Source organism: Caballeronia udeis (assembly GCF_001544555.2).
GTDB lineage: Bacteria > Pseudomonadota > Gammaproteobacteria > Burkholderiales > Burkholderiaceae > Caballeronia > Caballeronia udeis.
The window spans coordinates 1-56,720 of sequence record NZ_FCOK02000056.1; the positions used below are offsets into that span (position 1 = coordinate 1).

Annotated in this window: 54 protein-coding genes and 3 pseudogenes (1 of these 57 running past the window's edge); 33 read left to right on the forward strand and 24 right to left on the reverse strand. The window is 60.5% G+C overall.

Translation table 11 applies throughout. The features are described 5' to 3' along the window. Nucleotides 1–640: 640 nt before the first annotated feature. The 8 genes from AWB69_RS30710 to AWB69_RS30745 form a co-directional block, all read right to left on the reverse strand. Nucleotides 641–1,984 carry an ABC transporter ATP-binding protein gene (locus AWB69_RS30710; RefSeq protein WP_062090589.1) on the reverse strand — a complete coding sequence of 448 codons (1,344 nt, stop codon included), beginning with the start codon at nt 1,982–1,984 and terminating at the stop codon, nt 641–643. A 12-nt stretch (nt 1,985–1,996) separates the two neighbouring features. Continuing rightward, on the reverse strand, nt 1,997–3,748 hold the full coding sequence (locus tag AWB69_RS30715) for an ABC transporter permease (RefSeq protein WP_062090590.1): 1,752 nt from the start codon (nt 3,746–3,748) through the stop codon (nt 1,997–1,999). Between the two features lie 728 nt (nt 3,749–4,476). Continuing rightward, nucleotides 4,477–5,448: a ferritin-like domain-containing protein gene (locus tag AWB69_RS30720; RefSeq protein WP_062090591.1), complete on the reverse strand. Its 972-nt coding sequence runs from the start codon at nt 5,446–5,448 to the stop codon at nt 4,477–4,479. 374 nt (nt 5,449–5,822) lie between these two features. After that, nucleotides 5,823–7,073 (reverse strand): NRAMP family divalent metal transporter, encoded by a 1,251-nt coding sequence (locus AWB69_RS30725; RefSeq protein WP_062090592.1) that lies wholly within the window; start codon nt 7,071–7,073, stop codon nt 5,823–5,825. A gap of 119 nt (nt 7,074–7,192) precedes the next feature. Continuing rightward, nucleotides 7,193–8,020: an alpha/beta fold hydrolase gene (locus AWB69_RS30730; RefSeq protein ID WP_062090593.1), complete on the reverse strand. Its 828-nt coding sequence runs from the start codon at nt 8,018–8,020 to the stop codon at nt 7,193–7,195. Between the two features lie 30 nt (nt 8,021–8,050). Next, nucleotides 8,051–9,652, reverse strand: coding sequence for a benzoate-CoA ligase family protein (locus tag AWB69_RS30735; protein WP_062090594.1), 1,602 nt, complete (start codon nt 9,650–9,652; stop codon nt 8,051–8,053). Nucleotides 9,653–9,792: 140 nt separating this feature from the next. Further along, on the reverse strand, nt 9,793–11,388 hold the full coding sequence (locus tag AWB69_RS30740) for a 3,4-dehydroadipyl-CoA semialdehyde dehydrogenase (protein WP_062090595.1): 1,596 nt from the start codon (nt 11,386–11,388) through the stop codon (nt 9,793–9,795). Continuing rightward, nucleotides 11,389–11,904, reverse strand: a complete 516-nt coding sequence (locus tag AWB69_RS30745) for a DUF4863 family protein (protein ID WP_062090596.1) — start codon at nt 11,902–11,904, stop codon at nt 11,389–11,391. 153 nt (nt 11,905–12,057) lie between these two features. Between AWB69_RS30745 and AWB69_RS30750 the strand changes: the two genes are divergently transcribed. The 5 genes from AWB69_RS30750 (at nt 12,058) to AWB69_RS30770 (ending at nt 19,235) form a co-directional block, all read left to right on the forward strand. Next, a complete protein-coding gene (locus AWB69_RS30750) occupies nt 12,058–12,993 on the forward strand; it encodes a helix-turn-helix transcriptional regulator (RefSeq protein WP_062090597.1) in 936 nt (311 codons plus the stop codon). A gap of 109 nt (nt 12,994–13,102) precedes the next feature. Beyond that, the gene (boxC, locus tag AWB69_RS30755; RefSeq protein ID WP_082913654.1) at nt 13,103–14,851 is read left to right on the forward strand and encodes a 2,3-epoxybenzoyl-CoA dihydrolase; all 1,749 of its coding nucleotides are present in this window, start codon (nt 13,103–13,105) and stop codon (nt 14,849–14,851) included. A 65-nt stretch (nt 14,852–14,916) separates the two neighbouring features. Next, a complete protein-coding gene (gene boxB / locus AWB69_RS30760) occupies nt 14,917–16,344 on the forward strand; it encodes a benzoyl-CoA 2,3-epoxidase subunit BoxB (RefSeq protein WP_062090598.1) in 1,428 nt (475 codons plus the stop codon). A 68-nt stretch (nt 16,345–16,412) separates the two neighbouring features. Then, nucleotides 16,413–17,669 (forward strand): benzoyl-CoA 2,3-epoxidase subunit BoxA, encoded by a 1,257-nt coding sequence (boxA, locus tag AWB69_RS30765; RefSeq protein ID WP_062090599.1) that lies wholly within the window; start codon nt 16,413–16,415, stop codon nt 17,667–17,669. A gap of 453 nt (nt 17,670–18,122) precedes the next feature. Further along, the gene (locus tag AWB69_RS30770; RefSeq protein WP_062090600.1) at nt 18,123–19,235 is read left to right on the forward strand and encodes a porin; all 1,113 of its coding nucleotides are present in this window, start codon (nt 18,123–18,125) and stop codon (nt 19,233–19,235) included. Between the two features lie 114 nt (nt 19,236–19,349). Here AWB69_RS30770 and AWB69_RS30775 read toward each other — a convergent pair whose 3' ends face one another. After that, nucleotides 19,350–19,715 (reverse strand): hypothetical protein, encoded by a 366-nt coding sequence (locus tag AWB69_RS30775; protein ID WP_062090640.1) that lies wholly within the window; start codon nt 19,713–19,715, stop codon nt 19,350–19,352. A gap of 261 nt (nt 19,716–19,976) precedes the next feature. Continuing rightward, on the reverse strand, nt 19,977–20,522 hold the full coding sequence (locus AWB69_RS30780; RefSeq protein WP_062090601.1) for a hypothetical protein: 546 nt from the start codon (nt 20,520–20,522) through the stop codon (nt 19,977–19,979). A gap of 522 nt (nt 20,523–21,044) precedes the next feature. On the opposite strand from AWB69_RS30780, the gene AWB69_RS48085 reads away from it, so the two are divergent. Continuing rightward, nucleotides 21,045–21,590 (forward strand): hypothetical protein, encoded by a 546-nt coding sequence (locus AWB69_RS48085; RefSeq protein WP_156529016.1) that lies wholly within the window; start codon nt 21,045–21,047, stop codon nt 21,588–21,590. A 43-nt stretch (nt 21,591–21,633) separates the two neighbouring features. Further along, nucleotides 21,634–23,133, forward strand: coding sequence for an AarF/UbiB family protein (locus AWB69_RS30785; RefSeq protein WP_062090641.1), 1,500 nt, complete (start codon nt 21,634–21,636; stop codon nt 23,131–23,133). Nucleotides 23,134–23,240: 107 nt separating this feature from the next. On the opposite strand, the gene AWB69_RS30790 is transcribed toward AWB69_RS30785, so the two are convergent. From AWB69_RS30790 to ltrA, 4 genes are all read right to left on the reverse strand, one after another. Then, the gene (locus AWB69_RS30790; protein WP_062090602.1) at nt 23,241–23,495 is read right to left on the reverse strand and encodes a CsbD family protein; all 255 of its coding nucleotides are present in this window, start codon (nt 23,493–23,495) and stop codon (nt 23,241–23,243) included. Nucleotides 23,496–23,592: 97 nt separating this feature from the next. Continuing rightward, nucleotides 23,593–23,949 carry a response regulator gene (locus tag AWB69_RS30795; protein WP_062090603.1) on the reverse strand — a complete coding sequence of 119 codons (357 nt, stop codon included), beginning with the start codon at nt 23,947–23,949 and terminating at the stop codon, nt 23,593–23,595. Continuing rightward, nucleotides 23,946–25,445 carry an ATPase domain-containing protein gene (locus tag AWB69_RS30800; RefSeq protein ID WP_062090642.1) on the reverse strand — a complete coding sequence of 500 codons (1,500 nt, stop codon included), beginning with the start codon at nt 25,443–25,445 and terminating at the stop codon, nt 23,946–23,948. The genes AWB69_RS30795 and AWB69_RS30800 overlap by 4 nt, the downstream gene beginning before the upstream one ends. Nucleotides 25,446–26,074: 629 nt before the next feature. Continuing rightward, nucleotides 26,075–27,778, reverse strand: coding sequence for a group II intron reverse transcriptase/maturase (gene ltrA / locus AWB69_RS30805; RefSeq protein ID WP_062090604.1), 1,704 nt, complete (start codon nt 27,776–27,778; stop codon nt 26,075–26,077). Between the two features lie 687 nt (nt 27,779–28,465). Here ltrA and AWB69_RS30810 point away from each other — a divergent pair. The 3 genes from AWB69_RS30810 to AWB69_RS30820 all read left to right on the forward strand — a co-directional run bounded on the left by AWB69_RS30810 (nt 28,466) and on the right by AWB69_RS30820 (nt 30,744). Continuing rightward, nucleotides 28,466–28,744, forward strand: a complete 279-nt coding sequence (locus AWB69_RS30810) for a hypothetical protein (RefSeq protein WP_062090605.1) — start codon at nt 28,466–28,468, stop codon at nt 28,742–28,744. 206 nt (nt 28,745–28,950) lie between these two features. After that, the gene (locus tag AWB69_RS30815) at nt 28,951–29,652 is read left to right on the forward strand and encodes a DUF2968 domain-containing protein (RefSeq protein WP_062090606.1); all 702 of its coding nucleotides are present in this window, start codon (nt 28,951–28,953) and stop codon (nt 29,650–29,652) included. Between the two features lie 390 nt (nt 29,653–30,042). Beyond that, nucleotides 30,043–30,744 (forward strand): OmpA family protein, encoded by a 702-nt coding sequence (locus tag AWB69_RS30820; protein ID WP_062090607.1) that lies wholly within the window; start codon nt 30,043–30,045, stop codon nt 30,742–30,744. A gap of 136 nt (nt 30,745–30,880) precedes the next feature. Here AWB69_RS30820 and AWB69_RS30825 read toward each other — a convergent pair whose 3' ends face one another. Genes AWB69_RS30825 through AWB69_RS30835 form a run of 3 tightly spaced genes read right to left on the reverse strand, consistent with a single transcriptional unit; the run spans nt 30,881 to nt 32,422 of the window. After that, nucleotides 30,881–31,384, reverse strand: a complete 504-nt coding sequence (locus AWB69_RS30825; RefSeq protein WP_062090608.1) for a methylated-DNA--[protein]-cysteine S-methyltransferase — start codon at nt 31,382–31,384, stop codon at nt 30,881–30,883. A 32-nt stretch (nt 31,385–31,416) separates the two neighbouring features. Continuing rightward, nucleotides 31,417–31,677, reverse strand: a complete 261-nt coding sequence (locus tag AWB69_RS30830) for a hypothetical protein (protein WP_062090609.1) — start codon at nt 31,675–31,677, stop codon at nt 31,417–31,419. Then, nucleotides 31,670–32,422 carry a DNA/RNA non-specific endonuclease gene (locus tag AWB69_RS30835; RefSeq protein WP_407923065.1) on the reverse strand — a complete coding sequence of 251 codons (753 nt, stop codon included), beginning with the start codon at nt 32,420–32,422 and terminating at the stop codon, nt 31,670–31,672. Before AWB69_RS30835 ends, AWB69_RS30830 begins: the two co-directional genes overlap by 8 nt. 298 nt (nt 32,423–32,720) lie before the next feature. Here AWB69_RS30835 and AWB69_RS30840 point away from each other — a divergent pair, with 298 nt between their 5' ends. Then, nucleotides 32,721–33,794, forward strand: a complete 1,074-nt coding sequence (locus tag AWB69_RS30840) for an alpha/beta fold hydrolase (protein WP_062090610.1) — start codon at nt 32,721–32,723, stop codon at nt 33,792–33,794. A 67-nt stretch (nt 33,795–33,861) separates the two neighbouring features. After that, a complete protein-coding gene (locus AWB69_RS30845) occupies nt 33,862–34,182 on the forward strand; it encodes a YnfA family protein (RefSeq protein ID WP_062090611.1) in 321 nt (106 codons plus the stop codon). Between the two features lie 43 nt (nt 34,183–34,225). Here AWB69_RS30845 and AWB69_RS30850 read toward each other — a convergent pair whose 3' ends face one another. Both AWB69_RS30850 and AWB69_RS48090 read right to left on the reverse strand, forming a co-directional pair. After that, on the reverse strand, nt 34,226–35,260 hold the full coding sequence (locus tag AWB69_RS30850) for a DUF2891 domain-containing protein (protein WP_062090612.1): 1,035 nt from the start codon (nt 35,258–35,260) through the stop codon (nt 34,226–34,228). Nucleotides 35,261–35,472: 212 nt separating this feature from the next. Continuing rightward, nucleotides 35,473–35,700, reverse strand: a complete 228-nt coding sequence (locus AWB69_RS48090) for a hypothetical protein (RefSeq protein ID WP_156529017.1) — start codon at nt 35,698–35,700, stop codon at nt 35,473–35,475. Between the two features lie 5 nt (nt 35,701–35,705). Between AWB69_RS48090 and AWB69_RS30855 the strand changes: the two genes are divergently transcribed. Then, nucleotides 35,706–37,001 carry an MFS family transporter gene (locus AWB69_RS30855; protein WP_062090613.1) on the forward strand — a complete coding sequence of 432 codons (1,296 nt, stop codon included), beginning with the start codon at nt 35,706–35,708 and terminating at the stop codon, nt 36,999–37,001. A gap of 70 nt (nt 37,002–37,071) precedes the next feature. Here AWB69_RS30855 and AWB69_RS30860 read toward each other — a convergent pair whose 3' ends face one another. Beyond that, complete coding sequence (locus tag AWB69_RS30860) at nt 37,072–38,424, reverse strand: type II toxin-antitoxin system HipA family toxin (RefSeq protein ID WP_062090614.1); 1,353 nt, start codon at nt 38,422–38,424, stop codon at nt 37,072–37,074. Further along, nucleotides 38,424–38,681: a helix-turn-helix domain-containing protein gene (locus AWB69_RS30865; protein WP_062090615.1), complete on the reverse strand. Its 258-nt coding sequence runs from the start codon at nt 38,679–38,681 to the stop codon at nt 38,424–38,426. Before AWB69_RS30865 ends, AWB69_RS30860 begins: the two co-directional genes overlap by 1 nt. Nucleotides 38,682–39,146: 465 nt before the next feature. On the opposite strand from AWB69_RS30865, the gene AWB69_RS30870 reads away from it, so the two are divergent. Beyond that, entirely contained in the window at nt 39,147–39,803 is a 657-nt protein-coding gene (locus AWB69_RS30870; protein WP_062090616.1) for a hypothetical protein, read from the forward strand. 18 nt (nt 39,804–39,821) lie between these two features. Here the strand turns inward: AWB69_RS30870 and AWB69_RS30875 are convergent, their stop codons facing one another. Together AWB69_RS30875 and AWB69_RS30880 are read right to left on the reverse strand one after the other, a co-directional pair. Next, on the reverse strand, nt 39,822–40,010 hold the full coding sequence (locus AWB69_RS30875) for a hypothetical protein (protein ID WP_062090617.1): 189 nt from the start codon (nt 40,008–40,010) through the stop codon (nt 39,822–39,824). 62 nt (nt 40,011–40,072) lie between these two features. Further along, nucleotides 40,073–41,146 (reverse strand): AraC family transcriptional regulator, encoded by a 1,074-nt coding sequence (locus tag AWB69_RS30880; RefSeq protein WP_062090618.1) that lies wholly within the window; start codon nt 41,144–41,146, stop codon nt 40,073–40,075. 229 nt (nt 41,147–41,375) lie between these two features. Here AWB69_RS30880 and AWB69_RS30885 point away from each other — a divergent pair, with 229 nt between their 5' ends. The 13 genes from AWB69_RS30885 (at nt 41,376) to hfq (ending at nt 52,971) form a co-directional block, all read left to right on the forward strand. Beyond that, nucleotides 41,376–42,509, forward strand: a complete 1,134-nt coding sequence (locus AWB69_RS30885) for an acyl-CoA dehydrogenase family protein (protein WP_062090644.1) — start codon at nt 41,376–41,378, stop codon at nt 42,507–42,509. 463 nt (nt 42,510–42,972) lie between these two features. Then, on the forward strand, nt 42,973–43,716 hold the full coding sequence (locus AWB69_RS30890; protein WP_062090619.1) for an IclR family transcriptional regulator: 744 nt from the start codon (nt 42,973–42,975) through the stop codon (nt 43,714–43,716). Nucleotides 43,717–43,751: 35 nt separating this feature from the next. Beyond that, nucleotides 43,752–44,810 (forward strand): cyclase family protein, encoded by a 1,059-nt coding sequence (locus AWB69_RS30895; RefSeq protein WP_062090620.1) that lies wholly within the window; start codon nt 43,752–43,754, stop codon nt 44,808–44,810. 18 nt (nt 44,811–44,828) lie between these two features. Beyond that, entirely contained in the window at nt 44,829–45,530 is a 702-nt protein-coding gene (locus tag AWB69_RS30900; RefSeq protein ID WP_062090621.1) for an SDR family oxidoreductase, read from the forward strand. A gap of 1 nt (nt 45,531) precedes the next feature. Continuing rightward, nucleotides 45,532–46,491, forward strand: coding sequence for a 3-hydroxyacyl-CoA dehydrogenase (locus tag AWB69_RS30905; protein ID WP_062090622.1), 960 nt, complete (start codon nt 45,532–45,534; stop codon nt 46,489–46,491). 76 nt (nt 46,492–46,567) lie between these two features. Further along, the gene (locus AWB69_RS30910; protein ID WP_062090623.1) at nt 46,568–47,902 is read left to right on the forward strand and encodes a short-chain fatty acid transporter; all 1,335 of its coding nucleotides are present in this window, start codon (nt 46,568–46,570) and stop codon (nt 47,900–47,902) included. A gap of 30 nt (nt 47,903–47,932) precedes the next feature. Beyond that, on the forward strand, nt 47,933–48,217 hold the full coding sequence (catC, locus tag AWB69_RS30915; RefSeq protein ID WP_062090624.1) for a muconolactone Delta-isomerase: 285 nt from the start codon (nt 47,933–47,935) through the stop codon (nt 48,215–48,217). A 20-nt stretch (nt 48,218–48,237) separates the two neighbouring features. After that, nucleotides 48,238–48,534 (forward strand): YciI family protein, encoded by a 297-nt coding sequence (locus AWB69_RS30920; RefSeq protein WP_062090625.1) that lies wholly within the window; start codon nt 48,238–48,240, stop codon nt 48,532–48,534. 313 nt (nt 48,535–48,847) lie between these two features. Further along, nucleotides 48,848–49,231 carry a DUF427 domain-containing protein gene (locus AWB69_RS30925; RefSeq protein ID WP_062090626.1) on the forward strand — a complete coding sequence of 128 codons (384 nt, stop codon included), beginning with the start codon at nt 48,848–48,850 and terminating at the stop codon, nt 49,229–49,231. Nucleotides 49,232–49,440: 209 nt separating this feature from the next. Further along, nucleotides 49,441–50,769 carry an LLM class flavin-dependent oxidoreductase gene (locus AWB69_RS30930; RefSeq protein ID WP_062090627.1) on the forward strand — a complete coding sequence of 443 codons (1,329 nt, stop codon included), beginning with the start codon at nt 49,441–49,443 and terminating at the stop codon, nt 50,767–50,769. A gap of 232 nt (nt 50,770–51,001) precedes the next feature. Beyond that, nucleotides 51,002–51,571, forward strand: a complete 570-nt coding sequence (locus AWB69_RS30935) for a TetR/AcrR family transcriptional regulator (protein ID WP_062090628.1) — start codon at nt 51,002–51,004, stop codon at nt 51,569–51,571. 161 nt (nt 51,572–51,732) lie between these two features. Continuing rightward, nucleotides 51,733–51,957, forward strand: coding sequence for a hypothetical protein (locus AWB69_RS30940; protein ID WP_062090629.1), 225 nt, complete (start codon nt 51,733–51,735; stop codon nt 51,955–51,957). 684 nt (nt 51,958–52,641) lie between these two features. Beyond that, nucleotides 52,642–52,971 (forward strand): RNA chaperone Hfq, encoded by a 330-nt coding sequence (gene hfq, locus AWB69_RS50895; RefSeq protein ID WP_062090630.1) that lies wholly within the window; start codon nt 52,642–52,644, stop codon nt 52,969–52,971. A 278-nt stretch (nt 52,972–53,249) separates the two neighbouring features. Here the strand turns inward: hfq and AWB69_RS30950 are convergent, their stop codons facing one another. Further along, nucleotides 53,250–53,780 carry a DUF6572 domain-containing protein gene (locus AWB69_RS30950; protein WP_062090631.1) on the reverse strand — a complete coding sequence of 177 codons (531 nt, stop codon included), beginning with the start codon at nt 53,778–53,780 and terminating at the stop codon, nt 53,250–53,252. 322 nt (nt 53,781–54,102) lie between these two features. On the opposite strand from AWB69_RS30950, the gene AWB69_RS30955 reads away from it, so the two are divergent. The 6 genes and pseudogenes from AWB69_RS30955 to AWB69_RS30970 form a co-directional block, all read left to right on the forward strand. After that, a complete protein-coding gene (locus AWB69_RS30955; protein WP_156529018.1) occupies nt 54,103–54,636 on the forward strand; it encodes a hypothetical protein in 534 nt (177 codons plus the stop codon). Between the two features lie 422 nt (nt 54,637–55,058). Further along, nucleotides 55,059–55,322: pseudogene (locus tag AWB69_RS30960) on the forward strand (MaoC family dehydratase); the annotation flags it as partial. A 3-nt stretch (nt 55,323–55,325) separates the two neighbouring features. Further along, nucleotides 55,326–55,519: pseudogene (locus AWB69_RS49705) on the forward strand (acetyl-CoA hydrolase/transferase C-terminal domain-containing protein); the annotation flags it as partial. 9 nt (nt 55,520–55,528) lie between these two features. Beyond that, nucleotides 55,529–55,672, forward strand: a pseudogene (locus tag AWB69_RS50585) (hypothetical protein); the annotation flags it as partial. Between the two features lie 156 nt (nt 55,673–55,828). Continuing rightward, nucleotides 55,829–56,521 (forward strand): nitroreductase, encoded by a 693-nt coding sequence (locus tag AWB69_RS30965; protein ID WP_062090633.1) that lies wholly within the window; start codon nt 55,829–55,831, stop codon nt 56,519–56,521. Nucleotides 56,522–56,708: 187 nt separating this feature from the next. Continuing rightward, a protein-coding gene (locus tag AWB69_RS30970; protein ID WP_231937289.1) for a DUF4148 domain-containing protein crosses the window boundary here: on the forward strand, nt 56,709–56,720 show its 5' end (the start). The gene runs 336 nt beyond the window's last position; the window shows 12 of its 348 coding nt (coding positions 1–12); the start codon lies at nt 56,709–56,711; the stop codon falls past the right edge of the window.

Genomic DNA, 56,720 nt, shown 5'->3' on the forward strand with positions numbered 1-56,720 from the left:
CGGTGCTCGCCAGAGCCACCGATGTGTGAAACCCTCCTTCTCCGAACACGGATACCCACACGCTTCGCCACCAGTGATTGAACCTGCCCAAGGAACATCCCGCGCTATCCGCGTAAACCCCTCCATCAAATTTATATGGACCACGAACCACGTCGCCAACCCACCAGGAAATGAGGCAGCAAAAATGCGTAAGGCCGAGCAGATTCCTCAGCATTAGTGCTTGCCCGAGAGCACTGGTGGCGAAGCGTGTTCATGTCAGGATTCGCGAGAAGGAGGGGTTCACACATCCGTCGCTCTGGCGAGCACCGTGCTTTTGGGGCACCTATGAATAGAAACTGCACGCTGTGGACACTTAGGGTAGTGCGGTTAAAAGCGTTTTCTTTGCTTCGTTTCTTTGTCGCTAAGGACCAAGAAATGACGTGCCGCCACGCACAGTGGCTAATAGTGATAAAGAGAATATCCGACTCTCGCAGACCACTAACGCTGAAAGCAGCAACCCGGCATTGACCCCGACCGCTAACCCCAGAACCTAGCAACCGGCACTGACCCCAACCGCTAACCCCAGAACCTAGCAACCGGCACTGACCCCAACCGCTACCCCCAGAACCACCAAAACGTCCACCGGCGCGAGCGAAAACCTTCAGGACTCTACGTCTTCCAGGCTGAACAGTTCGGTCTGGTCGTTGTAGGAGAACACTTCACCGTAGCGCCCCCAGTTGATCACCGAATCCAGCGTGTCTTCCGCGGCGCCATCGGTCAGGAAATCTTCCAGCTCCTGCTCGAAGCGCACCCGCGGAGCCCGGTGTCCCGGGCGCTCGTTCAGCACCTTCTTGATCCGCGCGGCCAGCGGCACGTGCTTCAACAGATGATCGGCAAACATCATCTTGCGTTCGTGGGTACCCAGTTCGGCGAACACATGGGCCGCGGGCGTCAGGTAGATATCCCCTTCGCGCAGTTCTGCGAAACCCAGGTGCTGCAGCATTTCCGCGATCGGGAACAGGTCGTCCACTTCCAGATGCAGCGACCGCGCAATCACCGGCATGTCCGCACGCCCGTTGTAGGGCGCCACCGCGAGCGTTTCAATCAGGCCGGCCAGCAAGTTGGTCGACACATGCGGCAAGCGGCTGCCAAACTCGAGCGTCTGCTTTGTCGCTCCTTCGGCTTGCCGTGCCGTCATCTTGGCGTAGATTTCATCAACGAGCGACCTGAACGCCGTATCGAGACGATTGCGAGGATGCGGGAACGGCACCTTGATCTCGGCGATCACCCGCCCCGGATTCGACGACAACACCATGATCCGGTCACACATGAACACCGCTTCCTCAATGTTGTGCGTCACGATCAGCACCGACTTGATCGGCATCTTGCCCTGCGTCCAGAGGTCGAGCAGGTCAGTACGCAAGTTCTCGGCTGTCAGCACGTCGAGCGCGGAGAACGGCTCGTCCATCAGCAAGAGCGTAGGGTCGACGACGAGCGCGCGCGCAAACCCCACGCGCTGGCGCATGCCGCCCGACAGCTCGCGCGGGTAGGCGTTCTCGAAGCCGTCGAGACCGATCAGGTCGATTGCTGCAAGCGCCCGCGCCCGTCGAGGCGCAGCACCCACTCCCTGCGCCTCAAGCCCTGCTTCCACGTTCTGAAGCACGGTCAGCCAGGGGAACAGCGCGAAGGTCTGGAACACCATGGCGACGCCGTCGGCGGGGCCTTCCAGCGGTTTGCCTTTATAGGTGACATTGCCGGTGGTCGGCTCGATCAGGCCCGCGATGATCCGCAGCAACGTCGACTTGCCCGAGCCAGAGCGTCCGAGCAACCCGACGATCTCACCCTCGCGCAACGAGAGGTTCACGCCGTCGAGCACGAGCAGGTCGCCCTGGCTTTTCTTGAAGCCCCGGGACACATCCTTGACGTTCAGTATCTCTTCAGTAGCGCGGGAAGCGGGGCTCGCCGGCGTCACGGGGGAAGCCACGTTGAAGTCTGAATTTGGCATGGAGATAGGTCCTCAATCGGCTCGAAGCTTGGCTTCAGCAAAGGTGTACATGGGGCGCCACAGTAGGCGGTTGAAAAGCGTGACGAACAACGACATGACGGCGATGCCCAGGATGATCTTCGGATAGTCGCCCGCAGCGGTGGTCTGCGCGATGTAAGCGCCCAGGCCATGCGCGGCCAACTTGGTGTCGCCCCACTGGACGAACTCGGCCACGATACTGGCGTTCCACGCGCCGCCCGAGGCGGTAATCGCACCCGTCACGTAATACGGAAAAATGCCCGGCAGCATGGCCTGACGCCACCATTGCCAGCCGCGAATCCGGAAGTTGGTGGCCACCTCGCGGTAGTCATTCGGGTACGACGTCGCGCCCGCAATCACGTTGAACAGGATGTACCACTGCGTGCCAAGCACGATAAGCGGCGACAACCAGATATCCGGGTTCAGGTGAAAGCGGACAATCACGATCACGAAGATGGGAAACAAAAGGTTTGCCGGAAAGGCCGCCAGAAATTGCGCGACCGGCTGCACTTTCTCGGCGAGCGCGGGACGCAATCCGATCATCACGCCGAGCGGAACCCAGATCATCGATGAGATCGCGATCAGGATCACCACGCGCAGCAACGTGATCAGTCCGAGGACAAACACGTGGCCGACTTCATCCAGGCCGACACCGGTGCGCACATAGCTGACCACGCGCCAGACCACATAAAGCGTGAGCGCGATGACCAGGATGCTCCAGACGATGTCGCCGAAGCGCGAGGGCGTCTTGCGCTTCGTCATCCGCAAGCTCGCGCCACTGAACGAAGGCAGGCGCATCGGGATGCGTGCCGCGGTGGCGAAGACCCAGCCGGCCGGCACGAGCAAGCGGTGGATCAGGCGCGTGCGTCGAACCAGACCGAGCACCCACGACTCCGGCGCGACTCCGGAACTGCTCGTTTCCATGCGGAACTTGTCGGCCCAGGCGACCAGCGGGCGAAACAACAACTGGTCGTAGCCGAGGATCACGACGGTCATCGCGAGGATGACCCAGCCTATCGCGCCCATGTTCCTTTCGGTGATCGCCTGCGCGAGATACGCGCCTATGCCCGGCAGCGTGATCGTGTTGTTGCCGACCGTGATCGCCTCGGAGGCCACCACGAAGAACCAGCCGCCGGACATCGACATCATCATGTTCCAGATGAGGCCCGGCATCGAGAAGGGGACTTCCAGTTTCCAGAATCGCTGCCATCCCGTCAGGTGGAAGCTGCGGGCGACTTCCTGCAGATCTCGCGGCGTCGTGCGCAATGACTGATAGAAGCTGAACGTCATGTTCCACGCCTGGCTCGTGAAGATCGCGAAGATCGCCGCGCATTCAGCGCCCGCCACGCGCGTTGGAAACAACGCGATAAAGAACGTGACGGTGAACGAGATATAGCCAAGGACCGGAACCGACTGCAGGATGTCCAGGATCGGCACCAGCACCTTTTCTGCGCGACGGCTCTTGGCCGCGAGGGTGCCGTAGATGAGCGTGAACAACAGCGAAGCGATCATGGCGGCGAGCATCCGCAAGGTCGTACGCAGTGCGTATTCAGGCAGGTTCGCCGGGTCGAGCGAGATGACCTGCGTCTTGAGCGTGGCGATCGGCGCCATGGTCTGATGGAAGCCGATGGCCGTCATTGCAATAACGCAGATGATCAGCGGGAACGCGACGAAGTCCCATCGGTTAGGCAGCAGGCGCCAGGCGGACGCGTTAGCCGTGCGGTTCAGGTTGAATCCGAAGTCCATATATTCTCCGAACAGCTATGCATGAAAACATGACGGCGGCCCTTCTGGGTCCGGGCCTTGAGTTGCCGCCATGCGTTGATTCACCGATGCAGACAGATGAACGCATCGGCATGCGACTGAGCCGCGATAAAAACGTGAACTGTAAGGTTTGATTGTTAAGGAATGCGGCCAGGCAATAGCATGCACGCGACTAGCCCGGAACCGATTTGCCCGGGTAATTTCGACCGTTCTTTCTGGACGGCCCGACACTACTACAAACCGTGTTTCAGGCACAACCTCGGAGGCGTAACTTGTCCATATTTTCCGGGCGTTGCCGGGCTATTAAGGCGGTTTTTTGAAGATCGCATACCTGCGAGGGTTCTAACGGCGCGCCGACGTCAGGTCAGCATCCGCTTAACGTATAAGCAAGCTGCGGGGTTTATCGGATTTTTTGAAGGCTGGAGAGACTCGACGACATTTCGATTGCCTTGCGGCCGCTTGGCGAATGTGCTTGATAGAGGCCCGGACTCAACTCGGGTCAGCCGGGCCCGCCGTGGTGGCAGCGCGCCTGTATGCGTCGCGCCGGGATGATGGTCGCCCGGGCTCTGGACAGGACAAATCGAAAGAAGTTAGTTGTACCTTCTTTTACGGAACTTCCAATCCGGTTGTCGAGGATGTCAAAGTTACGCTGGTTTTCATCTTGAATGCTGAAAACCAGCGCGGTGCAGCTGGAATGTTCCTGCGGTCTGTCAGGCGCTCATGTGCAGCGTACCGTTGACGCCTACCGGGAAGAAACCGCCTTGCGTGACCGCCGCACTCGTCAGGTAGACAATGTTCAGGACATTCCCGTAGTTGCGGCTGAACGCGAGGCCGTTGGAATCGAGCGGGACAATGTTCGAGCTGCCGGGTGTTGCTCCGGAAATGCCCCGGTCATCGTTGCCGACGTTGTCGAGCGAGTCGCGTGCAGCGGAGATTGCGTTAGCCGACGCGATGAGTCCGAGCGACGGGTTCGCAATGCCTTTTGCGTACAGCACCGTGCGCACAAGACCAGCGTGATAAGCCTCGGCGGCGAGAATGCCCGCGGCAGCTGACAAATAGGTCGGGTTCGAGATCAGCGGCGCCGCGCCCTTGTAAGCCGTCACGCCGACATCCTCGAAAATGAAGGCGGCGAGCAGGAAGGTTTCGTCGTTCAGGTAAGGGTCGAAGGCCGTGCCCGCGGGAACCAGTCCGGCTGCTTGCGCTGCCTTGGAGAAGGCCCCGTTCGGATTCTGGTAGCCGACGTCGAGAGCGGGCATGGCTACCGCCGATGCACCCAGCGCCGTGCGCAGGAACGCGACATGTTCGAGTTCGTCTTTGGCGATCTCGTTTGCATACGCCTGGACTACCGGATCGGAGAAGGTCACGGCATGCCCCGAAATGACTGTCCCCGCCGTACCCGCACCGCTCATCAGGCTGGCCGCAAGGCCCGCGCCGGTAGTTGCATACGCATAGAACGTTGCTTCGAGGTACTCGAGGTTGAGTGCAAAGTTGAGTATTTCCGGATCTGTCGGGCCACTGCTTTGCGCAGATGCACCCGAGGAGCCGCCACCGCACGCGCCAAGGATCGTACCGCCAATGAGTCCAAGACCGACACCTCCTGCACTCCTGAAGAACTGCCTGCGTTTTGCGAGCTTGTCCGCCCGCTGCACGAGCACATCCATGACCTTTGAGTCTTCTGACATGACATCTCCTTGAACCGTTCCGTGAACTAGCCGATACGGCGACTGCGCCCAATGAAAGCCAGAGACGAAAAAAGCAGAGGGCAGCAGACGACGGGCCGCCAGGCGGGCTGCCTGTGTCAAACGCGATACGACCACGTGACGAAGCACGACGCGGAGCAGCAGGGCTGATCCGGCGCCTCTCATGTCACGTACGGGTAGATACGCATGTCGACCGCGAGACGGATGCGCAAGCGGTCAAAAATATTTCGAGTGATTACCCGGGGAAGAGGGCGAAACTTTTCGGATGATCGCTTTGAAGGACTCCAAAGACATGATCCGGCATGCGATACCGGCGTTGCACCAGACGCTGGACTGACGCGGGGCGGCGCAGGAGCCTACGACGAGAAAAAGCTCAGGCCCGCACCCAGGACGCCGGCCACGGACACTGCCGCGGCGATACCGCACACAAGCCATAGGTAGATGCCGCGAGGCCGATGCTGAGGTGGCAGCGCAGTCACGCTGAGAGCAATCAGCAAGCCCACTACCAGCGGCAGCATCAGCGCGTTAACGACCTGCGCGGCAACATTCAGCGAAATGAGGTTGGGCGCCAGCCAGACGAGAGTCGCGCTGCCAACGACCGATGCTGCATACACCCCGTAGAACCATGGCGCACTCGCGGGCCGGTCTTCAAGGGAGCGTTTGTATCCCGCGACCTCACCCAGCCCCCAGGCCAGCGACAGCGAGCAGACAATGGCGGCCACCATCGATGCTCCGAGGACCCCCGCGCCAAACAGAAAACGTCCGACGTGTGGACCCACTGCAGCGGCAAGGACGTCGCCGATCTCACCCACGCTTTCAAAGACGTGTTGCTGACCGTTCCTCGACAAGGTTGCCGCCACTGCGACCAGCACCGCTGCGGTGAGCAACTGCGTGAGAACTGCACCGGCGGCAGTTTCGATTCGCGCCGCGCAATAGTCCTGGGCGCCCAGTTTTTTATCGGCGATCGCGGCCTGCTGATAGAAGATCATCCAGGGATTGAACGTCGCGCCAATCAACGCAGCGGCGAGATAACCGTAATGATGATCGGATAGCGGAAGCTGGGTCATCTGCCGGAACATGCCGGGGAGATCCGGGTGGGCATGCCAGGCGACGGCGAAGAAAGACAGTTCGAAAGCGCCAATGACGATGGCGAACTTGTCCACGCGCTTGTGCGAGCCGGTGAACACAATCCCTACGAGGAACGCCGCGGCGAGCGGCAGCGTGATCGACCGAGAGACGCCGAACATCTCTCCTATGCCGGCGACCCCTGTGAACTCGGTCACCAGCGAGCCGAGTACTGCCACGCATAATCCGGCTGCGGAGACCCATGCCCAGGCAGGACCGAAGTGTGTGCGAATCAGCTCGCCGTGACCCTGCCCGGTAAAGATACCCAGCCGGACGGTGAGTTCCTGGACCATGTAAAGCAAGGGGATGAGCGCCAGCAGGACCAGCAGGAGCTGAGAGCCCCATTGCGCGCCGCTTTGTGCCGCTGTCACCACGTTACCGGCGTCGCAGTCGGCGAGCATGACGAGCAGGCCCGGTCCCCATAGGGTGAGCCAACGCAGGCTGGGCGAGACCTTCGGTTTGAACAGCGAGGAACCAGCCATGCGGTTTGAAAGGAAGCGACGGGTGTAAGGGGTGACCGATTGTATCGAGATTTCGGTTCACCAGCCCGCGCGGCGAGCCCCTCAGCGCTGCGTGGTCAGTGGCGGCCTTTAACTACGCGTTAGCTACGCGTGACGAAAGCCAGGATCGCGGCATCGAGCATGGCGGGACACTGGCGATGGGGCGAATGTCCGCACCCCGGCAACTTTGCGAGTCTGGCGTGGGGCACATGTGTTGCTATAGCGTCGATCTGCGCCATTGTCCCGTACTCGTCGTCATAGCCTTGCACGGCGAGCAGCGGGCGCCGGATGGAAGACAGGCGGTCCGTGATGTCCCAGTGCCTGAACGCCGGGTTCAGCCAGATATCGTTCCATCCGTAGAAGGCTGAATCGACATCGGCGTGGTATCGCGACAACCTGGTTCGCAGGTCGCCCTGCGTGTAGAGAGCGGTTGCCTCCGCGATTGCCTTGACGGACACATCTTCAACGAACACATGCGGCGCAATGGCAATCGCGCCATCCAGCGCGTCAGGAAAAGCCGCCGCGTAAAGCAACGCGATAGAACCACCGTCGCTATGACCGATGACCCACATCCGGGCACGTTCGGTGCTGTCTATGGCAAGGCCGTCGAGCAACGCCGGGAGAACCTCATGAGCCTGCCGGTGCATGAAATCGACCGGCCATTTCACTTGCGCTGCGCGCGGTGTGGAACCGCCATAACCCGGTCGCGAATAGACGAGTCCACGGAACCCCAGTTGTTCGCATAGCTTCTGCGGCCAGTCCTTCCACATGGCAATGGAGCCCAGCCCTTCATGCAAAAAGATGGCTATGGGGGCGCCGGTCATGTCGGCATTCAACCATTGATACTCGAGACGAAGCGCTTCGCGGCCGTCAGTTGCGGGCAGATCGGCCATGCAGATGGCGGGTGGGTGTTGTATCAAGCGGTCCATGATTTGCAGCCAGGCAATGAAGAGGAACGTTCAGGCATCGAAGGCCGGTTCGCGCAATTTAAACCTCTGGATCTTACCAGTCGCGGTCTTTGGAAGATCTCCAACAAACAGGATCTCGCGCGGGTATTTATGAGGCGCCATCCTGGCCTTGACGAACTCCTTGAGTTCCAACGCGAGTTCGTCCGTGGCCGGCACACCGGGTTTGACCACCACGAACGCACGCGTCTTGACGAGCCCGTCGCGCGTAATGCCGACAACCGCCGCTTCGAGAACGTCATGATGCTGCATCAGGACCATCTCGACTTCTACAGGTGACACGAACTGGCCGCTTACCTTCAGCATGTCATCGCCACGGCCTTCGTAGACGTAGTTCCCATCGGGCAATCGACGATATTTGTCGCCGCTCCTGAGCCAGTCGCCAAGAAACGTGGCGCGGGACTTTTCGCGGTTGCACCAGTACATGAGCGCGGCGCTTGGGCCCCTGATGTAAAGGTCACCAATCTCCCCGTCCGGCACCGGATGGCCGTTTTCATCGCGGAGTTCGACTTCATAACCGGGCACGGCCTTGCCGGTCGTTCCGTATGCGACGTGGCCTGCGCGATTCGACAGGAAGATGTGCAGCATCTCCGTCGAGCCGATACCGTCGAGAATCTCGCAGCCCGCATGGGCTGCAAAATGCTCGCCGATCTCGCGCGGCAACGCTTCTCCCGCCGACGTGCACATCCGCAAGCGAAGATTGGCGCGCGCCGGCATGTCGGGCGAAGCGAGCATGTTGGCGTAGAGCGTGGGCACACCGCAGAAAATGGTGGGCTGGTATTGCGTCAGGCGTGTGAAGACAGCAGCCGGCGTGGGGCGCTCGGCCATGAGCACCGCGGTCGCACCCACTGAAAGAGGGAAGGTCAGCGCGTTGCCCAACCCATAGGCGAAGAACAGCTTGGCCGCGGAAAACACGGTATCGTCTTCACGGATCCCCAGCACTTGCTTCGCATAGAGTTCCGCGGTCCAGTACAGGTTCGCATGGGTATGGACGGCGCCTTTGGGCTTTCCGGTTGAACCCGATGAATACAACCAGAACGCGATTCCATCAGCATGACTGACGAATGGAGTGCGCCGCGGTTCTGCATCGGCCAACAGATGCCTGAATACGCGCTCGCCCGCAAGCATGTCGTCTTGCGCGTGAGAAACGATCAGCGTGCAGCCTTCGCTGGAGGTATCGGCCAGTGCTTGCGCGATGGCCGGCACTAGCGGACCCGACGCAATGACCGCGCGCGCCCTGCTGTGATCGAGCATGTACGCGTAGTCCGCCGGCGTCAGCAAGGTGTTCGCGACAACGGGCACGACACCCGCGTATAACGCGCCGAGGAACGCGACAGGCAGGTCCACGCTGTCAAGCATGACCAGCAGGACGCGCTCCTCGGGATGAATGCCCAGCGCATTCAGCACCGAGGCAAACCGGCGTGCCTGCTCTGCCAGTTCGCCATATGTCGTGGTTCCGTCATCGTCTATGTATGCAATTTTTTGCGCCCGCGCTTCATTCAGCGCGAACAGATGCGTCGCGAAGTTGAACTCGACTGGCGGTGCAGCGGCAGCCGGTTGGCCGGCAGTAGTGGGTGGCGCAATAATGGCGTCCATGCTGTCTCCTTCCTGATAGTGGGGCGACGCCTATGCGCTACGAAAGGTGCCGTGCGCCGTGCGTTCGGTTTTGTGTGACGCGCGGATCGCTCGCGGCCGGTGAGCGTTGAACCTCGGCCGCTAACGGTCAGCGTATTGCTTCAGATTTCTACCTTGCCTGTTGATTCCGTGAGTGCATCGATAGAAGCGGCGGGTCCCTGGATTGCCGCTCGGCGATGGTAAAAATTCAGGGCACGGAGTCCGCCGAGTTCTTCACCGCCTCCGGCGCGTCCGGGTCCTCCATGCAGCGACATCGGCATGACGTTGCCGTGGCCTGTCTGACTCTGCGCGACCGAGGGCGAGATGGCATGGACACGGCCGTGCGTGTCGGCGAGTTCCAGCGCGATGCGCGCAAGGCGTGTGTCGTCGTTCGAATACACCGAAGCGACCAGCGAGCCCTGGCCGCGCCGCGCAAGTTCAACGGCTTGAGCTTCTTCGAGCAGCGAAGTACCCGTCGTGACTTCGTAACCGCATAGTGTCGCCACGGGACCGAACACTTCAACATCGTGAACGCTTACCGCGCGGCTTGCGTCGTCGATCACGAACAGATGCGGCGCGATGCACGCGGCGACGGCCGGATCGGCATCAACGAGCCGGACCTGCGAACCGTCGAACGCCAGGCGCGCTTCTTCGCGCAAAGACGCAATGCCGTCACGAACCGCGTCATATTGTTCGCGGCTGACAAGCGAGCCCATGCGCACGGACTCGTTGCGCGGGTTGCCCACGCTCACGGCTGAGAGCCTGGCGACCAGCGCGTCCGTCGCGGCATCCAGATGATCCTTAGGCACGAACGCGCGGCGGATCGCCGTGCATTTCTGGCCCGACTTGACCGTCATCTCGCGCACGACCTCCTTGATGAACAAGTCGAACGCGGCGGTGCCGGGCGCGGCATCGGCTGCGAGGATGGCGCTGTTGAGGCTGTCGGCTTCCACGTTGAGGCGGGCGCCCCGTGCGACGAATGCGGGATGAGCACGCAGCTTCGCGGCTGTCTCCGCGGAGCCGGTGAACGACACGACATCGAACGTTTCGATCTGGTCGAGCAGACCCGCTGAACTGCCGCAGATCACCGACAACGCGCCGGCCGGCAAAATTCCCGCATTGACGACATCGGCCACCATGCGTTGCGTCAGCCACGCCGTCGCGGTCGCGGGCTTGACGATGACCGGCACGCCCGAGAGTAGTGCGGGTGCCGCTTTTTCCCACAGGCCCCAGGACGGAAAGTTGAATGCGTTGATGAAGAGCGCTAAGCCACGCGTTGGCGTGAGCACATGTTGCGAGGTGAAACTCTGGTCGCGGCTCAGGCTCGCGGGCGTTCCGTCGCGCAACGCGTGCACATCGCCCAGCGTGGCGCCCAGTTTCGCGTAATAAGAAAGCGTGAAAATCCCGCCGTCGATATCGACCGCCGAATCGTTCTTCGTCGTTCCGGAGTTCGCGAGCGAAATGGCGTAGTAGTCGTCGCGTTGCGCTTGCAGCAGCTTCGCGACATCCGAAAGTTGCGCGGCGCGAGCGGCGTAGGTCAAACCGCGCAATGTCGCGCCGCCAGACGTGCGCGCGTAGTCAAAGGCGGCGTGCAGATCGAGGCCGTCGCTCGACACGCGGGCCAGGGCTTCGCCCGTGACGGGATCGGTGAGCAGCGTGCCGTCGCCGTTGCCCGCCACCCATTTACCCGCGACGTAATTTCGTAATAGTTCGGCCATTCAAAAGCCCTTGGTGGTCATTGATTGAGTCGACGCCTGTGCTCGGGCCGCATGCTCCGTGAATTCGATGGCGCCTTCGGGCAACAGATAAAGCACGATTGCGCTGCCTCCCGCCACGGTCGGCCGATGGGCGCTGCCGGGTCCATACACGCACCAGCCGGCGGCATGACCGTCGAACGTGGCGCCGCCGTCAAGCGGCACGATCAGATCGATCTCGCCGTTCGGATGCACATGATGGGGACCGGCGATATCGTTCATATGCACGACATCGACGGAAAAGCCGTGGGTATCGGGCAGGGCCTTGAAGATGCGCCCGTAGCGAATGCCGCCCGCCTCGCGATCGGCAAGCCAGCCTTCTTCCACGCCGGCGCGGCACGCGTTCGCGAGCTCGGTATATCGCTCACTGCCAGTCGCATACTCGGTGTTCAACCACGCTTGAAGGTCTGCATCGAGTGGCCGGGACGCGATTGCTCCGGTCACGCGCGCAACAAGGCCCTGGAACTCGTTGGGGGACATGCGTATCTCCGTCGCGCTAAAGCGCTGTTCGACGCTGAACCTGTTGTCGCGACAGATCAGCTTCCTTAGTAGTGGGTGCATTAAACTTAGCGTGCGACACTCTACATGTCAAGCACTATAGTACATTAACAGACCCTACCGAGACCTATCGATATGAAGCAAACCGCCGTTTTACAGCCAATTGAGGGCGGAGATCCGAGCGTGGACGTCGAAAAAGAGCGCGAGAGCCGCGATCCGTTCCTGGTCGGGATGGGCGAGCGCGTTCGGCTGATGCGTGCGCGCCGTGGTTTGACGAGAAAAGCGCTGGCAAAAGAGGCCGACGTGTCCGAGCGATATCTGGCGAACCTGGAATCGGGCGTTGGCAATGCCTCGGTGCTGTTTCTGCGGCAGTTAATGAAGGCATTAAACTGCACCCTGGCGGAAATCGTGGGGGACGAAACCACGTTGACGCCCGACTGGCTGCGCATCCGGGAGCTGCTGAGCGGTCGCGATCACGACACGCTCAAGCGCGCACGGATCGCGCTGGAGGAGATGCTTGCCACGGCGCCGCAGGACCCGCATCGGCTGGAAAGGATTGCGTTGATCGGGTTGCGCGGTGCGGGTAAATCGACGCTCGGCCGCATGCTTGCCGACGAGCTGAAAGTACCGTTCGTCGAGATCAACCGCGTGATTGCGCAACTGGCCGGCTGCCCGCCGTCGGAAATCCACGCTCTGTATGGCGCAACCGCTTACCGTCGATATGAGCATCGCGCGCTGGAGGCGGTGATCCAGGAGCATCCGCGCGCGGTGATTGCGTCGCCGGGCGGCCTGGTGTCCGAGCCGGCTACCTTGAACGCGCTGCTGACGCACTGCTTTACCGTATGGCTCCAGGCTACACCCGAGGACCACATGCGTCGTGTGGTGGCGCAGGGGGATTTACGCCCTATGCTAGGTAACAAGGAGTCCATGGATGACCTGAAGCGGATCCTGGCCGGGCGCAGCGAGCTGTATGGCCGCGCGGACATGACCTTCGACACCAGCGGAAAGTCGCTGGCGGAATGCTATTTATCGTTGCGAGACCGGCTGGCGGCGCGACTTGCGTCCGAATAGCGGGCGGCCGGACTCAGCATTAACCCGGTAAAAGCATTAAAATGCTTGATTAGAATCATGAGATGCACTATTGTACATATAACCTATCCAATGTACGAAGGAGACATCCATGGCAGTCGCGCAATCAGCGGAGCAGGCAGGCGTCAACGGCACGGCCCCTGCGGGCCAGGCAGTGCCAAGCGCAGTACAGGCAGGGGCAGGGCCGGCTGGTCAGTGGGTCGATTACCGCACCGAGCCCGCCCGCTATAAACACTGGTCGCTCAAGTTCGACGGCGCGGTCGCGACGCTCGGCATCAACATTGCCGAAGACGGCGGTATTCGCGACGGCTACAAGCTGAAACTCAATTCGTATGATCTGGGTGTCGACATCGAATTGCACGACGCTTTGCAGCGTGTGCGTTTCGAGCACCCGGAAGTGCGTACGGTGGTGGTGACGAGCCTCAAGGACCGCGTGTTCTGCTCGGGCGCCAACATTTTCATGCTCGGCCTTTCATCGCATGCGTGGAAGGTCAACTTCTGCAAGTTCACCAACGAGACGCGCAACGGCATAGAAGATACGTCGCGCCACTCCGGTATCAAGTTCCTCGCGGCCGTCAACGGCGCGTGCGCCGGCGGCGGATATGAAATGGCGCTCGCCTGCGACGAAATCTATCTGGTCGACGACCGCTCTTCGTCCGTCGCGTTGCCCGAAGTGCCGCTGCTCGGCGTGCTGCCCGGCACCGGCGGCCTCACCCGCGTGACTGACAAACGCAAGGTCCGCCACGACCGTGCCGATATCTTCTGCACCATTGTTGAAGGGGTGCGCGGCGAGCGCGCGAAGCAATGGCGTCTGGTTGATGAGGTCGTGAAGCCAAACGTATTCAAGGAAACAGTGCAGGCTCGTGCGCTGGAACTGGCCGCGCAAAGCGACCGGCCGGCCGGAGCGTCAGGCATTGTCCTGACGCGTATCGAGCGCACGGACTGCGACGACGGCCTGAGCTATGCGACCGTCGACGTCAGCATCGATCGCGCTCGCCGTACCGCAACCTTTACCGCGAAAGCGCCGTCGGCGAATCCGCAAGCGGATATAGACGCAATCGTCGCGGCCGGCGCGCGGTGGTGGCCGCTGCAGTTCGCTCGCGAACTCGACGACGCCATCCTGTGCATGCGCACGAATGAACTCGATATCGGGACCTGGATCTTCAAGACCGAAGGCGACGCACGCAAGCTGCTCGCCGCCGACGCTGCGCTCCTCGAGCATCGTGACCACTGGTTCGTGCGCGAAACCATCGGCATGCTGCGCCGCACGCTGGCGCGTATTGACGTCTCGTCGCGCACGCTGTTCGCGCTGATCGAGCCGGGTTCGTGTTTCGCCGGTACCTTCGCTGAGCTCGCCTTTGCTTGCGACCGCAGCTACATGGCGGCGTTGCCGAGCAACGAGGAAGAAGAGCCGGCGCTGACGCTTTCGGAAGCGAACTTCGGCCTCTACCCGATGATTACGGGCCAGTCACGTCTCGGTCGCCGTTTCTACGACGAAACCGAGCCGATGAACGCCGCGCGCGCGCAGATCGGACAGCGAGTCTTGCCGGTCGAGGCGGAGCGTTTGGGACTGGTCACCGCGTCGCCGGATGACATCGACTGGGGCGACGAGATCCGTATTGCCATTGAAGAACGCGCGGCCATGTCGCCGGATGCGCTCACCGGGCTTGAAGCCAACCTGCGCTTCAACGGCGTCGAGACGATGGAGACGCGCATCTTCGGGCGCTTGTCCGCCTGGCAGAACTGGATCTTCAACCGGCCAAACGCAGTGGGCGAGAAGGGCGCCCTCAAGGTGTACGGCAAGGGCAGCAAGGCGCAGTTCGACCTCAACCGGGTCTGACGCGTCTTGCTGTCCGGTCCTGCTCATTCAACGCTCGTAACCGCCACGGTTTCAAGGAAATAACCATGTCCACAATCAATTACAGCGAAAAGATCCCGAACAACGTCAATCTCGCCGACGACCGCACGCTGCAGCGCGCGCTCGAACAATGGCAGCCGAACTTCCTGTCCTGGTGGGGCGACATGGGGCCGGAAGGCTCGCCGAACTACGATGTGTATCTGCGCACGGCGGTGAGCGTGGACGCCGGTGGCTGGGCGCATTTCGATCACGTGAAGATGCCGGACTACCGCTGGGGCATTTTCCTCACGCCTGGCATTGCGGACCGGCAGATCAGTTTTGGAGAGCACAAGGGCGAGGCGGCGTGGCAGGAAGTGCCGGGCGAACATCGCGCGAACCTGCGGCGGATCATTGTCACGCAGGGCGATACCGAGCCGGCGTCGGTCGAGCAACAACGGCATCTGGGGCTCACCGCGCCGTCCATGTACGACTTGCGCAACCTGTTCCAGGTCAACGTGGAGGAAGGGCGTCATTTGTGGGCGATGGTGTACCTGCTGCATCGTTACTTCGGCCGCGACGGTCGTGAGGAAGCCGAAGCATTGCTGGACCGCCGTTCAGGAGACGACAACAATCCGCGCATACTCGGTGCGTTCAACGAGCGCACGCCGGACTGGCTGGCGTTTTTCATGTTCACCTACTTCACGGATCGCGACGGCAAGTTCCAGTTGTCCGCACTCGCCGAGTCCGGCTTCGACCCGCTCGCACGCACGACCAAGTTCATGCTGACGGAAGAAGCGCATCATATGTTCGTGGGCGAATCGGGCGTTTCGCGGGTGGTCCAGCGCACCGCGCAGGTCATGAACGAACTGAAGACGGACGACGTCAACAAGATCCGCGCGGCCGGCGTGATCGACCTTGAAACCATCCAGCGTTATCTGAATTTCCACTACTCGGTGACCATCGATCTGTTCGGCGCGGATCATTCGTCGAATGCGGCGACTTTCTATAGCTCGGGACTCAAGGGCCGTTACGAAGAAACCAAACGCGACGACGATCATCAGTTGAACGGCCAGAGCTACAAGTTGCTGGACGTGCAGGACGGCAAGCTGGTCGAGCGCGAAGTGCCCATGCTCAACGCCATGAACGAAGTGCTGCGCGACGACTACATCAGGGATTCGGTGGCAGGGGTCGGACGCTGGAACAAGGTGCTGGAGAAGGCGGGTATCGACGTTCGGCTGACTGTGCCGCACAAGGCCTTCAACCGCCAGATCGGCACCTTTGCCGGCGTGCGCGTGGCGCCGGACGGCCGCGTGGTCAATGAGAACGAGTGGAAAGCGAACGAGGCGAAATGGCTGCCGACACCGGAGGATCGCGCCTACGTTGCTTCACTGATGGGGCGCGTGGTCGAGCCGGGCAAGTTCGCCAACTGGATCGCACCGCCGGCGATGGGCATCAATCGCCAGCCAATTGATTTCGATTACGTGCGCTTCAACTAAGCTATTCAGCAAGTGTGTCCGGACCGCTACGCAACGTCGTTGCGGTCCCGGCGCAGCAGGAGACAACAATGAACGGTCCAGCCCCCATGGAAGTCCTCAGGCAGCATCTGATCGACCCGGAGATCTGCATTCGCTGCAACACATGCGAAGAGACCTGCCCGGTCGACGCCATTACGCACGACTCCAACAACTATGTCGTCAAGGCGGAGGTCTGCAATGGTTGCATGGCGTGTATCTCGCCGTGCCCGACCGGCTCTATCGATAACTGGCGCACGGTGCTGAAGTCGCAGGCGTATAGCATTGAAGAGCAGTTCACGTGGGACGAACTGCCCGCGCAGAACACCACGGCAAGTACAGCGCTGGATACCGACGCTGCGCTCGAGCCAGGTGCCAGCCTGGCGGACAACACCGGTGAAAGCTCGGATGGCATCGACGTGGATACGGTTCGCGGCTCGACGCTGCCGCCCTGGTCGGCCGCCAAGCCGTACGTGAACCTGTACACGCACAAGCTGCCGCTGGCGGCGACGGTGGTCGGCAACTACCGCCTGACCGCTGAGTCCGCCGAAAGCGATATTCATCATATCGTGCTGGATTTCGGCACGACGCCGTTTCCGGTTGTCGAAGGCCAGTCGATCGGCATCCTGCCCCCGGGCACGACGAAAGACGGCAAGGCGCATCACGCGCGCCAGTACTCCATCGCGAGCCCGCGCGACGGCGAACGCGAGGGTTATAACAACCTGTCGCTGACGGTCAAGCGCGTCACGCAGGATCATCGCGGTAATGAGGCAGACGGCGTCTGCTCGAACTATCTGTGCGACGTGAAGAAGGGCGACAAGGTCAATGTGATCGGTCCGTTCGGCAGTACCTTCCTGATGCCGAATCATCCCAACTCGCATCTGCTCATGATCTGCACGGGCACCGGGTCGGCGCCGATGCGCGCGATGACGGAGTACCGGCGGCGCAGGAGGTTGAAGGGCGCGACCGGCAAGCTGATGCTGTTTTTTGGCGCGCGGACCAAAGAGGAGTTGCCTTACTTCGGACCGCTTGTGAATCTGCCGAAGGATTTCATCGATACAAACCTGGCGTTCTCGCGCACCGCCGGTCAGCCGAAGCGTTACGTGCAGGACGCGATGCGCGAACGCGCGGCGGACGTGGGGCAGATGCTGCGCGACGACAATACGTTTATCTACGTGTGCGGGCTGAAGGGGATGGAGGATGGCGTGCTCCAGGCGCTGCGGGATATTGCCGAGAAGCACGGCATTGAATGGGAGCCGTTATGGCGAGCGCTCAAGCGGGAGGGACGATTGCATCTCGAGACCTATTGATCGCCTGCCAGGATGCAGTGACATGCAGTGATTTGCCGAACACTCGACGCCCGCTTATGCGGGCGTTTTGCGTTGACCTTCCTCGTCATTCGCCAAGGTCGTCAAGACCACTGATTGATTCGGTTTAAAAATCAATAACGTTAATTGAAAGAATAAATCAAAACTGTTTGCCGGGCGATACTGTCTCAACCCAAAAACAAAAGACGGAGACAAGATGAACGGACTCCCCTCAGCCGGCTGTCTTGACGCAAGGAAGCTGGCGCTCGGCACCTGAACAGCCTGGTATTCGCAGCCACGCGCGTACCCGCCCCTTGCCCGGTCGACACCCCCGGCTGAGTCATCCAGCTTGAGTCATACCGAGATCCTTTAGCAGTCGTCATTCGACGCCCGACATCCCCTCGACGAAGGGGCGGGGAATCGCTTTGCATAAAAAAACCCAATGGAGACAACGCGATGAAGAAGAGATGGATCTGCAGTGCCGCAGCATTGGCAATATCCGCGATGGCCGCCCCGTGCGCCTACGCGCAGAGCAGCGTCACGCTATACGGCATTATCGACGCCGGTATCACGTACTTCAGCAACCTGAACGGGCATGGGACCTTCGTGGCGAATGACGGTTCGATCCAGTCGAATCGGTGGGGGCTGCTGGGCAGCGAAGATCTTGGCGGCGGCGCCAAAGCTATTTTCCAGTTGGAGAATGGCTTTAATCTCTACAACGGCACCATGGTTCAATCCGGTGTGCTCTTCAGCCGCCAGGCATGGGTCGGCCTGACGGATACGAGCCACGGCACGCTCACGCTTGGCAAGCAATACGACTTCTTCTGGGACAACCTCACGCAGTTCGCGATGGGCCAGTTCGCGGGGCAGTACTCCTGGCATCCCGGCGATTTCGATCATCTCGCCGGCACCTTGCACATCAACAACGCGGTCAAGTACAAGTCGCCGACCTATTATGGCTTCTCTTTCGGCGCCCTCTATGCGTTCCCTTCGCAATCCGTCTCGGCCGGCACCGGCCGCGTGATCGCGTTCGGCGCGCGATACGACGGTGGTCCCTTCCAGGCAGGCGTTGCCTATACCGACACCCACGACCTCGGTCTGAACGGTCCGAGCCAGGCGGGTACCACGCTGTTTCCGAACTTGTCGGGCGCACCGGTGGTGGCCACGAGCGTCAGCACGATCGGCGCGGGTGCGAGCTACCGGTATGGACGCAGCCTCACACGGCTGCTTTTTACCGATACCCACTTTCGCATTGCCAACGACAACGGTTCAATGCCGACCTACGAGCTCAACGAGGTGTTCCAGCTGACGCCGGCGACAACCTTGATGGGCGGCTACTGGTACAGCAAGCTTGGCGAGCAGAAGTTCCAGAATGGGACGTTGCTGCTTGACTACGCGCTGTCCAAGCGCACCGATGTCTATACCAGCGCCACCTACTTGCGGGTATCGGGGGGCGCCGCGCCGGTGTTTCTCGGCGGCGGGTCGGCACCGGTGTTTTCAAACGGGGTATATGTGGGCTCGGGAGATTTTTCGACGGCAATCCGGATCGGCATGCGCACGAAGTTCTGAAGCTGATGCACTGAAAGCCTCCCGACGTACGGACCGTGCCGCCCGCGAAAATCAGTGCTGGCCTTTCGTCGAATCGATGATGCCCAATCGACGAAAGCCCCTGGTTTTGCCGGATCAGTCGGCCGGCCGTTTGTCGGCCAGCGCGCGCTTGCATTCATCGAGCACGCGCAACACCAGCTCGGATTGATAGTTGAGGTCGTCGCTGTCGAGAATCTCTTCCACGGCATCGCGGGCCCAGTCGGCATCCACGAGTTCCGAGTGCCGCTGGGCGAGGTCGGCTGCAATGGCCGAGAGTTTCGCGATGGCGAGCCATTCAGCCTGGCGCTTGTGCCTGTCCAGCCACTTGTGAGCTGCTTGCACGTGAAAAGCGGCCGTAGGCCAGGAGCCGTTCAGATAATAAGCGCCCAGGCACCCGCAGGTGAGCCAGCAGAGCAGTTCCACGCGGTCGGTCGGGCTGAGATTGTGGCGTACATCGTTCATGGCGGAGCTCACGAAGATGATTGACGTGTGCCGGACGTTTTGATCCCGGCATGAAAACGATAGCACGCCACGGTGCAATGCGGAATCCTCCATTTCCACGGTGCTGCCGTGTGTTCAGGGGCGCACCGACTTGGCGACGGGTTGGTGCCTGCGAGCCAAGCGGCATTGAGCAGGGCGCCTCCCCAGGCTTTTACGCTGCGGTGATGGAAAGCCTGCCCGAGGGACGACATTCGCCCGCCGCGGCGACCGCGGCTTGACGCGTCAGGATGCCATCGCCGCGGTGATTTCTCCAAACGACGATTGCAGCCGGTCGATCTTTTCCCGCAGGTCGTCGAGCCGGTACGCGGCTTTGTTGGCCAGTTCCCGCACGCTTTCGAGCAACTGCTCGCACAAGGCGGAATGCTGGGCCGCCATTGAATCGAACATCCTGGGTTCAGGTCTTCCTGATTGATCGGCTGCCGGTCCGAGGTGATCCGGATGCGTTCCCCGTTGGGCTATCCTCATGCGTTCCGTCGCTGCAGCGAACTTCTCGACAGGACCGATGGCCGTCCGGATGGACGCGTCGACTTCATCGAGCGCAGCTTTCAGATCGAGCGCGTTTTCCTCCATTGATACGGTGAGGCCTTCCACCTTTTGCGGCGAGATGTAACCGCGCTTCGCGAGGGTTTCACTCGCGTGAACGATCGCCGCTGTAATCGCCGAGACCGCTTCCCGCTCGGTTTCAACCCGGCTCTTGAGGTCGGTGCATTCTGCAAGCACCTCATGGAAGGCGCTCAGATGTGTTTCGATCACCGGGGTAGTTAGCATAGTGGTATAGCAATAGTTGGACAAAAATCCGACAAAATGACTAACTTGGTGTGATCATGAAAGCATGAGCTGTGCCAATCAAGGCAGACGACCTGTTCGCGAAGTCGCTGCATGCTTCGACGTTATCTCGCAAAGGCAGACAGAAGAGGGAACAATGGTGTTTGAATAGACGGCGTTTCGGACACTAGAGCGTTTTCAGTAAATTGTTCTTATTGAAATGTGCGATGCAAAATGAAACAAGAAAAAAATTCCGATTCAATGGGTCGTAACGTTTTTTGAGCTGAAATAGATCTTTGATCTGTTGCAGCTTGGGTTTCAAATCTGCGTATCGATAAAACGTGCATTAGGAAGGTTTATTTCGAGTTGAGAAAAACAATCCGTATCTGCCATATCGCAATACGCACTTCATCTTCATTCACCGTGAAAATTATTCAAAACGGGAAAATCCAACCACTCACGTATCGCCCTGAATGCCTAATTGAGCGTTGAACTGAGGATTAGGGAAATCCAGGCGAAGCATCGTTGCAGATTCTGACGCATTGGGAAGAATGGTGCCGAAATCACCACTGCTGGCGCTCGAGTACCGGTGCCACGCGAGAAGGCCGTCAGGGAGTTAAAGCATGCTATATGCAGTGTGATTTCAAAACGGAAACGCATGTCGGTAAAGCCCGGCTTGATCCGCCGTATAGACCTTCCTTTACCGGGACGAACCCTGTGAACGAGTTCGTTGTTGAAAATCGAAATTCGAAACGAATCCGTGAATTAATAATAAACCAAGAAAAAGCATTTAAATGTATGTTTATTAATCAGCTTCGTTCTCAATTCCGCAATGTCGCTCCTCAACGTGTCCCGTCATGGTTCGACGCACTCGGGATCGTCCTGCGTTATCGTGTCCAGACCGGTGTTGCCGCCAGCGGCCCGGGCGTTGTCCATGAGAACTCCCCAAACGCTTGCGCGATCAACGTGAAATGCGCAACGATCGCTCTCTTGGGGGTTCAACCGTCGCGTGCTACACCTGAGTTCCATCCGACCCACCATCGCCCAAGGAGTGGAAAATCAGCTATTTGAGCATTTGCCGGGTGAACCGCGGGGTGAACCGCGGGGTGAACCGATGACGCAGCGTGTACGCGCAATCTGGCGGCTCGCGGTGCTGTTCGCGCGGGAAAGCCGTGTTAAGTCCGCCGCTGACGCCCCAATCCATAGCGTCCTGCGCTCTTTCGCTGCGGGCGTGCGTTCCCGTGGCGCAACCCGCCTGACCCAGCGAGTGCCGGTATTGCAGAATCTGTCCGGCGTGCTGGGCATGGCGTCGGGCCTGCTGGCGCAACATCCGGGGTTGGCGGAGACAGCGGTGCGCGTCGCCCTTGCCGAGCTGGACGCGCTCAAGACACCGCTGAAAGACGCGCCGCTGCGCCGGGCGCTGGAAATCGCACTGCCGCCGGGACGGGCTGCCGGGTTGATCGACGTGGAGGCCGAGCCCGAGTGCTGCGGCATCGCGCAGCAGACGCATCGCGCGCGGATCGTGCTGGACACGACTCCCCGCAGCGCCGGGAGCGCGGCGCCGGTGGCCGCGCGCATCACGCTGATTCGCGCCGACACGCGTGCCGAGCTTGCACAGGACCTGGACGTGGCGAACTCCGCAGTACGCCTGGCCGGGCGTTTTTCGCGTGAGGTTCGAGAGCAGAACGCCGGTGCACTCATCGCCCGTCTGACCGAGTCGATTACCGGCATGCTCGACTTGCGCCAGCGTGCCGCCGATCAAAGTTTTCTGCGCTACCGGTTGCGCGAGGTGAACAAGGACTCGCGCGTTGTCGTGCCCGAGGTGCTCTGGGATTTTTGCAGCGATACGGTGCTCGTCACGCGCGCGGTGCGCAGCGTGCCGCTCTCGGACGCCGACGGGTTGCGTGCCCACGGCCTGGACCCGGCCCGATTGATCGCCACGTGGATCGAGGTTTTTTTCGAGACCGCGCTGGGCGAGGGCGTATTCCACGCCGGTCTGGAAGCGGCGGGCGCGGCAGTCAGTATCGAACCGGACACCCTCGGGGCGCTCGTGCTCGACGGCGATTCGCCGCTTACGTTTTTCGCTGCCCACGAGCGCAGTTTCCTCGTTGCCGGGTCGCACGCGTTGTTGCACGGCGATCACAAGGCGGCTGCCCGCGAGCACATGCAGCATGGTCGTCCCGGCGAACACGAGCCGCAGCATGCGGTACGGGTGGAAGCGACCTATCGGCGGGAGGCGGAGCGATTTGCCGGCGATGCCCAGCGCCACCGGACTGCCGCCGATCTCTTCACGGCGCTGAGCAAAGGGCCGCTGGAGCATGCGTTCGGCGACGCCCATACGGGCATCGCGTCCCGCGCGGCGTTGCTCGCGCGCTCGGTGCAGAGCATCGAGGAAACGGCGCGGCGGCTCGCACCGGATATCGATGTATGGTCGATCGCGCGCCGGGTGATCCTGCGTCTGGCGCTCGATCAGTTCAGCTCGCACGGCCTCGTCGCGCAACTGGCGAAGGAAGCCGTGCACTGGCCGCATGCGCTGCCGCGCGTGCCGAATCTGCTGCACGATTGGGTGATGCGGCAAAACCGCCGGAATGCGGATTCGCGTTCCGCGAGGTAGGACGGACCGCAACCCCGTCAATGCAAAAAAACTGGCCGCGCCATTCAGTGCGGCCAGCCGCTTCCTATCCATCCCCCCAAACTGCCAGCCAGCCTGCAAAGCGCAACTTATCGCTGCCGTGCCCAGATCGCGCCAAGCACAAACCCGATTGCGCCCGCGACCAGCACGCCATTGATCGGCTTTGCAATCACCGCCTCGCGCACTTGATCAACGGTTTCCCCGTAGTTGAACTGGAGCTTGCCGAGCATCTGGCGCGCCTTGCCTTCAGCCTGCGTCGCCGTGTCGCCGGTCAGACCGCCGACCGCATCCTGCATCTTGCCCACGACGGTTTGCGCCGCGCCTTCTACCTGATCTTGCACCATGGTGCCTCCCGTTCCAGTTGAAGCGGTTTATCGAAGAATCCGGCGTACCGGAGCGTTTGTTTGAGCAGGGTTCGTGCCCAGGCGCGAGAACCGCGGGTCAAGCTGCGCCGATCAGACGCGTGACGATCTCGATGAGCGCATCGATGGAAAGCGGTTTCCGGTGAAATTCGAGGTGCGGATGCGTGACCGTCGGGGTGCGCGCAGCGGCGCTGGAGAGCACGACGGGAATCTGCGCGAGGGTGTCATCGGCGGCTAGCATGTGGCACAGCGCGACGCCGTCCATGGTGGGCATCATCCAGTCCGTGATGATCAGGTCGGGCTGATTTGCGCGCACCGATTCGAGCGCCAACAAGCCGTTTGACGCCGTGCTGACCTCGTATCCTTCCATCTGGAGCACAAGCCGCCAAGTGGTCAGGAGGTCAAATTCATCGTCTACGACGAGGATCTTTTTCATGTCCGCGTGCCGGCGTCCTGGTCGGACAGCGTGAGCGGGATCGTGCCGCGCGCCGATAACAACGTGCTTGTTCCAACGAAACCATCCGCCAGATGCAAGCCCTTTTCATCGATGATGAAGCGGCGGATGGACGGATCGTGGGCGCTTTCGCGCTGCTTGATGACGGAGATGATGCGAAACAACGACGTGGTCGTCTCCACGTATCTCATCAACACAATGTTCTCGGTCATCGCCGACGCGCGGATCGAGCCCCCATGCGCCATGTCGGCATAAAGCGGCAACTCTTCGGTAAGCAGCGTCGTGACGCTTTCCTGGCGTAGCCGGTGCGTCAACGCGTTCAGGAACAACCCGAAACGCTCCATGCGGTTCGCCGAATCGTGGAAACCTTCAATCCCGTCCACTACCAGCCGCGACGCGCCCGCGCGCTTCACCACGGAGATCAGCTCGGCCGCGAGTTCATCGATAGCAAGCTCCACCGCCGGCCGCCACTCGACGATCAGGCGAGCGTCGGCAACCGCATCGGCAAGATGGATCGACACGGACTCCGCCTTGGCGACCAGCCGCTCAGGCGATTCGTAAAAGCCGAAATACACGCAGCGCTCGCCGTTGGCCACGCCGGCGTCGAGGAATTTCAGCGACAGCAGCGTCTTGCCAATCCCCGATGGCCCGATCAGCGTCGTGGTCGACCCCTTCACCAGGCCGCCGCCGAGCATGGCGTCGAAGTCCGGCAGGCCGAACGATAGTTTCGCTTTCAGGTCCGGCGCACCTTCCAGCAGCAGCGACCGCGCTTCCAGGCGCGGGAAGGTGACGAGGCCGTCGGCGGTGATCTTGAAGAAGTGACGTCCCAGCAGATGATCGCGGCCGCGTAGTTTATGCACTTCAATTTCGCGCGCGCGCCGCATGCCGGTCGCGAAGCGGTTGAGCTCGACCAGGCCATCGACGAGCGTGTGTTCCGGATGCGGCTCGTTGCCCGACAGCGGCGCCAGGATCAGCGTGGTGCAGCCCGCGGCAGTCACGAACGCGCTGAGTTCGTGGATGAACTGCGACAACTCCAGTTCGGTGGAGCTGAATTCGCGGGCGCTGCGAAAGCCGTCGATCACCATGAAACGCGGCCGGCATGTCTTGATGGTCGAGGCGATCAAGGCGAGGAAACCGTTCAGGCCGTCGCGCATCAGTTCGTGGTAGCCGGAGACGAACAGCATTTTGTCCGAGATAGCGTCGGCGTTGTAGAACGAGAGCCCTTTCAGGTGCGACAACAGCTTCGAATGCGACTCGGCGATCAGCGTGATGTACAGCACCGTGTCACCCTCGGTCACCCGGTGAAACCCGATCTGCGTTGACAGGATGGTCTTGCCCGCTCCCGCCATGCCTTCGATCAGGTACAACCCGCCCTTGACGAGGCCTCCGCCGAGTATGTCGTCAAGGCCGGGCACGCCGGTCGTCACGGTGGTCTGATCGGAATCGGTCTGGCTGGATGGAATTGCTTGGTCGGTCATGGATATCTCGAGTGCCGTCGCCTGGCCCGTGCGTGCATCGCGTAAAAACGGATTATCGCTGAGATGACGAACGATGCCGGCATGTGTAAATTTTGTGGAGTCGTCGATCAAACCGCTGATTGAATCGAACGGGAACGGCAAGCGCTTGCCTGCCGGCGCCTGATTTGAAGGCTTGATCCAAGCCCCGGCCGCGCAAACCCGGCATCAATCCCGAATCAATTCCGCATCAATCCGATAGCGCCAGCACGTTTCGCACCCGGTCACGCTCCTGCTACCTTGCTGTTGCTCCAATGCTTCGGCGAAGGCCTTTCGATGGGCTTGCACGAGGCTCGCGATTGCCGGCACCGCGTCGGGTGCGTGTGAACACATCGCGCGCCGGTCTGCTTGCCGATTATCTTGTGCTGGATCAACTGACTCGCAGAAGCTTGAAACGATCAAGGCGATGGAGGAGAAATTCAGAACTTGCTCATGGTTCGGACGACACGGAGATGGTCTCATCTTGGTTGGTCGCGAGCGCTTTCATTGGGTGCACGCGAACTCCTCTTTGTCGGGTAAGGACGCGACGTTACCGTCGCATCCTCCCCTAAGAACGAAACGTGCGACTTTCGCCGCATTTCGCTCAAGCCTTTCTAAGCCCATTTGTCATGAGCCGGTTTTTCCACCGAGAGTCCGAGAGCACGCGCAGTCCGATGACATTCCGGATGCAACATGACCAGATTTCGGTTCGTGTCCTTACCGCCATCGATCGTTCGTTCCACGTGGTAGAGCCGCCAACCACTGGTTTTCGTGATCATCTGCCGACAGACCGGACACGACCGTCGCTGATCAAGCCATAACCGAATCAACCGCACCCGACCTTTGAGCGAGTCCAGCATCGCGAATCCCAAACGCTCCTCGAAATAGCTTTCCCACTGCACATCGAACGGGTTTGCGGCCGCCTTGAGTTTCCGGTGTCGCCGGATCGGCGTGCCTGCGATGTCATATAACATCAGGAGTTCCGGCTTTCCTGTGCTGAGCGTATTGCCAGTCTCCGTGCCAAAGGCCCAATGCTGGAATCCTACTATCCGGAAGTACTTCTGCCGGACCCAGCGCGAGCTCTTGTTCGGATGCCGGCGCTTCGCCCAGCGCCACAAACATCGCCAGATTTCGTGACTGACTCTGCCAAAGGTGTGCTTCGCCACGACATGCCGGTAGTAGTTCGCCCATCCGCGAAGCAATGGATTGAGTTCACGTATCAGTTGATCATGTCGTACCGTCGCACTGTTCTTCACGGTTTCCCGCAGCTTGCGCAGGAAGCGCTGAACGCTTGCTCTGGCAGGCTTGATCAGCAGCTTGCCGCCATATTTGCGCACGTTCATGCCGAGGAAATCGAACCCTTCGTCGATATGCGTGATCCGGGTCTTTTCTGAAGAAAGTGATAAACCGCGCTCCGCCAGAAACAGCTCGACCGTCGGACGAACGTCATCAGCCAGCACTTCACGCGTTGCGCCGGTAATGATAAAGTCATCCGCATAACGAACGATGTTGACCTTCGACGGATTGTTACTGCCTTTGCGATACTTTGCACGTAGCATTTTTTCCAGCCCGTCGAGAGTCATGTTCATCAACGTAGGCGAGATTATTCCCCCTTGCGGTGTACCCGCCTGCGTTGAGTGAAAGACACGGTTGTGAAGGTAGCCAGCCTCCAACCACCTTCGCAGAATCGCTTTGTCCGTGGGGATGTGGGCGACCAGCCAGTCATGTGAAATTTCGTCAAAGCAGCTGCGGATATCGGCCTCAAGAATCCACGTTGCAGAGTCGGCTTGTGCCAATGCCCGGAAGCATTGTTCGATTGCGTCGGCCGTGGAACGGGCGGACCGAAACCCATACGAGTTCGGGTCCGCCGTAGTTTCGGCGACCGGCTCCAGAGCGAGCAGGTACAGCGCCTGCTGAGCCCTGTCGACCATACAAGGAATTCCAAGGGGCCGCATTTTTGTCCCGTTGGCCTTCGGGATATATATCCGTCTCAGTGGACGCGGCCGATAGCCGCGCCGTTTGAGTGACGACACTGCGTTGATTTTGGACTTCGGTGTGGACCAGGTGACACCATCCACGCCCGGCGTCCGTCTGCCCTGATTCTCAGTCACCCGTCTGACGGCGAGCGCCTTGCCGCTGAACGAATGGGTCAGCAACCACTGCAGGGCTTTCACCTTGCCGTGTTTGCCATCCTGTATTGCCTTCACTATTCTTGCCTGCAGCCTTCGAACCTCACGATGGCACCCGGCCCAGTTAATGCCGTGCCAGTGTCTCGCGCGATCGGAGGACGCACCCGCGCCCGGTTGCTGCACAGTCATCTGCTTCTCCTCCTTGAAAGGTTGTTCAAGCTATCTAGTGACGAAAGACCATACGGAAGTCTGCCCGCTTTCGCGTGAGATGATGTTGTCTCGCGACGCAATCCCTATCTGCCCGATTACAGGGCAGCGTTCGCTTTCTCCGCTTTCCTCTACCCGCTGCGCCCTCAGCTTCCCTTGCGGGTCGCCTGCCATTCCTGGCGGCACATCGGGCTTACCATGTTCCACGTATGCAACACGAATAGCGTAGGTCCTGCCTATCCACCGGCGGTCTGCATGTCCGTGTGTTTCCTGAACCAGGGGAAACATCCGACCGCGTACCATTTTGGTTCAAGCCACCAGCGTTTTGGGCTTGTTCAGGCTAACGATGTCTGTGGCAGTTCACTTATGTTGACCATACTATCCAGCCTTGCAGCTCACCCGCATCAACGCTCGCAGGCGGTACCTCTCCTCACGGAGACAGCTAGGCCAGAGGCCAGCCACGTTGTCCCGGTGGCTTCACACGTCGTCGTTGCCAACAACGCATGCACCGGTAGGCTACGGTCGACGGAACGACCGGTTTCCTGACCAGCCTTTCGGCTGGTTAAAACAATTGCATACGCGACTTCATGTCGCACTGGTCCACGCCTGTCACGAGTACGCGGTTCAGCGGTTGTTCGCGCGCAGGCCTTTTTTGCGCGAGTCCTTCTCATGTCATTGCATGTCCGTTCATCCCGTTCAGTTTTCGCGACCGTCAGCCTGATTGCATTGGCTGGTTTGTTCCAGATATCGCCGAGCATGGCGGCAACCTCCGTCGACCCGGGCATCTACTCGGGTGCGCCGTTCGTTTTCAAGGCGGATCGCGGAATCTTCTCTGCAGTGCCGACACAACAGATCGACAAGCGTATCTTCTCGCCCACGCGTTCAACCACCGGCACCCACGTTCCCACGTTCGTTCAGGATGACGTGCGCTTGCGTCACGATCTATAAAGCACCGCGTGAATTCTGCAATGAAGTGTGTAACGCGTAGCGATGAGCATTGCATGAATCGCTTCACGAATCGTTTCAAACTGTCGAGTGTTTCAGGCGAACGGGTGACTGTAAAAAGCAGCCCCACGCATTTTCCGCTTTAGCTTTTCTATCTGCCATAATTCCGGTGCTTTCGCATTCTTAATTGCGTTCAACCCGGAAATTCCATGAACTCCAACAATACAACGAGAGGCGGGGCACTGGTCTTGGCATGGTTCGTCCTGTGCGGCGCAGCGTGTGCCGCCGGGCCTACAGCGCCCATGCAAGGCAGTGCGCCGGCAGCCGATGCACTTGGCGATTCAGGTGCACGACGCAGTCTCCTGACCAACGGGGCAGCCGACGAGCCGCAGGCGACGCTGAATGGCAACGTCGCGGAACTGCAGCAAATGATTCGCGACGGAAAGGTAAAGGAATTGCGCACCACGTATAACGGCAGCTATGGCGCGAGCATGCTGTTTTACCCCGATGAAATGACGTTCTATATTGCGTTGTTTCAGCAAAAGAAATTCTGGCGGGTGGTTAAGACTCAAGTGGATTCGCGTGCAGAAACCATCTATGCGGACTTTGCAAAAAACAGCGCGGCGCTCGCCGATACCGAGATTCGCCGGACCAAGCTCGAAGCGGAGAAGAACTTTGCTGACCGGCTGATCGCGGTCCAGCAAGGGCGCGCGAATCGCCTGCAGGCTGACCTGGATGTCGCACGGGCGCAGCAAAGCCAGGTGGCGGACCGGCAGGCGGAGCAGCAGGAAGCTATCCGTTCGCTGCGCGCGGAACAGGATGCCGCGCAGGCCCAACTGCGTGCATTGCAAACCAAGGTGCAGGATCTTCAACGCCAGTCGGATGTCGACTTGATGCCGTTGCCGAAGTAACGCGCATCTGACGGCCCGGACGTCGTCCGGGGTGCGCGCTTCGAACCCCCTCATGGCATTTCAAGCTTTGAAAAAGCGGCCGCATTTGCGGCCGCTTTTCATTTCCCGTGCCGCAATAGCACGCCAAAAGTTTTCCGATTGTTTACGTTTATCCGTTGTTTCGAAAATCGCTCGAAAGTGTTTCATCAATTAGGAATTATCCACTTAGGAATGCTAGTTTTCACGTGCTAACATGCCGCGCGATTTCGGATTCCAGATCATTTTCAAGATCCGGATCGAAGGCTTGAGGCGAATAAGGTGGCTGTGAAAATCGGGTAACTGTCTGATGGCCCATCCAGTACGCATTTGTCTCGATATCTCAGTCACACTCAATTTACGAATGGTAAAAAAATGTCCAAGAAACTAATCGCTGCAGGTCTGTTGTCAATTGGCGCGCTTGCCGGTTGTTCGACCGCGTCCGGCCCGACTTTCAACGCTAACGAGATCCAGACGGCTAATGGCGCGCAGGTTTATCGCGTGGAATGTCATGGTTTGTTTGAAAGCGTGGCGGCATGCGTGAAGCAAGCCCAGAAAATCTGCGGCGACAAGCCCGCGTACAAGCTTGAAACCATGGAACGCCTGCGCGCCACGTCTGAAGAGTCGGGCGACCCGCGTATCCTGACGTTCCAGTGCGGCGCGCCCGCTCAGCCGGAAGCTGCTCCGGCGCCCGCACCGGCTCCCGTGCCGCAAGCCGCGCCGGAAATGCCCCGCCAGATCGACTTGAGCGGTGACGCCAACTTCGCTACCGACAGCGCCGCGCTGACGCCGAAAGCGGCAGACACGCTCGACGAGTTCGTGTCCGCCGCCCAGGGCGTGACGTTGCGGCAGGTCGTCGTTGCGGGCTACACGGATTCAACGGGTTCGGCTTCGCATAATCGCCAGTTGTCGCAACGCCGTGCGGAATCGGTGGCGCAGTATTTGAAGACCCACGGCCTGCGTTCGCAAAGCTACACGGCTCAAGGTTATGGCGCGTCGAACCCGGTCGCGTCGAACTCGACCGTTGCTGGCCGCGCAAAGAATCGTCGCGTCGAAATTCGCGTCAGCACGCAGTAATCCGAGCAGTAACGCATGCTGTGAGTCTTGACGTCGTGGACGTTGTTTCCTTGCGTACAGAAGCGTAAAACCCCCGCAATCGCGTAGCGATTGCGGGGGTTTTTCATGCTCTTCCACACACTACCGGGCTGAGCGTTCAGAACAACGTGAGTTGCGCACGTCCTGGTCCGCCTTCAAGCGTCAGCAGATGTTGCTTGCGCTCCACGCCGCCTGCGTAACCGGTCAGCTCTCCATCGGCGCCTATCACCCGGTGACACGGCACGATGATCCCCACGGGGTTGCGCCCGTTTGCTCCACCCACTGCGCGCGATGCTCCCGCAGCCACGCCCATCCGGCGCGCGAGATCGCCGTAGGTCCAGGAGGCGCCGAACGGGATCTCTTGCAATGCCGCCCACACACGCTGCTGGAACGCGGTGCCATTGAGCCGCAACGGCACGGAAAACACGGTGCGCTCACCGGCGAAGTACTCGGCGATCTGCTCCTTCGCCATCACGATCGCGCGTGAGCTCGGCGGACCTGTTTCGATAAGACCCGCGGGGAAGTGTTTCTGCCCGACAAAAAACAAGCCCGTGAGGCAGTCGTCTTCCGCTCGATACGCGAGGTGACCGAGCGGACTCGGTGCAATGTGGCATTCGATCAAGATATGTCTCCGGCCAATTTTTTTGCTGACGCTCAGATGAACGGATTATCCGTCTTGCCCGTTGGCTTCGGCGGTTCATCGGCGAGTTTCGTGGGTAAGCTTGCGTCGCTCTGCAACGCGTCGACGATGGCGTTCACCGCCTTTTGCAGCACAAGCGCAGTGGCCAGGCCGGTCTTGTCGCGTGCGATTTCCAGATCGCCGGAAATGGAGAGCCGCGCGGTGTCATTGGCGATCACGAGCGCGTCGCCGTTGATGTTGAGTGTGTCGGTATCGTTGGCAAATGGCTTAAACACCTTTCAGTCCTCCAATGCGTTGGTCTTTCAGCGTGTCCGGAATGCCTGGAAATTGCAGCCCGCTCATGGCTTCCAGTTCACGGACCGTCTTGACCTTGTATTCGTTCGTGGGGGTGTTGTCGACCACGACCGCAAACGCCAGGTCGCGTCCGGGCAAATACACCACCTTATACAACTGCGTGGGCACGAGTACGCGCGACTCCCCGATCGTCTGCAACTGCCGCCCGGAAAACAGCGGTCCGGTGACAACGTAGGCGTCGCCGGATTGTTCCACCAGCCGGCGCACAGACTGTTCGATACGTGACCAGATGCGCCGGTTGTTCGACGGATTTTGCGGCACAACGTTCGCGAGCGAAAACGATTCCATCATGCCCTTCTGGTCCCAGCGGTCACCGGCCGGGCTCATATGGCCCCGATCGTAACCGCTCTTCTTGTAGTCCGAGAGCGTGGCGCTGGCGCCGGGCGGCAGTTTTTTATCGACGAAGAAGCGGTTGGTGCGGGTGTTGTCGCGGGCATCGTCCAGGTGTTCTGCGCTCAGGTGTTCCGCCGACCACAACGGCCCGTGCGTCACGCCGGAATGCAGGACGGCGAAGTCGGAATAACAAAGTTGCTGCGTCGAGGCGCGCATCTTCGCATTCGTGACAATGGGCGCGCGACCACCGGGGCTGAACTGCGCACAGTCGCTCGCCGCGAGGACGTTGAGGGACACCGTGGCGCCGAGCGTGGCCAGCAACCCTATGAGCAGCGATGGGAAAAACGAAGCGAAGTGCTGGAAATGCTTGAAGTACTTGAAATGCGTGAGGCGGATTTTCATGCGGCGGGCGAGGTCGGGTTTCGTCGAGGCGCGAGTATAAGGCGCTCGTGTGCATCACGTGGCGATGAGATTGGTGGTATCGACGGTATTCATACTATCGGCGGCGAAAACGCACACGCGATAAAATTCCCCCGCCGTCGCATGGTGCATGCGTGCATCGTGGGGCCGCGACGGTCCTTGTCCGATTTGCCGGTTTGTCCTTTGTTTCCCTTTGCGAGCTTCCGCGCCCATGACTCCGATCAGCCGCATGCTTTGCGCTGTTTTAGCTTTAGCCGTATTGATTGCGTCGCCCGCTTTCGCCGCTTCCACCGATGATGCCGCGGTCGCTTCGTCTTCGGTGCCGTCCGACAACGACGGTCCCGTGTACGGCCCCGAACTCCAGGGCTTCGAGTATCCGTATCCGGTCGGCCGCTTCGCGATTTCATCGCAGCGGCAAATCGTTCGCATGGCCTATATGGACGTTGCGTCCAAGCATCCCAACGGACGCACCGTGGTTCTACTGCATGGCAAGAACTTCTGCGCGGCGACGTGGAAGGAGAGCATCGACGTGCTGACCGACGCGGGGTATCGCGTGATTGCGCCGGACCAGATCGGCTTCTGCAAATCGACCAAGCCGGTGCGGTACCAGTACACGTTCCAGCAACTGGCGCGCAATACGCACGCGTTGCTCGCGGCGCTCGGCGTTAAAAAAGCGACGCTCGTCGCGCATTCCACGGGCGGCATGATTGCCGTGCGGTATGCGCTGATGTATCCGCAGGAGACCGAGCAGCTTGTGCTGGTGAATCCGATCGGACTGGAGGACTGGAAGGCGAAAGGCGTGCCGTCCATCTCTATCGATGACTGGTACGCCCGCGAGTTGAAGACCAGCGCCGACAGCATTCGCAAATACGAGCAAGCCACGTACTACGCGGGTCACTGGGACGCACGTTACGAGCCGTGGGTGCAGATGCTGGCGGGAATGTATCGCGGGGCGGGCAAGGACGTCGTTGCGTGGAATTCAGCGTTGCTCTACGACATGATTTATACGCAGCCGGTCGTGTATGAGTTCGGGCAGATCACGACGCCGACGTTATTGCTGATCGGCGACAAGGATACGACCGCGATCGGCAAGGACCTTGCGCCACCGGACATCAGGCCGACGCTCGGGCGTTATCCGGAGCTGGCCAAACATGCCGCGGAGGCGATCCCGGGTGCGAAGCTGGTCGAGTTCGCGGACTTGGGGCATGCGCCGCAGATGCAGGACCCGCGCGCGTTTCATCAAGCCTTGCTCGCCGGGCTGGCAGCGCTCGGGAAGGGCAATTGAGAGGGGTTCGGCCGCTCGCGAGACCTGCCTGGTCAATGCCTCCTGTGAACGAAACTCCGGCTCCGCAATGAAGACTTTCCTTCTCTATGTTGTTACGGCCATCGCCGAGATCGTGGGCTGCTATTTTCCGTATCGATGGCTGAAGGAGGGTGGCTCGCCCTGGCTCCTCATCCCCGGTGCACTGTCACTCGCACTCTTTGCATGGCTGCTGACGCTGCATGCCACCGCTGCCGGCCGCGTGTATGCCGCGTACGGCGGCGTGTACATCGCGGTGGCAATCATGTGGCTATGGGTGGTCGAACGGATTCGCCCGACCACCTGGGATCTTGCCGGCGTGGCGATCGCGCTGGCCGGCATGAGCGTGATCGCGTTTCAGCCGCGCGGGTGACGCGGGGGAGACAGGGGCCTGTGACGCGCAGGCGTCGAGTTGCTCAGGCCTCCAGCGCCAGCAACGCAAACGTCGCGAGCCAGTGCTCGCCCATGTAGTCACCTGCCACATGCGCGAGGCCCGCCGTCAGGTGAGCGTTCGCCGTGGCGTCGAGCAGGCCGGTACGCACGTCGCCCGCCGGCAGCGCACGCGCGAGCGAACGCTGGCACCACGCGCGACTGAGATTCAGGCCGTCGAGATGGGCCAGCTTGCCGTCGCTGCGATCCGTCACGGTGGCCGGAATGAATAGCGTGGCGGGTTCGCGTGCGCCCAACCGGGGCAGGAAGCTGTCGAACCAGCCCGCGAATTCGGCTGCGGGCAACACTCGCCGCATCAACTCGGCTTCCATCAGCGACGACGACAGGAATTCATCGCCCCCCGGTTCCCACGCCTGGCAACCGGCATCGTCCAGATACCAGCGCCGCGCGGTATTGACGATCAGCGCTTCAAACGCCGTGTCACCCACTTGCCGCGCATAAGCGATAGCCAGCGTCAGCGCGAATGCCGTATTGAAATGCGTGCCCACCCGCAGCGGATACGTCATTTTCGGCAGGTACTCCGTGAAACGCTCGACAAACGCGTGTGCGAGCGGCGCCAGCGCCATGGACCAGCGTTGGCCTTCGCCTGACTGCATCGAATGAAGTTGGCCGGCAAGCGAGAGCAGCCACGCCCAGCCATACGGACGCTCGAAACCACGCGCCTCGGGACGCTGCAAATACGCGACTTCGGCGGTGACGTTGGCATGGGTGAAATGCGAGTCGATCAACGCGTGAATTGCAGGCGCTTCCGGCAAGGCAGGGAAGCGGTCGACAAGCCGTGCGATCAACCAGTAGCCGTGGACGCACGAGTGCCAGTCGAAGCTGCCGTAGAAGATCGGATGGAGGGCGCGCGGGCCTTGGGCATCGGCTGCGCTGCCCATTACGTGGTCAAGCTTGTTGGGGTATTCGCGCGTCAGGTGGCCAAGTGCGAGCCGGGCGAATTTCGACGCCAGCGCGGTATCGAGCGTGTGATGCGTGTGATCAGGCGACTGCGGGTTCATGCGGTTCTCCAGAAAAACCAGGCGTCCGCAATTATGGCAAGACTTCCGCTCACGGAACGCTTGAATAGAGAGCGTTCCATGAGAGTCAAGGCATTCATTTTTCACCTTCTAGGGTAATTACCAAGTGCTTTCAGTTTTTATGATTGTAAGTTTTTTTTGAGTCTCTTCTTGCAATCGTCTGGTCGGCCGCAAACCGTTGATTTACCGGGAGTTCAATGCTGAAAAAAGATTTCACGAGATTCGGCTTGATTTGTTTTTGACAAAAATCTTTCAAGTGAAAATGCTGTGTAAGCTGAATTTTGGTTGAGCGTCATGTTGCAACAACCCGCTTCTCGTCGTATAAACTTGCGCGCCGCCGCCCAGCGCGGACCGTCGCCGGCATCAGACCGGCTCAAGAGCGGCCACAAGCCGCCGTTTTCAACACGCGACAGGAGTTTCACCCAGCATGGCCGACATCGCTCTCTCAACTTCAGCTGACACCCGGCGGCGCGTTCTCGCGATCGTCGGCGCTTCATCGGGGAATCTCGTCGAGTGGTTCGACTTCTATATATATTCGTTTCTCGCGCTGTACTTCGCTCCGGCGTTCTTTCCAAGCGGGAATCCGACCACGCAGCTGCTCAACACCGCCGGCGTGTTTGCCGCGGGTTTCCTGATGCGGCCGATCGGCGGCTGGATGTTTGGCCGTATCGCCGACAAGCACGGCCGCCGCACGTCGATGATGATTTCCGTGCTGATGATGTGCGCCGGTTCGCTCGTGATCTGCTTCCTGCCAACCTACGCGAGCATTGGTGCCTGGGCGCCATTTTTCCTGCTGATCGCGCGGCTGTTCCAGGGCTTGTCGGTGGGCGGTGAATACGGCACGAGCGCGACCTACATGAGTGAAGTCGCGTTGCAGGGGCGGCGTGGTTTCTTCGCGTCATTCCAGTATGTGACGTTGATCGGCGGACAGCTTGCCGCGTTGCTGGTGCTGGTCGTGTTGCAGCAAGTGTTGACCACGGAAGAACTGCGGGCATGGGGCTGGCGCATCCCGTTCGGGATTGGCGCGCTCGCGGCGGTCGTGTCGCTGTATTTGCGCAAATCGCTCGATGAAACCACCACGGCCGAAAGCCGCAAGCTGAAGGAAGCCGGTACGCTGCGCGGTCTCATGCAGCATAAGGGCGCGTTCCTCACCGTGGTCGGTTTCACCGCGGGCGGATCGTTGATCTTCTACACGTTCACCACGTACATGCAGAAGTACCTGGTGAACACTGCCGGCATGCATGCGAAGACGGCTAGCAACGTGATGACCGCGGCGCTCTTCATCTACATGATCATGCAGCCCGCGTTCGGCGCATTGTCTGACCGGATCGGCCGGCGCAAGTCGATGATCTGGTTCGGCGGCCTCTCAACCCTCTGCACGGTGCCGATCCTGCATGCGTTGAAGGACGTCACCAGCCCGATCGTGGCGTTCGTGCTGGTGGTGATCGCGTTGGCTATCGTGAGTCTCTACACGTCAATCAGCGGGCTGATCAAGGCCGAGATGTTCCCTGCGGAAGTGCGCGCGCTGGGCGTGGGTTTGTCGTATGCGGTGGCAAACGCGGTGTTCGGCGGTTCGGCCGAATATGTGGCGCTGTTCCTGAAGTCAGTCGGCAGCGAGTCGACCTTCTACTGGTACGTGACGGCGTTGTGCGCGATTTCGGGAATAGTCTCGTTGCGGATGCGCGATTCGTCGAAGGAGGGGTATTTGCGCGACGTGCCTTGACGATGTGACGCAGACCCGGCGCACGTTGGATTGCATCGCAACCGGCGTGCCGCGCAATTGATTGAAGCGCTCAGGCAATCGCCCTCGCTGGCATTGCCTCGAGCGCGGCCACGGTCCGGTGTAGTCCCTCGAAGATACGATCAGCGACCCTGGCCGGAAACCCCTCCGGCAACTCGCCCGACACGCGCTCGATAACACCGGGCGTCCGTGCAATCAGCCGCTGGATGATCGGCTCCGCATCCTGCCCATATGAGCATCGCGGCGCCATTGCGTTGAAGTGGCGGCGCTGGATATCGCGAAAAGCGTAGTGACGGTTCTTACCCGACACAGCCATGGCAAGCCTGGCCCTGAACCACGACCACTGGTTCGCTCCCTTGCCCTCGACCGGCCAGATGGACATGACGTCATAAAGCGGGGTCAGCCGATACTGTCCGCCCGCCAGCAGCCGGATGCTGAAGTTCTTCGCGTGCCCGTCCGGGGCGGCCAGCAGCCAGAAGAGTATCTGCGTGGTCAGCAGCGTTTCTATGTCTTCCCTGGCCGTCTCGGACTGCTGGAGCACTTGCGCCAGATCGATCACCCCCGGACCCCCTTCGTTCTCATACTTCTTGTGCGAGGGCAGCCCCATCACCTGGCAAAAGTCCTCTTGCGGCAGCCTCAGGATCCACTTGCCGCTTGAGTGCATCTGGCGGTCGAAGCGTTTCACGCTCAGCGCGCGTTGCTTGCCGAAGGTCTTGATCTCCGTTTCGGCGACCGGTACGCCGTAGGCCTGCAGGAGATGCATGCACAGCCATTCGTTTTCGACCGACGTGGTGAGGTCGGCGCGCCGGTTACCCACCAGGCCGAGCGGAAGCTTCAGGATATGCGTTGTGGGAGTGGCGCCGTGCGGTTTCATCCACTGGCCTTCGTGCCAGAGGAGTGCAGTCTTTTCCTGTGCGCCGGCCAGGGAAATCCGGAAGTCGTCTTCGTCGTCCTGGGGGCCAAAAGTGCCGCTGCCCGCAGTCTGGTTCAGGAGGGTCTCGATATCTGCGTCACTGAGCGGCGTGCCGTCGATCTGTTCGACACCGGCAGGCTCTTCGTCGGCACCCAGCAGTTGAACCGCGCCCACACAGTCCCGGCCAATGGCCTCCAAAAGATCAAACGCATCCAGCGTGTCCGTCCGGAATCGCCGGCCGATTCGTTTTCGAATGGCCTCGCTGTCCGGCAGCAGGTTGTCGAAGTAGTTGAGTACCCGGTCGCCTTTGAGCGGGGCATTATCAAGCGGGATGGGCAACGACAGCGAAAGCGGCCGGCTGAGCTCGGAGGCGGCCCACTCGGGGTCATAGGCGAGTTCCATCGGACCGCGAGTGGGAATGCGCCAGATGCCCATCCGTACGCCGTTGACCCATACCGACAGCGCCCGGGAATGTGGCTTGCGTCCCGCCATTACCACTCCGGCGCAGGCGCGGGGGGTGTTGGTGCAGACGAACCCTTGTCCAGGACCTGGAGTTGCAGTTCGTACGCGCCAAAAAGCGTCAGCAGCTGATTGAGTGTCAGCGTGCTGGAGTCCGCCTCGAGCGTTGATATGCGACTTTGGCTGATACCCAGCCGCGAGGCCGCTTCAGCTTGGGTGAGGCCCGCGCGCCGGCGGCCGGCGGCAAGGATCTGACCCATTTGGTAGGGCGTTGCAATGGCCTGCTGCATGATAATTATCTCTCACACGAATAAACGCAGTTTATGTCTGTAACAGATATTTGTCAATTATTCGTGTGAGAGATATTTGGAAATTATCTGCCACACGAATAATCGCCATTTATTCGTGTGGCAGATTTTCTTGAGCGAGACACTACGGTTACAAACGACGCTGGGAGGTCGAGAATCGAGCGGGTCAACCCTCCCGCGGCGTGTCCTCATCCCCACGCCCTTTTTGGCGCGGGTTGCCCTTAAACCACGTGATTTCTGTTGCTTTTTGCGGGTTTTCACCGCCTACCCGGACAAAACGCGCATTATTGAGATGACGGTAAGATTGCGGTCAGATGCCCACTTAGGCGACGCCCCCGATCACGATCCGGCTCGTCGCCGTCATGACGGGCTCGCCAGGACCTGAGCGTCAAGCGCATGTGAACCGCTGCGCAGCGTTTGCGAGTCCGTCTGCTTGGAGACTAGCCCATGGAAGATTTCGATGAAACGCTGTACCTCGTGTGGCGAGCCAACCTGAATGTGCTCGCGGGATCGCCGGCTGGCGGCGCGAGAATTGCCCGCATGATGAGTTTTTCCCCGTCGTACATGAAGCTGATTCTGGCCGGAAGGCGCGATTTCAGCGAGGAGTTCGTGCGCGGGGTGGAAACCGTCACCGGTTTGCCACCGCGCTGGCTGGACGAGCGCCGCGACCGGCGCGATATTCCGCCCGAAACCCAGCGCGCGATGGACGAGGAAACACCCGCGGCGGTATTTCGCGGCAATGCGCACCCGGCGCCCAAACGGCCCGTCTTGCGCGGCCCGGAACCACTGCTCTCGCAAACCGAAGCGACCCGTCGTATTGCCGACCAGGCGCTGCAGCAAGTGGAGACGCATCGGCGCGACCAGATGTTCCGGCGCAACCGCGATCTGCTGTTGAGCGACCTGCGCCGCGTGGAACGGCAGCTTTCGATGGTCCAGCTCGATGGCATCAATGCGAAGGCGGAGGATTTGCGTGCGTCGGGCAAACTGGACGATCCGGTGAAGGCCGATCTTGCCGGAAGAATCGAGCAGATCGACAAACACCGCGCCATGCTGCTGCAGCACGTCGAGAAGCTGGCCCTGCTGCTGACGGGTCTGGACGACTGAATCGACGACTGAAAGCGGCTAACGCGTTTGTTTGCCGTGACTGTCGTGACGTTTTGGTTCAGGGGCAGGGTTGCGATCGACTGAGATCGCGACGGGGTCGCTTGCGGGAAAACTCTCGTCCAGCGCTTCGTCGAGTGCGGCCTCGCGATGGCTCACGTCAGCCGGTGCTTTCGGCTTGCTGTGCTGTGGTGTTTTCGGTTGCGGCATGGCAACGCTCCTTCAATGGACCAGCAGATTTTCACTATAGCAGCGCGACGGTGTGCCTGCTGTCATGCATCTGGGTCGACACCGGTACGCATGCCGCGATACGCCGCCGGCCGCACGCCTGTCCACTTCCTGAAGGCGCGATGAAATGCGCTGGGTTCCGCGAAACCGAGCGCATGCGCGATCTCAGCGATGGTCTGCGTCGTGTCGGCGAGCCGCGCGATGGCCAGGTCGCGCCGCAGCGCATCGCGGATGGATTGGTAGGTTGCGCCCTCTTGTTTCAGGCGGCGTCTTAGCGTGGCCTCGGCCATGTTCAACGCCGCCGCGATAGCTTCGCTATCCGGCCAGTCGACGGGCGGTGATTGCCGCAACTTGCGGCGAATTCGCGCAGCGAGCGAATCGGGATTGCGATATTTCACGATGAAATTGGCCGGCGCCTCACGCAGGAAAACCTTCAGCGTGGCGGCTGTCTGAACGACCGGCAACGTGACGCAATCCGGCGCGAGATCGACATACGATGCCGGTTGATCGAAGAACATTGCGTCGCAGAACATCAGCCGGTATTCGTCGGACGCCGCCGGTTCCGGGCAGCGCAGGTGCGCGGCCAGCACCGGGATGCGACGGCCGACCAGCCAGCACAACAACCCGTAGATCATGATGAACGCGGTGGCGTAGACGAACATCGGGCGGGGTGAGCGGGTTTCAGTACCGGTGTCGGCGAGTCGAATTCTTACGCGCGTGGGATCGATGTCGATTTTGCATTGCAGATCGTCCAGCACGAGTCGCAGGAAACCGGCAATGCGGTTCAGCGCCTGAGCGCCGTCGCGCGAACCGAGCGCGGCATGACAAAGCAGCGCGAAGCTGCCGCGGCGCATTGGATGACTGTCCTGGCCGAAGAATTCATCGTCGAGCGCATCGGCGACGGCGCTCCACAAGCGGCCGTATTGTGCGGCCGAGACGCGGGCGAGCGGCGCCGCGAGCGCGGCAGGCTGGATGCCCGCCAGCGCCAGCAACCCGGTGCGCTCCACACCGCGACCCTCGGCGCACCGCAGCGCTTCCTCGACGAGATCCCCCGCTATGGTCCCGCGTTCATTGCCCCGGCCGCGCGGTGTCCGTGGAGCGGGCGGAGCCGCGGTCACGGCCCGCAGGGGCCGCTGGTTCCGCGGGCGTTTCGGTGTTGGGGTAGTCGTTGGGGTAGTCACTAGGTGGCGCATTCGCTCAGGAAGCTTGATCGTTTCAGGCATCGGCAGACGAATGCGCCGCGCCTAGAATCTGGCGTGATGCTATTTGCCGCCGGCTTCACCGCTTAAGCGCAGCAGTGTAAGCCCAGCGCGTTTTCCCGTATTTCACACGAGCCATACCATCATGATCGACAGCTTCCTGACCGACGACCAGCGCATGATCCGCGACGCCGCGCGCGACTTCGCCACTGAAGTGCTCGCGCCGCACGCGGGCCAATGGGACCGCGACGCCGCCCTGCCGGACGAGGTCGTGCGGCAACTCGGCGAGATCGGCCTGCTTGGCATGATCGTACCTGCGCAATGGGGCGGCACTTTCAGCGATTACGTGGCGTATGCATTGGCGATCGAAGAAATTGCGGCCGGCTGCGCCTCGTGCTCGACGCTCATGGCCGTACACAATTCCGTTGGCTGCGGACCGATTCTCGCGTTCGGCACTGAAGCGCAAAAGGCCGAATATCTGCCGAAACTGGCGACGGGGGAGATGATTGGCGCGTTCTGCCTGACCGAGCCGCAAGCCGGATCGGAAGCGAATAATCTCAAGACTCGAGCCATTGAACGGGACGGCCAGTGGGTGTTGTCCGGTGCGAAACAGTTCACGACCAACGGCGCGCGCGCGGGCATGGCGATCGTGTTCGCCGTCACCGATCCCGAGTTGGGGAAGAAGGGTCTGTCGGCGTTCATCGTGCCCACGAATACACCGGGTTTCAACGTTGGGCGGCCCGAGCACAAGATGGGCATTCGTGCTTCCGATACTTGCCCGATTTCACTCGAGGACTGCGCGATTCCTGCAGGCAACTTGCTGGGCGCGCGCGGCGAAGGATTGAAGATCGCGTTGGCCAATCTGGAGGGCGGGCGTATTGGTATTGCGGCGCAGGCAGTGGGCATTGCGCGCGCGGCATTCGATGCAGCGCGTGCTTATTCGCATGAACGCGTGCAGTTCGGCAAGCCGATCAAGGAGCATCAGTCGGTAGCCAACCTTCTCGCCGATATGCAGACCAGCCTGAACGCGGCGCGCCTGCTTGTGTTGCACGCAGCGCGGATGCGCACCGAAGGCTTGCCTTGCCTGAGCGAAGCGTCGCAGGCGAAGCTGTTTGCGTCGGAAATGGCGGAGCGGGTTTGTTCGCAGGCCATTCAGATTCACGGCGGTTATGGTTATCTGGAAGACTATCCTGTCGAGCGTCATTATCGCGATGTCCGCATCACGCAGATCTACGAAGGCACGAGCGAAGTGCAGCGCATGGTGATCGCGCGGCAACTCTAGGGCGTCTGAAGGCCACGTGCGAGTGTCATGCTGAAACACCGCTTCCGGTTCACGAGGAATAGCCAAGCGGCGACGCCTTGCGCGAAGGCTTCGCTGTTTTTTGTTGCTCCCGGATAGGCTCACTTCAAGCTCCCGGCAAAGCTCACCGTGATCGCTGGGCACGCTCCCGAATAGACTCACCGCTGGTATCCCGAAGGTTCTCACCGGTCGCCGGCACCCGAGCTCGATTGGGGCAGTTGATGATGCATCGTCAACGTGGAGTTTTATAAGGATAGCTATCTATTTGAGGGCTGCCTACCCAATGAAAGAGGCAAGCCGTCTCTCGTGATAGTCAGCGGCGGATTTCCTGAGGCCGGCGGCACCCGGAGTTGATTCGGACCCGAAAGCGTTGAACATCGCTCATTTATAGGTGTATACCCCAGACCTCTTGCGTTCAAGTTATCGATATATCGATAATATTGTCATGGATGTGAAAACTGCAGTGCGCGTCTTTGACGTGATCAACCTCTTTGCCGAAGTCCGGCAACCGATGATCTACAGCGAGATTGCGCGTCGAACCGAAATCCCTTTGTCGAGTTGTCATGCGCTTTTGCAGACGATGGTGGCGAAGGGTTATCTCTACGCGCCGGGCGTAAAAGCGGGGTATTACCCGACCCAGCGCCTGTTGCATGTCGCACGTGACATTTGCAGCGAGGATCCGCTGACGCTGTTGTTTCAGCCCCTGCTTACGGCATTGCGCGATGCGACGGGTGAAACGGCGGCGCTTGCGACGCTCGCGGGCGCGCGGGTTGTTTATCTGGACGTCATGGAATCGCGTCAGAAGATTCGCTACAGCGACGAACCCGGCGGTTTTATGCTCGTCCACGCCAGCGCGGCAGGCAAGGCGCTGCTGGGCGCGTTGCCTGTCGACGCACGCCGGCGACTGCTCGACAGTTGCGAGCCGCTGAGTGCATCGACCGATGGTTCAGTGATCGATCGCGCGTCGCTCGAAGTGGAGGTGGAGCAGGGCGTGACGCTCGGCTGGCATCGTTCGACCGGAGAAAACGTCGAGGATGTCGCGGGGCTTGCGAAGGGATTCTCGATCCATGGCGAAGCGTTTGCGCTCGTTATCGGCGGCCCGAAGGCGCGCTTGCTGAAGAACCAGGAGCACGCGGTCGCGGCGCTCCTCGATATTTTCGACCGGATACCGCAGACGTTGATCGGCTAGCGGCTGGGAAATCATGGTCGTGCAAGGAGAACAGGATGCAGGATCAGAGGCGCTGGAAGAACAGGCCAGACGGTTCGAACTGGGGTGATTTCGGCCCCGACGATCAACTCGGACGACCGAACCTGATCACCCCGGAACAGGTGCTGAAGGGCGCGCGCGAAATTCGGGCGGGCCTGAGTTTTTGCCTGTCGCTGCCGCTCGATTATCCCGGCGACAGCAAGCTGAATGTACGTCGTCATCCGCCGGTTTTGCGGCCTACGACGAAGGACGGATTGCCCTACGTGAACTTCCCGTTCGCGCGTATGGACGAGCAGGCAACCGACGTGGTCAGCGACGATCAGGTCCTGATGAGCCTGCAATATTCCACCCAATGGGATTCGCTCGCGCATGTGGGCGCGCTCTTCGACGCCGACGGCGACGGCGTGGCCGAGAGCGTCTACTACAACGGCTATAAGGCGAACACGGATGTAGTCGGGCCCATGGAATACCGCCGCGACGACGCGTTCGCGCCGCACGCCTGCGGTAACGAACATAGCCACGCAGACGCGCTCGGCATTGAAAATCTCGCGGTAAAGGGCATGCAGGGGCGCGGCGTTCTTGTCGACCTCGTCGAGCATTACGGACGTGAGCATCGAACCGTGGGTTACGACGACCTGATGTTCGCCATCGACGCGGACAAGGTACAGATCGATTGTGGCGACATGTTGCTGCTGCGCACCGGTTTCGCTGAACTGGTGCTGGAAATGAACCGTCATCCCGATGAAGCCGTGCTCAACAGCCAGTGTTGCGCGCTCGACGGCCGCGATCAGCGGCTGTTGCAGTGGCTGACCGATTCGGGCATTGCGGCGCTGGTCGCGGACAACTATGCAGTCGAGCGTTATCCGGCGCGTCCGGCGGAAGGCCACTATCCGCTGATGCCGCTGCATCACCATTGTCTGTTCAAGCTTGGCTTGCCGCTCGGCGAGCTCTGGTACCTGCGCGATCTGGCGGTCTGGCTGCGTGCCAACGCTCGCTCGCATTTCATGCTGACAGCGCCGCCGCTGCGTTTGCCGGGCGCGATGGGTTCGCCCGTGACGCCGATCGCAACCGTCTGATTTCCTAAAGTACACGACATGACACGAGAACGAGTTTTGATTACCGGCGGCGCGGCGGGAATCGGTGCGGCTTGCGCCGAGCGCTGTGAAGCGGATGGCTTTGAAGCTGTGGTTATTGATCGGGTGGGCAATGGAATTATTGCCGATCTTTCGGATACCGAAGCAACGGCGAAGGCGCTCGATCAAGCGCTCGCGGGCGGTCCGATCACGCGGCTGATCAACAATGTCGGCGTGGTGGTGCCGGCGGGCGCAGCCGGGCAGAGTCTGGAGGAACTCGAGCTTGCGTGGTCACTGAACGTACGTTGCGCGATGCAGTGCATGCAGGCGCTGCTACCGGGCATGCAGGCTGCGGGTTTCGGCCGGATCGTGAACATGTCTTCGCGGGCGGCGCTGGGCAAGGAACTACGTACCGCTTACTCGGCGACCAAGGCGGCGTTGATCGGCATGACCCGGGTATGGGCGCTCGAACTCGGCCGTCATGGCATCACGGCGAATGCGATCGGTCCCGGCCCGATCCGCACCGAACTCTTCGAACGTGCGAATCCGCCGGACAGCCCGCGCACGCGGGCGATCATAGAAAGCGTGCCGGTGAAACGCGTGGGCACGCCGGAAGACGTCGCGCATGCCGTGTCCTATTTCCTCGATGCCCGCAGCGGTTTTGTCACTGGCCAGGTGCTGTACGTGTGTGGCGGCATGACGGTTGGCGTGGCGGGAGTCTGAGATGAACACGGCTGAAATCCGGCGCGTGGCGATCGTGGGGGTGGGGAGTATCGGCGTCGCGTTTGCTGTGGTGTTTGCGCGCGCGGGATGGCCCGTGCGTCTTTTCGATCCCGACGCGTCACGCCGCGATGCGGCCCCTGGAGAGATCTCGCAGCGCCTGACGGAACTGGCACGCTTCGGTTTGCTCGACGAAACTGCAGAGGCCGTGGCGGCGCGCGTGCAGATAGCGGCCTCAGTAGAAGCAGCCGTCGCCGACGCGGATCTCGTGCAGGAGTGTGCACCCGAGCGAGTGGACATCAAGCGTGCGTTGTTTGCGCAATTCGATGCCGCCGCGCCCGCGACGGCGATCTTCACCAGTGCTTCATCGGCGTTGACGGTATCGAGCTTTGTTGATGATCTGCCAGGACGGCACCGTTGCCTGATTGCGCACCCGGGCAATCCGCCGTACCTGATTCCCGTTATCGAGATCGTACCTGCGCCTTTCACCGCGCCGGAGGTCACTGAACGCACGCTGCAACTTTTCCGCGATGCCGGCCTGCAACCCGTGCTCGTATCGAAGGAAGTCGAGGGCTTCGTCTTCAACCGGTTGCAGGGCGCCGTGCTGCGCGAAGCGTATTGCCTCGTGCGCGACGGCGTCGCGACCGTCGAGGACATAGACACCGTCATGCGGGACGGCCTTGGCCTGCGGTGGTCGGTGATCGGGCCGTTCGAAACGGTTGATCTGAATACGCGCGGCGGCATAAGCTCGCATGCGCGGAAGATGGGGCCGGCATACGAACGGATGGGCGCGGAACGCGGCCAGCACGATCCGTGGACACCGGAACTGGTTGAGACGGTGGCTGCGGCAAGACGCGCGGTGCTGCCGCTTGAGCAATGGGACGAACGAGTGGCGTGGCGCGACCGCGCATTAATGGCGCTGGCTCGACACCGGCGGCTGGTGGCTTCAGGAAAAGAGTCCTGAGGGCAGGCCAATTTACTCTCGCCGCGGAGATGGTAAAAAATTTCGCTTAACTAAATAATATTTCAGAGACAGTGCAATGCAGAAAATAACCGGATTCTTCACCGAACTGATGCGCAAGTATTTGCCCGATCCGTTCGTCTTTGCTATCGGGCTGACGCTGCTCACCATGATTCTTGCCGTATTGGTGCAGGGCCAGGGCATCGTGGCGCTGACAACCAGCTGGGGCAAGGGCTTCTGGACGCTGCTTGCATTCACCACGCAGATGGCCGTGATCCTCGCGATGGGTTACGTGCTCGCGACTGCTCCACTAACCGAGCGATTCCTCGATCGCATCGTCATGCGGGTGCACGATCCGCGCATGGCGATCATTGTCGCCACGCTGGTGGGCGGTATCGGCAGTTACCTCAACTGGGGTTTCGGGCTGGTGATCGGCGGCATTGTCGCGCGCAAGCTGGCGCTCAGTGTGAAGGGCGTGCACTACCCGTTGATCATTGCGTCGGCCTATAGCGGTTTCACGCTTTACGGTCTTGGTTTGTCGGCGAGTATTCCCGTGCTCATCTCCACCAAAGGCCACCCGATGGAAGCGCAGATGGGCGTGATTCCGCTCTCGGAAACCATCTTTTCGCCGACCATGCTCATCACCAGCCTGGTCGTGCTGATCACGCTGCCGTTGCTCAATGCGTGGTTGCATCCGAAGCCGGGCCAACCGGTGACCGAGATCGACCGTACGCTTGAAGAGCGCACGCGCGCAAGTCAGGCGGCGGTTCCCGCCGACGCCGGCGATGACCGCACATTCGCCAGCCGCCTGAACAACAGCCGCTTGCTGAGCGGCCTGATCGGATTGATCGGCGTGGTCTACGTGGTGCTGTATTTCCACGGCGGCGGCACGATGGACCTGAACCTGATCAACTTCATCATCCTGTTTCTCGGCATCATTTTGCTGGGCACGCCCATTCGTTATGTGGAGAAACTCAACGAAGGCATCCGGACGATCAGCGGCATCATCCTGCAATATCCGTTTTACGCGGGCATCATGGCGATCATGGCGTCGTCGGGACTGGTCAACACGTTTTCCGAATTCTTCGTCAAGATCGCGACGCCGCATACGTTGCCGTTCTGGGGGCTCATCAGTTCGTTCTTCATCAACTTCTTCACGCCTTCCGGCGGCGGTCACTGGGTTATTCAGGGCCCGTTCATGATCGAGGCGGCCAAGGCGATTGGTGCGTCCGTGGGTCATACGGCCACCGCGGTCATGCTCGGCAACGCCTGGAACGACTTGATCCAGCCGTTCTGGATCTTGCCGGCGCTCGCTTTGTCGAAACTGAAACTGAAGGACATCATGGGCTATACCGTCATCATGATGTTCTGGATCGGCATTGTTTATACGGTTGCGATCCTGGCATGGGGCTAGGCGGTTCAATCATCTTGCGGAGGTTCGATCATGTTGTTCCTGGTTCATATGGTGGTGCAGATCCCTGCCGACGCCGACTCGGAGCTCACCAATAGCCTGAAGGCCGCCGAGAAGGCGTTCTCGCAAAAACTGCAGCATGAAGGGAAGTGGCGTCACTTGTGGCGCGTGGTGGGGCAGTACGCGAACTACAGCGTCTTCGACGTCGAGTCCAATGACGAGCTGCATACGTTGCTAAGCTCGCTGCCGCTCTTTCCCTACATGACGATCCAGGTCACGCCGCTAGCCCAGCATCCTTCGGCGATCGCGCAGAACTGAGTTCGATAAGGGGAGGTGTCATGCCGTTCATTATCGAAACCTGGGACAAGCCCGGCCACGCGCCGGTACGCACGCAGCAGCGCGACGTGCACCTGGCCTATCTCGAAGCGAACAAGGCGCTGTTGCTGGCGTGCGGGGCGAAGCTCGAGGACGACGGCAGCAACGCTGGCGGCGGCCTGTATGTGGTCGACCTCGACACGCGCGAGGAAGCCGAACGTTTCATCGCGAAGGACCCTTTCGCGCTTGCGGGTTTATTCGAGCGCGTGACAATTACGCGGTGGCGCAAGGCATATGTCGACGGCAAGGGTTATCTATAGCCGGTCTTTAGTCCGGTGCGGGGTACTCCTGCCCCGTCCGGCATGACGAGCGGCATGACGCCAGGTAACCGGATCATGCTTTCAGCATCATTTCGGTAAGCCGATTCTTCTGCCGGGTTCTCGTCGTCTCTTGCGTCCCCCTTTTAACGTGGCCATCCCGAGCGGGTGGCAGATCCGCCAAGGCCGCGCCGGTGCGCAAGTACGCGGGGGTCACGGCAAGAAAACGCGCTTTCCGATACGCTGCAGTATTCGTAGGTAACGACTATCTCACCACGCTGAGTCCGTTCACCCTCGCTTCAAGGAGCACGAAGCCATGCAGACCAAAACCGTCCGGGTTCCCGGACCCGACCACCCCATCACGATCGAACCTAATCCGGCGCGCGTCACTGTCTCTATCGGCGGGCGTGTCATTGCGGACACGCGCGAGGCGCTGACGTTGCGTGAAGCGTCGTACCCGGCAGTCCAGTACATTCCGCGCAAGGACGTCGACATGTCGCTGTTGCAGCGCACGGACCACACGACCTATTGCCCGTACAAAGGCGACTGCGCCTACTACAGCATTCCGCTGGGCGGCGAGCGCTCCGTGAACGCGGTATGGACCTATGAAGACGCGTATCCCGCGGTCGCCGAGATCAAGGACCATCTGGCCTTCTATACGGATCGTGTGGACAAGTTCGACGTGCAGCCGGCAGGCTGACACGGGTAGGCGGCGTTGCCACTGCGGACGGCTGCAGTGGCAACGCCGCGCGCTCACTGAAAACTGCTGGCCGGCCGGGCCGTTCCTGCATCGATGGCGGTTCGTGCACGCTTTCGCCATTCGACGTATTTTATCGATGGCGCCGCGTCCGCGAGCGAAGCGCATGCCTCGCTGTCGAGGCATTCTTATCAACGCTGGAACGGAATCCCATGACCACGCAACGTCGCTTGCGCCTGGGCGCTTTCATGCGCCCGGCCACCATTCACACCGGAGCCTGGCGTTACCCCGGCGCCTTCCCGGACGCAAACTTCAATTTCGCGCACCTCAAGCGTTTTGCGCAGACGCTGGAGCGCGGCCGGTTCGACGCGTTCTTCATGGCCGACCATCTTGCCGTGCTCAACATGCCTACCCAGGCGCTGAAGCGAAGTCATACGGCTACGTCGTTCGAACCCCTGACGTTATTGTCGGCGCTTGCCGTGGTGACCGAGCACCTTGGCCTGATCGCGACAGCATCCACGACGTTCGACGAGCCTTATCACGTCGCCCGCCGATTTGCCTCACTCGACCACCTTAGCGGCGGACGCGCGGGCTGGAACCTGGTCACCACGGCCAATCCGGACGCTGCGCTCAACTTCGGCCTGGACGAACACGTGGAGCACGGCGAGCGCTACCGGCGCGGGAGGGAGTTCTTTGACGTCGTGACCGGCCTCTGGGATAGCTGGGCCGACGACGCGTTCGTTCGCGACGTTGAAAGCGGGACCTTCTTCGATCCCGCCAGGATGCATGTGCTGAACCACAAGGGCGAGAACCTCTCGGTGCGTGGGCCGCTCAATATCGCGCGGCCCGTGCAGGGCTGGCCGGTCATCGTGCAGGCGGGATCGTCCGAAGCGGGCCGGCAGATCGCGGCCGAAACGGCGGAAGCTGTATTCACCGCGCAGACCACGCTGGCGCAGGGCCAGCAGTTTTACGCCGATGTCAAAGGCCGCATGGCGGCACTCGGACGCAACCCCGAGCATCTCAAGATCCTGCCGGCGGCGTTCGTCGTGGTCGGTGACTCGCTGGACGAAGCACTGGAAAAGCGTGCGCGTCTCGACAGCCTCGTGCACTACGACAGCGGTATCGCCTCGCTCTCGATCATGCTTGGCCACGATGTCTCAGGCTTCGATCCTGACGGTCCACTGCCCGACATACCCGAAACCAACGCGAGCAAAAGCAGCCGCGAGCGCGTGCTTGAATGGGCGAGCCGCGACAAGCTCACGATCCGCCGGCTTGCGCAACGGGTCGGCGGTTATTCGGGGCTGGAAATGATTGGCACTCCCGGGATGATCGCTGACCAGATGCAACAATGGCTCGTGGAGGAGGGTTCTGACGGCTTCAATGTGATGTTCCCTTACCTCCCGGGCGGTCTTGACGATTTCGTCGACAAGGTCGTTCCCGAATTGCAGGTAAGAGGCATCTTCAGGCGTGAATACGAAGGTGTCACCTTGCGGGAGAATCTCGGTTTGCCGAGGCCGGGGAACCGTTTCTTCAAGGATTGAAGCATGCATGACGCCGTCTGGCTGAGGCGTCATTGAAAACAGGAAATATTCTGTACTCAATTATTTCGTATAACTGAATAAACTGATATCGGGTTGCGAAAAGCAGCGTGAGCAAGCAAGGGGTGATGGCCACTGCGTTGAACCGGCCCGCGCCCGAGCCATTCCTGTTCTGCATTAAGATTGATGTCTCGGGGGTGCTGATAGCCGCCCCATCACAGGACAAAAGAAGCTCATGGGACATTCACAGGCAGAGAAGGCGGCAACGCATCAGCGGATCGTCGATGTGGCGGCACGGCGCTTTCGGGAACTTGGGTTGGACGGCATTGGCGTTGCCGATGTCATGAAGGAAGCCGGCATGACGGTTGGCGGTTTCTACAAGCATTTTGAGTCACGCGACGAACTCGTAACCGAGGCGCTCGAGGTTGCATTCAAGAGCCTCGACGTATGGGAAGCACGTGCAGAAAACCTGCCGCAGGCGGTGCGCGATTACCTGAGCGAAGCGCATCGGGACGCTCCGGGTCAAGGCTGCGCGTTGGGTGCTTTGCTAGGCGATGTTGGACGCAGCAACGACGCCACACGCGAGGTATTTACCGAGCGGGTCAAGCGCAATCTCGCGTTCTCGGAGGGTTTGCTCGATATCGCGGATCCGGCTGAACGCCGCGCCCGCGCGATCCTGCAAATGAGCGCCTGTCTGGGCGCGATCGGCCTGGCGCGAGCGGTGTCGGACCCGGCTTTGTCGAAGGAGATTCTGGACGGCGTCGCGGGGCAACTGGCGCCCTTGTTGCCGGGGCCGGGGAACTGAGCGCGCGCGGGTTGAATGGAAACAATTCTTGAAGCCGTGTTGCCGATCCATTACATTCGACCCGTTGTCTGCGTGCCGACTCGAGCCTGTCAGCCACGAGTCCGGATGGCCGGCAACCGACTCCTGAATCGTACTCTATGCGTGCTCTTTGGAGATTGACGATGAAAGTACTTAACCTGATTTACCTATCTGCCATCCTGCTTGGCGCGTCAGGCATGGCCACGGCCCAGGGCAATGGCAACGGTGGTTCGGGCGGCGGCAACGCGCATGGTGCCGCAACGGCCGCTCCGACCATGGGTGGTGACAATAGCTCCACGCCTGGAAGTTCGAGGGGAAAGCTCCACTTCAAGCACAAGCATAAGAAGCCGGCAGCTCCCGCTCAATAACGCGGAACGGTTGAATTCAGCCGCCGTTTCCTGCGTCCCGTCCTCTGCTCCTTCTTTTGGTGAGCCGGCGGCGAACACAAAAGGCTGTTGCGGTCCGGGAAACCGGCCGTGACGGCTTTTTATCCCTTTCCGCTGTGCCAATGGTGAATTTCCCGGAAATTCCCTCGCGCCGGGCCGCCTGGCATCCGACAGGATCCAACCCGCAAGACTTTTCAGCAGCTGCTTCGGAGTTGCGCGCCCTGATGTACGACGTCGGTCGGCGAGAGTTTGTCCGTTTCTGATCTTGTTGGCATTCAAGGGCCATGTCCACGCGCTATTTCAGCGGGTTAGTATCGGACATGCGGTTGCGAACGGTTTTATCGGGCTTGGCGATAGTCCGAACTGAATTTTCGTGCGAAGTTGAACTCCACGGAACGGCGTTGCTCGAATGGGAGCAAACAGTGCGCGGCGCCATCATCTGGCATCATGACAGCACGCTGGATTGGCGAAGCGCGTGTCACTGACGGGTGCTGCCTGGTGCTGCTTTGTGTTACCGAGCGGCAAGAAACGGTAGCATTCGGTCAGCGCAAGCTGTTTCACAGGAACTCAATAGCGAGTTTGCCGGCCACGCACTGTGTAATGCATCAAGATTCTGGCGGATCTCCGCCGGAACAGTCCGAAATACTAACGTCAGGTCGAATGAGAATGGCTACAGAACACCAGCAGCAAAGTCAGAGCGATGTGCTGAACGCCGCCCGCAAGGAGCGCAAACGCGTCGCAATTTTCCTCGTCAATGGGGTCCGGCTGGTTGGTCACATCGAGTCGTTCGACCAGTATCTGGTCATGCTGAGTTCCGCCGCCGGTATCCAGGCGGTCTACAAGCATTCGATTTCGACCATCCAGGAAGATACCGGCAAAGCGTTCACCGCCGGAACAGCGCGTACCGGCGCGGGTGCCCCGCGCGACGCAGACTCAAAGCGTCCGGTTGCAATTTCCCATAAGCGGCGCTTGCCGACGAATATGGGCAACGAGTGAACGTGAAGTGCCCGGTTCGTGCGTCAGGCGGAACTGGCGTGTGAGCCACGATTGCAGAGTGGAAAGGCGGCAGTGGGTCGCTGGATCGGTTGAGTGCTGAAAGGCTGGGGAAGGAAAAGCAACAGGAGCGCGGAGCAGGCGGTTGCGCCATCCCCAATCTGCCCCTCGCGACACTTGGAAAAATGCATAAAAAAGGCGAAGCCCACTGGGCCTCGCCTTTTTTATGTGCATTCACTTGTCATCATTTCGTCACAATATGCTGCCTTGTCTGGTTGTCCTCATCGCCCTGAGGACGTTTTCTTGCGCATTACCAGCACTGCGCGCCGCCCGGCATGCACGATATCTTCACGCGGCTTCTCATCGCGAGCGGGGCGCATTGCAAGATCCAGCGCGTTGACGACCGAATCCAGCCGCGTGTCAGCCGCGACGGCAGCGCTGTCCGCCTTCATCCCTGCATCCGCGGCATCCGAGGCCAGCGCATGCCGCACGTCGACGGTACGGCACCGGACGTCAAAACCGGTCGCCCGGATCAGCGTCTCGCGCGTCTTCCAGAAAACCTCGGCTGCGCGGGTCATGGGTCGCATGGCGACGTATTCAATGCACACCGGATAACCGCGTACCTGAGGGTAAGCGGTAAGTAGCTGGCCGGAACGGACGTACTGCGTGTAACGATCGATCTTTTTTGTCAGCAACGCAAAATGCGTCGCTGCATCGTCCCAGTCGAGGTCGTCGAATATGCCGACGTACACGCGCTTGAACAGAATGTTTACGCCGACGTAATCGATAGTGTCCACGTCGAGAAGAGACATGGTATTTCCCCAGCGCCCGATGCCGGGCAAAGATTGCAGGTGCGTATTGTAATGGAATGCGTCATCCTAAATAAGTACGCGGGGCGTGATTGCAACAGTGTACGACCTTCATGCTTCGCGACATTCAACATGCTTTGAAATTGATTATTTTGGTGCACAGCTTAAACCAACTTCTTGAAATAGGAGGATACCTAAAAATAGGCCGGGTAGATTGACAGTGTTCATCCCGAAAAACAAACTGGGTTCACGTTATTTGAACGGTTTGTGCGATTGGATCGGACGGCGCACGAGCAAACCCTTTTTGTCCGGCAGGAGTAGCAAAATGAAATCGAAGTCAAACTCAACCAAGTCAAGAAAGGCCCTCTGGTCCTTCAAGTCCGCGCTGGTTGCGGCTGCGTCATCCATGGTAATGACGGGCGCGTTCGCAGCGTCAATCGACGGCACCACGTCAGTGCGTATTGGCGGCAAACTGCAGTCGGTGGATATGAACACGCATCAGGTGACGGTCATCAATGCGCGGGGCGCCGCTGAGGTGTTCAAGGTTGGCGACAATATACCGAACCTCGACAAAATCAAACCCGGTACCAATGTGTTTGGTACGTCCGAGCGCGCGGTCAGGCTGACGGTGCTCGATTCTTCGACCCTGGCGGCAACGCCTTCGCCGGACGGCAATCAGACTGTGGCCAGCGTAGCACGCGTTGACGGCCGCACGGTGACGCTCAGGGACACGCAAGGCGCTGAGCTGACGGTGCAGGCGAATTCGCAGAAGGCTGCGGCCACGGTTATTCAGGGTACCCGTGTGCTGGTCGATGTCGTCGACGCGAGTTCGCTGAGTTCCGGCAGGGTGCTCAAGTAAAGCAGTCGGATTCCTCCGATTGCCGGTGTTTCGCCGAAACGCCATCATGCGTACCTCGTCGGTGGTCCGGATCCCCGCCGGATCACGAACGGCAAACCGGCCGGGTAAAACCGGCTGGTTTCGAGCTTCTCCGGAAGTGCGGTAACGCGGCAATCCAGGTACCTCCGCGACCAGGCGTTATCGCAAAAAAAATCCATCCGGCGCAAGCCGGATGGTTTTTTTTATGTGTCGCGCATTGCGTCTGCTGCCTGAAAGCGCCCCATGGGCCGGGTGTGAAAATTCGGCATCGTCCTTCGGATTTCACGACGGGTTGAAACCCCCAGCCTTCTGTTTTTCCGAAGACTGGCACCAATAGTGCCGCATTGTCTGCGGCAGACATCGTCACGAGAATGAACGCGTCGAGTAACACCTGAAGGCGCTCAATGAGCGTACGCACCGTGAGCGCAAAGGTGGTGGCGAACCTTGGCTGGGACAAGGTCAAGGCTACCCACGTGGTATTTGCGGGTGACACGCTGTATGCGGAGTCCACGGTGTTGGCCAAGCGCAAGTCGGCCAGCAGGCCGACACAGGGCATTGTCACGGTTGAGACCAGGGAAATTAATAAGGATGACAAAATAGTGATGATGTTCGAGCGCACGATGCTGATCTACAAGCGCGGCCATTCCCCGGAAGAAGCGGCCGACTACTTTTCAAAGAGGGTTGCCAGTCTTGCCAGGCCGGTGACCACGCCGCGCCCGGACACGCGCCTGGTAGTCACGGAATATGGCGTGGCGAGCCTGAAGGGTTTGTCGTCGACACAACGCGCCACCGGGCTTATCCGTCTCGCCCACCCGACGTTCGCGACACGCTGACGGCGCCGGCGCGTGAACTTCACTTACTTTAAGCCGCGGACATTCATCATGGGCAGGACCATTGCGGATCATCTGGCCAGGACCTGAGCGCGAACAACTTTGCGGAGATCGCGGCCGCGGCGGGCATCTTCAGCGTTCGAGTGGAACAGTCAGAGGATTTGCCCGATGCATTGGGGCGTGCATTTGCGCGGCCGCGCGGATGAAGTCGTCGAGTTGGCGAACATGCATTTCAGGTGAGCACGCCCGGCGCATTTTGCGGGTACGCGATAAAGTATCCGGCGAACGCCTGGGCGCCAACACATGCCGCTCAGGGCATGGGACCCCGAGACGAGAGCCTTTTGATGAACAACGACGCAACCGTGACCGTGATGCAGGCGCTGATGTCGCGCCGTTCGATTCGCGCGTTCCTGCCCGACGCGGTGGACGAAACCACCCTGCGCCAGATCTTCGATCACGCCCGGCGTGCACCGTCGGGCAGCAACACACAGCCGTGGAAGGCTTACGTGCTGACCGGTGAAGCGCGCGACGCGCTTTCACGGAAGATCCTTGCCGTGTACAACGATTCCGAGGCGGACAAGCTGCACGAAGAGGAATTCGCCTATTACCCGCGCAACTGGACGTCGCCGTTCATCGACAGAAGGCGCGAACTCGGCTGGTCGCTGTACTCGCTGCTGGGCATAACACGCGACGATAAAACCCGCATGAAGGCCCAGCTTGGCCGCAATTTCGAGTTCTTCGGTGCGCCGGCAGGCGTGATTTTCGTGACGGATCGCACCATGGAGCAGGGTTCCTGGCTCGATTACGGCATGTTCCTGCAGAGTGTCATGCTGATGGCGCGCGCGTTCGGGCTGGATACCTGCCCGCAGGCCGCGTTTAATCGCTACCACCGGATCATCGCGGAACATCTGGCGCTGCCTGACAACGAGATCGTGGTGTGCGGCATGAGCATCGGTTACGCGGATCTGTCACAACCCGAGAATGCGCTTGTCAGCAAGCGCGAGGAAGTCGACGATTTTGTGCGGTTCCTGAAGTGACGGCGTCACCAACTTGGGGAAATCCCGGTTTTCTGATTTAGTTCTAACGGATGTGCTACACGTTTTTACAAAGAGTTGGTTAAGATACCCACGCGTGTCCGATGGCTCGCGAACAGGGTTGTAAAGGCGGGATTGTCTGGCACGTAGCGAAGCATGCAGGTCCAGCACGACAAACGCGGCGGACGCCATGGCGCTGCCG

Excerpts from the sequence above, each read along its gene's own strand:
- AWB69_RS30710 (WP_062090589.1), bottom strand. The coding sequence starts at position 1,984 with ATGCCAAATTCAGACTTCAACGTGGCTTCCCCCGTGACGCCGGCGAGC.
- AWB69_RS30715 (WP_062090590.1), bottom strand. The coding sequence starts at position 3,748 with ATGGACTTCGGATTCAACCTGAACCGCACGGCTAACGCGTCCGCCTGG.
- AWB69_RS30720 (WP_062090591.1), bottom strand. The coding sequence starts at position 5,448 with ATGTCAGAAGACTCAAAGGTCATGGATGTGCTCGTGCAGCGGGCGGAC.
- AWB69_RS30725 (WP_062090592.1), bottom strand. The coding sequence starts at position 7,073 with ATGGCTGGTTCCTCGCTGTTCAAACCGAAGGTCTCGCCCAGCCTGCGT.
- AWB69_RS30730 (WP_062090593.1), bottom strand. The coding sequence starts at position 8,020 with ATGGACCGCTTGATACAACACCCACCCGCCATCTGCATGGCCGATCTG.
- AWB69_RS30735 (WP_062090594.1), bottom strand. The coding sequence starts at position 9,652 with ATGGACGCCATTATTGCGCCACCCACTACTGCCGGCCAACCGGCTGCC.
- AWB69_RS30740 (WP_062090595.1), bottom strand. The coding sequence starts at position 11,388 with ATGGCCGAACTATTACGAAATTACGTCGCGGGTAAATGGGTGGCGGGC.
- AWB69_RS30745 (WP_062090596.1), bottom strand. The coding sequence starts at position 11,904 with ATGTCCCCCAACGAGTTCCAGGGCCTTGTTGCGCGCGTGACCGGAGCA.
- AWB69_RS30750 (WP_062090597.1), top strand. The coding sequence starts at position 12,058 with ATGAAGCAAACCGCCGTTTTACAGCCAATTGAGGGCGGAGATCCGAGC.
- boxC (WP_082913654.1), top strand. The coding sequence starts at position 13,103 with ATGGCAGTCGCGCAATCAGCGGAGCAGGCAGGCGTCAACGGCACGGCC.
- boxB (WP_062090598.1), top strand. The coding sequence starts at position 14,917 with ATGTCCACAATCAATTACAGCGAAAAGATCCCGAACAACGTCAATCTC.
- boxA (WP_062090599.1), top strand. The coding sequence starts at position 16,413 with ATGAACGGTCCAGCCCCCATGGAAGTCCTCAGGCAGCATCTGATCGAC.
- AWB69_RS30770 (WP_062090600.1), top strand. The coding sequence starts at position 18,123 with ATGAAGAAGAGATGGATCTGCAGTGCCGCAGCATTGGCAATATCCGCG.
- AWB69_RS30775 (WP_062090640.1), bottom strand. The coding sequence starts at position 19,715 with ATGAACGATGTACGCCACAATCTCAGCCCGACCGACCGCGTGGAACTG.
- AWB69_RS30780 (WP_062090601.1), bottom strand. The coding sequence starts at position 20,522 with ATGCTAACTACCCCGGTGATCGAAACACATCTGAGCGCCTTCCATGAG.
- AWB69_RS30785 (WP_062090641.1), top strand. The coding sequence starts at position 21,634 with ATGACGCAGCGTGTACGCGCAATCTGGCGGCTCGCGGTGCTGTTCGCG.
- AWB69_RS30790 (WP_062090602.1), bottom strand. The coding sequence starts at position 23,495 with ATGGTGCAAGATCAGGTAGAAGGCGCGGCGCAAACCGTCGTGGGCAAG.
- AWB69_RS30795 (WP_062090603.1), bottom strand. The coding sequence starts at position 23,949 with ATGAAAAAGATCCTCGTCGTAGACGATGAATTTGACCTCCTGACCACT.
- AWB69_RS30800 (WP_062090642.1), bottom strand. The coding sequence starts at position 25,445 with ATGACCGACCAAGCAATTCCATCCAGCCAGACCGATTCCGATCAGACC.
- ltrA (WP_062090604.1), bottom strand. The coding sequence starts at position 27,778 with ATGACTGTGCAGCAACCGGGCGCGGGTGCGTCCTCCGATCGCGCGAGA.
- AWB69_RS30810 (WP_062090605.1), top strand. The coding sequence starts at position 28,466 with ATGTCATTGCATGTCCGTTCATCCCGTTCAGTTTTCGCGACCGTCAGC.
- AWB69_RS30815 (WP_062090606.1), top strand. The coding sequence starts at position 28,951 with ATGAACTCCAACAATACAACGAGAGGCGGGGCACTGGTCTTGGCATGG.
- AWB69_RS30820 (WP_062090607.1), top strand. The coding sequence starts at position 30,043 with ATGTCCAAGAAACTAATCGCTGCAGGTCTGTTGTCAATTGGCGCGCTT.
- AWB69_RS30840 (WP_062090610.1), top strand. The coding sequence starts at position 32,721 with ATGACTCCGATCAGCCGCATGCTTTGCGCTGTTTTAGCTTTAGCCGTA.
- AWB69_RS30845 (WP_062090611.1), top strand. The coding sequence starts at position 33,862 with ATGAAGACTTTCCTTCTCTATGTTGTTACGGCCATCGCCGAGATCGTG.
- AWB69_RS30850 (WP_062090612.1), bottom strand. The coding sequence starts at position 35,260 with ATGAACCCGCAGTCGCCTGATCACACGCATCACACGCTCGATACCGCG.
- AWB69_RS30855 (WP_062090613.1), top strand. The coding sequence starts at position 35,706 with ATGGCCGACATCGCTCTCTCAACTTCAGCTGACACCCGGCGGCGCGTT.
- AWB69_RS30860 (WP_062090614.1), bottom strand. The coding sequence starts at position 38,424 with ATGGCGGGACGCAAGCCACATTCCCGGGCGCTGTCGGTATGGGTCAAC.
- AWB69_RS30865 (WP_062090615.1), bottom strand. The coding sequence starts at position 38,681 with ATGCAGCAGGCCATTGCAACGCCCTACCAAATGGGTCAGATCCTTGCC.
- AWB69_RS30870 (WP_062090616.1), top strand. The coding sequence starts at position 39,147 with ATGGAAGATTTCGATGAAACGCTGTACCTCGTGTGGCGAGCCAACCTG.
- AWB69_RS30875 (WP_062090617.1), bottom strand. The coding sequence starts at position 40,010 with ATGCCGCAACCGAAAACACCACAGCACAGCAAGCCGAAAGCACCGGCT.
- AWB69_RS30890 (WP_062090619.1), top strand. The coding sequence starts at position 42,973 with ATGGATGTGAAAACTGCAGTGCGCGTCTTTGACGTGATCAACCTCTTT.
- AWB69_RS30895 (WP_062090620.1), top strand. The coding sequence starts at position 43,752 with ATGCAGGATCAGAGGCGCTGGAAGAACAGGCCAGACGGTTCGAACTGG.
- AWB69_RS30900 (WP_062090621.1), top strand. The coding sequence starts at position 44,829 with ATGACACGAGAACGAGTTTTGATTACCGGCGGCGCGGCGGGAATCGGT.
- AWB69_RS30905 (WP_062090622.1), top strand. The coding sequence starts at position 45,532 with ATGAACACGGCTGAAATCCGGCGCGTGGCGATCGTGGGGGTGGGGAGT.
- AWB69_RS30910 (WP_062090623.1), top strand. The coding sequence starts at position 46,568 with ATGCAGAAAATAACCGGATTCTTCACCGAACTGATGCGCAAGTATTTG.
- catC (WP_062090624.1), top strand. The coding sequence starts at position 47,933 with ATGTTGTTCCTGGTTCATATGGTGGTGCAGATCCCTGCCGACGCCGAC.
- AWB69_RS30920 (WP_062090625.1), top strand. The coding sequence starts at position 48,238 with ATGCCGTTCATTATCGAAACCTGGGACAAGCCCGGCCACGCGCCGGTA.
- AWB69_RS30925 (WP_062090626.1), top strand. The coding sequence starts at position 48,848 with ATGCAGACCAAAACCGTCCGGGTTCCCGGACCCGACCACCCCATCACG.
- AWB69_RS30930 (WP_062090627.1), top strand. The coding sequence starts at position 49,441 with ATGACCACGCAACGTCGCTTGCGCCTGGGCGCTTTCATGCGCCCGGCC.
- AWB69_RS30935 (WP_062090628.1), top strand. The coding sequence starts at position 51,002 with ATGGGACATTCACAGGCAGAGAAGGCGGCAACGCATCAGCGGATCGTC.
- AWB69_RS30940 (WP_062090629.1), top strand. The coding sequence starts at position 51,733 with ATGAAAGTACTTAACCTGATTTACCTATCTGCCATCCTGCTTGGCGCG.
- hfq (WP_062090630.1), top strand. The coding sequence starts at position 52,642 with ATGGCTACAGAACACCAGCAGCAAAGTCAGAGCGATGTGCTGAACGCC.
- AWB69_RS30950 (WP_062090631.1), bottom strand. The coding sequence starts at position 53,780 with ATGTCTCTTCTCGACGTGGACACTATCGATTACGTCGGCGTAAACATT.
- AWB69_RS30955 (WP_156529018.1), top strand. The coding sequence starts at position 54,103 with ATGAAATCGAAGTCAAACTCAACCAAGTCAAGAAAGGCCCTCTGGTCC.
- AWB69_RS30965 (WP_062090633.1), top strand. The coding sequence starts at position 55,829 with ATGAACAACGACGCAACCGTGACCGTGATGCAGGCGCTGATGTCGCGC.